Source organism: Variovorax sp. P4_B11 (assembly GCF_056402355.1).
In genome coordinates, this window is sequence record NZ_JBFUHO010000025.1 from 53,748 (window position 1) to 103,592 (window position 49,845).

The window sequence follows — 49,845 nt, forward strand, 5'->3', positions numbered from 1 at the left end:
CTGCTGGGCCAGCGGCCGGGGCTCGACCAGTTGACCGTGGCGCAAGAGATCGCCATCGACACCTCGTCCTGCGCGGACATCGCCGCCCGGCTCGAGGCGAAAGGCCTGATCACCCGGGACGTGGGCCTGCGGGGACAGCGCAGCCTGCATCTGACGGACGACGGGCGCAGCTTGATCCGGGATCTCTCGGTGCCCATTCAGACGCTGCAGGACACGCTCCTCGAAGGCCTGAGCGAGACGGAAAGCACCGAACTGCTGCGCCTGTTGCGCAAGTTCGTCAGCCTCAACAACGAACGCAGCAGGGCGCCGCTGCGCAAGCGCCGACCCTGATCGGAAACCGGGCGAACGCGCCCTACTCGAAGCTGACGCCGTGCTCACGCACCGTCGCAACGAAAGCGTCGTGCTGCGCGCGGAAGAACTCGGCGAACTTCGCCGGGCTCATGCCATAGCCCTCGAAGCCCTGCTGAACCAATCGATCGTGCACGGCGGGATCCCGCATCGTCTCCTGCAGCGCAGCCGACAGCTTCTCTGCCCGCTCGGCCGGCAGCCCCGGCGGCCCGAAGAAGCCGGCCCAGGGCGTGATGGTCAGCTTGCCGAGTCCGAGTTCGCCCGCGCTCGGCACATCGGGCAGCAGCGCACTTCGCTGCGGCTGCAGCGTGACGAGCGCACGGACGCGTCCGTCGCGCACGAAGGCGGGCGCCAGCGTTCCGGTGGTGAACATCATCTGCACCTGTCCGCCCAGCAGATCCGTCATCGCCTGCATGTCGCCCTTGTAGCGCGCGTTCACGACCTTGCGTCCAGCGAGCAGCTGCAGCATCGCCAGCTCGGCGGCACTGTTGCTCGACGCCGAGTTGTAGGCACCGGGCCTGGCCGCGACCATGGCCAGCAGATCGCTGACGGTCTTGACCGGCAAGGACGCCGGCACCACCAGGAACATCGAGAACTGGCCCGCGCTGCTGATCGGCGCAAAGGCCTTGAACGGGTCGTAGGGCGGGTTCGGCCGCAGTGTCGGGGCCGCCACCATCGCGGTGTTGGTTCCCATCAAGAGCGTGTAGCCATCGGGCCGCGCGCCGCTCACGGCTTGCGCCGCCAGTACGCCATCGGCACCCGGGCGGTTCTCGACCACCACCTGCTGGCCCAGTTGCCGGGCCAAGCCTTCGGCCATGATCCGCGTGATCGCGTCGGCGCCGCCGCCGGGCGCGAAGCCCACGATCAATTTGATCGGCTTCTCAGGAAAGGCCTCCGCGCCCCAGCTCGCGCCGTGGGGCAGCGCGAGCGCTGCGGCGATGGGCGAAGCCCACCGAAGAATCGTTCTGCGTTGCATCTTTGTCTCCTGAGAAGCCCCCACGCTCGTCACTTCGTGTATTCGCTGCCCCCAAGGGGGCGCAGACCGCCTTGGGGCGGCCCGGCGCCGGTCTAGCCGGGCGGCACGGATTCATGCGCCTGCACGAGCACGGCGCCCTGCGACAGCGGACCGACGTTGCGCCGGTACTGCTGCAGCCAGCCGGTGTGATGCATCGGCGGCGGCGGGCGCCAGGCCGCACGGCGCGCCTGCAACTGCGCCTCGTCGAGTGCCACATCGAGGCGGCGGGCGTCGAGATCGATGGTGACGATGTCGCCGTCCTCGAGCAATCCCAAGGGTCCGCCGAGCGCTGCCTCGGGCGAGACTTCGGCGACCACCAGGCCCTTGCACACCAGGCCCGAGAGGTGGCCGTCGGTCAGGAGCGCGACGTCGTCGCCCAGGCCGGCACCGTCGATCGCAAAGACGACGCGCGAGGCGCCTCCGCCCATCGCAGGGCCGCCGCAGGCACCGGCGCCGCGCATCACCACCACCTGGCCGGCATGGATGCGGCCTTGCTTCAGCGCCGCAATCGCCTCGTCGGAACTCCAGAAGCACAGCGCCGGACCGCTGAAGCGGCGCACCTTGCGCTCGACGATGCCGGTCTTGATCAGGCCCGACTCGGGTGCCAGGTTGCCGCGCAGCAGGATGATCGCGGGCCGCGATGCGACCGGCCGGGCGATCGCCCGGATGAGCTCGGGGTTCGCCACCTCGACGCCGCGCAGGTTGCCCGCGACGGTGTCGCCGCTGACCGTGCGCGCGCCGGTGTCGAGCAGCGGCTCGAGCTGCTTCATCAGGGCCCGGCAGCCGCCGGCCGCCTCGAACGCCTCGATGCTGTGCTCGCCGATCGGACGCACGCCGGCGAGCACCGGTGTCTCCGGGCCGAGCCGCTCGAACAGGCCGTACACATCCACGCCGCACGCGCCTTCGGTGGCCACCGCCTGCAGGTGCTTGGCCGAGTTGAGCGAACCGCCGATCGCAAGCACCGCCCGCACGGCGTTCGCGAACGCGCCGGGCGTGAGGATGTCGCGCGGCTTCAGGTCGTCCCACACCATCTGCACGATGCGAGCCCCGGCCGCACGCGCATCGGACATCATCTTCGGACTCAGCGCCGCGACCGGTGCGCTTCCCGGCAACGCCAGGCCGAGCGCCTCGCAAACGATGTGCATCGTGTTGGCCGTTCCGAGGCCGGAGCACACGCCCGGGCCGCGAATCGCTTCGCGGCTCATTTCAATCAGCTCGCCCACCGGCAGCGTGCCGGTGACGGCATGCATCGCACCGATGAAGACCTCCTCGATGTCCATGTGGCGGCCCCGAAACTCTCCGCTCGGCTGGTAGCCGCAAGGCACCAGCAGCGTCGGGATGTTCAGCCGGGCGGCCGCCATCAACTGTCCCGGCACCGTCTTGTCGCACGACGTGAGGCAGACCATGCCGTCGAGTTGCGCGCCCTCGACCGCGACTTCGATGTCGTTGGTCACCAGGTCCCGTGCCGCCAGCATGTAGGCGCCGCGGGCCCCGGCGCCGGTGATGAAGTCGCTCGGCGCGGCGGTGCGGATCTCGAAGGGAACCCCGCCCGCGGCGCGGATCGCCTCCTTGACCTGCACGGCAACCTGGTCCAGATGACTGAAGCAGGCGGCGAGCTCCGAGGAACTGTTGACGACCGCGATCTTGGGTTTCTCGCAGTCTTCCTCGGGGATGCCGAGCGCGCGCCAGTGGGCATTGCGCACCGACCAGAGATAGGAACCACGCGGGAAATTGCTGCGCAGCGGACGTGTCATGGTGCGGCCTCCTGGTTGCGACTGTTCTTCTTCGTGACTTCGACGACGCCGCGGTCGGCATCCACGCGCACCCAGTCGCCGGTCTCGATGCATTCGAGCGGGTCGCGATCGAAGTCGGTCATCGACGGCGAGTGCGCGACCACCGCGCCGAGCGCCACCTTGGTCGTCATCTCGTTGAACAGGAATGCCGCCGGCACCGTGTTCATGAGCCGCGCCACATGGAACATCGCAGACCAGCCCGACGATCCCTTGGCCCCCGGGAACACCAGCACCTTGCCCGCGAAACTCTGGCCGCGCAGCGAATGCCGCGTCTCGATGACCGTGCCGGTGCGCGGATCGATGCCGCCCCAACCCGAAATCTGGTCCCGCGTGACCAGCGCCTCGCCCTCGGCGATGCCACCGACCACCTTGCGCCCCCGGATCACCAGGGTCGGAAGGCACTGAGGCGTTTCGGGCCTGCGTGCGCTCATGCGAGGCTCCCGTTCCAGCGGCCCGTGCAGGCCGCATCGATGCATTCGGACGTGCTGCCGAACCAGGCCTGCACGCCGAGAATGGCGGGCAGGTAGTGCGCCTGCTTGGCCGAATCCAGGGCCACGGTCTGCGTGCCCTTGGGTACCGCCCGGCTCATCGCCGAGCAGCTGTCGGTCATGAGGATGCCTCCCGCATCCTCGATGATCTTCGTGTAGCCGTTGCGATCGGCCAGCGACTTGATGGCGCGCGGCGTGAAGATCCACAGCTCGCAATCGGGGTGCACCCTGCGCCCCTCGATCAGTTGCGCCGCCTCCCAGATCTGCTCGATCGTGTAGTGCGGGCAGCCGAGCATCACGTACTGGATCTCCGCGCTGCGGGCGGTGGCGTTGATGGTTTCATAAGTGGCGCGGCGCTCGGCCTCGCCATAGTGCAGCACCTGCACCGGCTCGCGGCCGCCCAGGGCGTGCGCGAGGCTGAGCGCTTCCGGCGTCACCCCGACCACGTGGACCATCTCGACGCCGCCCGACGACGAGGCCGCGGCGCCGAAGTGCTTGAGCCGAGGCAGGTTCGGCACCCGGCCGATGCCGCGTCGGCTGTGGATCACCGGAACCCGGTCCTGCACCTGCTCGCCGACGAAGTAGCCCAGCAGCCCCCAGTCCTGCACCGACTCGATCTCGATGTCGAGCTCGACGACGTGCGTCCCGAGCCGGTTCTCGTCGAGGTGGTAGCCCCAGTACGGGATGCGGCCCGTGAGCATCGCGGCGCCGGTGCTCTCGCGGCCTTCGGCATTGGTGCGCGCGCCGAGCACCGAGTTGCAGTAGATCACCGCCGACGACTCCATCCAGGCGCAGTGTTCGCCGCGCGTCGGGATGTTGCCGACCTGGTAGGGCGTGCAGGTGTTCATGATCTGGGCGCCGAGTCCGGCCGCGTGGCGCTCGCTCTTTTCATAGAAGCGCACGATGTCCTCGCCGACGCCCATGCGCTCGGGCTGTGCCGGATCGAAGCCGAGCTGCAGATGACTGGTGAAGACCTTGAACTTCGGAATCGGCACCACCTCCTGGCTGTCCAGGCTGAACTCGGAAAACACCGCGTCCATGCCGCCCTGCTTCAAGGCGAAGTCGCGCTGGAACGGCGTCGTCGAGGTGATGGTGGCGCAGACATTGCGCGTTTCCACGAGTCGCTCGGCGCCCAGGGCTTCGCCGTAGCGCGCGAGCAGGTCCATCGCCTTCTGCACCGCGGCGCCGTCACGGCCGTCTCGCATCGCCTTTTCTTCGTCGGTCAGCTGCATCGCCTGGGGTCTCGCTGGAGGGGGTTCGAAAAAAGAAGCTCAGCGCTCGCGCATGCGCGAGCCCGGCACATGGCCGCCGATGTCGACGGCGATCCGCTCGGCCACCGCGCGCAGGCGTGGCGCGAGTTCGTCGCGCAGGCGTTCCTCGGGGAATACGAAGCCCGCTCCGCCCGCGTTCAAGGCCATGATTTCATTGCCCGGCCCGACGAGCGGCACGGACACCGAATTGATCTCGCGATGGAATTCGCCGAGCGACAGGCAATAGCCGAGGCGCTGGGCCTCGTCGATCGCGCGCAGCATGGCCGGCGCAAGACTGTCCCATTCGGGACCGCGCATCAGGCGCATCGAATCGAAGAGCTGCGCGCGCGTGCCGTCGTCGAGCGCCGAAAGGTAGGCGCGGCCCAGCGCCGAATTGGGCAGCGGCGCGCGCGATCCGACGTCGAGCCGGGCCGACAGCATGGTCGAGCGGGGGCGGCAGGCTTCGATCAGCACCATCTCCATCCCGTCGCGCACGGCAAGATAGACCGATGCGCCGCTTTCTTCTGCCAGGCCTTGCATCACCGGCCGCGCGATGGCACGGACATCGAGGCTGCCGAGGAAGACGCGCGACAGCGAGACCACGCCCGGCCCGAGCGCCAGACGATCGCCGGCCGGCGCGGTCTTGAGCATCCCCATCGTCACCAGCGTCGCGACCAGGCGGTTGACCGTCGGCCTCGGAATGCCGGTGATGCGCGCCAGTTCGGCATGGCTCAGCAGCGGCCGGTCTTCGGTGAAGCTGCGCAGCACCGAGATGCCGCGTTCGAGCGCACTCACGGTGTCGGAGCGGTCCGCGCGCGCATCGGCGATGGCGTCGGAGGGAGGAGAGATCGGGTTGTTGTCGGCGGCCATGAGGGAATCCTGTTGGAGTTCCGCCAATGTAGAGCCTGCCGGCGAGGGTTCGAGCGTCGCGTTCATCGTCCGCGGCTCAGTTGTTCGCCGCTTCGAGCGGCTGCGCGGCCGCCAACCCGGCGCCGGCAGCACCGGCTCGCAGGTAGACGCCCTGGGCCCGCAGCGAAGACTGCAGCGCGTTCACATCGACCGCCCTCGGCTCGATTCGCCCCTGCGAGGCCAGCGCCGCCGCCGTGCCCGCCGCCTGTCCGGTGATCCAGCATTGCGGAATCTCGCGCATGAAGCCGTGCGAGTTGCGGTCGCACGAGATGTGGCGGCCGCAGGCCAGCAAGCCGTCGAGCTGCTCCGGGACCAGGGCACCGTAGGGAATCGAGATGTTCGGAAACTTGGGCGATACGGCCGGGGACACGCCGATCTCGTCGGCCAGCGCCCGGCCTTCGGGCCATTGGCTGCGCAGCACCGCGCCCACGCCGCTGAGGCGCCGCGCATGGCGAACGCCGATCTGCGGGGCGCTCAGCATCAGATAGGCGTCCTCGAAGCCGGGCGCATGCGCGCGGAAGAAGTCGAGGTGCGCGGCCATCGCACGGTGCGAGCGCACCTCCACCGCGGTGAGATCGTCGACGTCGAGCGCCGAATAGCCCGACTGGCGCGGCCCCATGAACAAGGCGACATCATTGCGCCAGGAAACGAAGGGTCGCTCGAACAGGCCCAGCTGCTCGCGGCCGCGCGCCATGAAGGCGCTGAACGCTTCGGGGCGGCCGGCCTTGAAGTCGATCCAGCGGCCCATGTCGACGCCGCCGAACAGCCACGAGGTGTTCATGCAATGGTGCACGTCCGCCTCCTCGATGTCGTTGACGAAGGCGGCGCCGGCGCGCGCGAACAGATCGCCGTCGCCGGTGGCGTCGACCACCACATCGGCCATGATCGCCATGCGCCCCTCCTTGCTCTCGAACACCACGCCCTTGACGGCGCCGTCCTGCACGATCGGCACGGCGGCCCACGCGTGGTAGATGAGCTTGACCTTGCGCTCCAGCACGATCTCCTGCGACAGCAGCTTGAGGCGCTCGGGATCGATGGTCGGCGACCACGTGACGATGCCATGGTAGGCCGCGGTGCGCTGCGCCCAGTGGCCGGCCTTGGCCGGATCCTGCGAACCCCAGTCTTCGCGCGCCGGTCCGGCCACCGCGTCGGCGGGAAGCCGGTCGAACAGCTCCTCGGCAAAGCCGCGAATCACGAGCTGGCCCTCCCAGTCGGTCATGCGATCGATCCAGATCACGAGACCGCCGGTGGACAGCCCACCCAGGTGGTTGTAGCGCTCCAGCAATGCCACGTCGGCGCCGGCCCGCGCCGCCGACGCCGCCGCCGCGGTGCCCGACGGGCCGCCGCCGACCACCAGCACGCCGCACCGGTGATAGACAGGAATGTCGCGGCCCGGCTCGGACCAGACCCCGTGGTCGGGCCGCGCCACGCGACCCTCGCGATCGAAGATGTCGGAGCTGAGGATGCGCTCGTCGGTGCGGACGATGGTTTTCATATCTGTGGTCGGGAGCTGGCGTGACTCGATTATTTTGACTTCGATGTCCATTTTATTTAGTTTTACACCGATAACACGCGGGTAATCCCGAGGTATATCGTGTTGTTTGTGGTTTGACAATCCATTTAACAACGAATGAGGCAAGATGGACATCTACCGGCAAGCGGCGCGAAGCTCGCGGCGGCGATTCAATTTCCTGCTGGGCAGCACGCTGCTGACGCTCTCGCCCTGGGCCGGCGCGCAGGACTTCCCCGCCAAGGGCAAGCCGATCCGCATCGTCGTCGGCTTCACTGCGGGCGGCGGCACCGACGCACAGGCGCGCATCGTGGCCCAGAAGCTCGGCGAGGTGCTGGGCACCCCCGTGATCGTCGACAACCGTCCCGGCGCCAGCACCATGCTGGCGGCGAGCGAAGTCGCGCGCGCACCGGCGGATGGCTACACGCTGATGTATGCGCCCTCGTCGACCATGGCCCAGAACCCGCACACGCTGTCCCAGGTTCCCTACGACCCCTTCAAGGACTTCACCGCCATTTCGATGGGCGGCCGCGGGCCCCTGGTGCTGACGGTGAACAACAGCGTGCCCGCGAAGTCGGTCGGCGACCTCGTCCGCTACGTGAAGGCGCATCCGGGCGCGGTCAGCTACGCATCCTTCGGTACCGGCACCTCCTCGCACATCTACGGCGAGGCCTTCATCAGGAAGACCGGCATCGACGCGGTGCACATCCCCTACAAGGGCGGCTCGGATGCCGCCAAGGACCTGATCGGCGGCCGCGTCCAGTACATGTTCGATTCGGCCTCTTCCGCCATCATCACGGTCGGCTCCGGCAAGGTCAGGATCCTCGCCGTGGCCTCGGCCACGCGCATCCCCGCCCTGCCGGATGTGCCGACCTTGGCCGAGCAGGGCGTCGAAGGCCTGGACCTGCCGAGCTGGCTCGGCTTCTACGGCCCGGCGAACATGCCGGCGCCGGTGCTGGCACGCCTCAACGAAGCGCTCGCCCAGGTACTGGCGATGCCTTCGGTGCGAGAGTTCTATCGCAGTGGCGGCTACGAAGCCGGCGGCAGCTCGGCGGATGAATTTGCGCGCATCACGCGGTCGACCTACGACCGCTGGGGCGCGATGGTGAAACAAGTGGGATTGGCCAAGGAATGAGCTCGCATCCTCTTCGCATCGACCGCCGCCGCGCACTCGGCCTGTGGGTCCTGGCTCTGGCCCCGCTGTTCGCCACGCAGGCATCGGCCGCGCCGGCGCCGTTTCCGGAGCAGGGCCGCCCGATCCGGATCATCCTGGGCCTGGCCGCCGGTGGCGCATCGGATGCGCAGGCGCGCTTCGTGGCCATCAAGCTCGGCGAGGTGCTGCAGACGCCGGTGATCGTCGAAAACCGCCCCGGCGCCAGCTTCATTCTGGCGACCGAGGAGGTCATCCGATCCGCGCCCGACGGCTACACGATCATGTACGCGCCCTCCTCGGTCGTGGCGCAGAACCCGCAGACCTTGGCGCAGGTGCGCTACGACCCGTTCAAGGACCTGACACCGATCTCGCTCGGCGCGCGGGGTCCTCTGGTGCTCACGGTTCACGCGAGCGTGCCGGCGAAGACGGTGCCGGAACTGATCGCGTACATCCAGGCCCATCCGGGCACGATGAGCTATGCCTCCTTCGGCACGGGCACTTCGTCGCACATCTACGGCGAAGCCTTTGCCCGCAAGGCCGGGCTCGACGTGGTCCATGTCCCCTACAAGGGCGGCACCGACGCAGCCAAGGATTTCCTGGCAGGCCGCGTGCAGTACTACTTCGACGCCGCGCCGAACGCCATCGCGAACACGGCGACCGGCAAGGTCCGCATGCTGGCCGTGGCCGCTCCCCGCCGCAGCCCGATGCTGCCCGACGTGCCGACGATGTCGGAGCAAGGCGTGAGCGGCCTCGACATGCCGAGCTGGCTCGGCTTCTATGGCCCGGCACGCATGCCGGCCCCGGTCGTCGCCAAGCTCAATGGCGCGATCGCGCAGGTGCTGGCGATGCCGGCCACGCGCGACTTCTTTCGCCAGGGTGCTTATGAGGCGGAGGCGTCGACGCCGCAGCAGCTCGACGAACTCACGCACTCGACGTACCAGCAGTGGGGCAGCATCATCCGCGAGCTCGGGTTGACGCGGCAGTAGCGGCTCGATCACCGTCCAGGCGCGACAGCAGCAGCCGCATCGCGGCCGGAATCGGCGCGCTGAAGACGATCTTCGCCCGGGGCTCGGCGCGCGCCGGGAGTGAATCGGGATTCCAGGCAATTTCGGCCGTGCCCTGACCCCATGCAGTCGGGCGCCGCCCCGCCCTCCAACCAAGAAGCTGTCAACACGTGCACCACCCCAAAGCGATTGGAGTATGCCGGGTCAGATGCGTTCTATTACTTCACGCGCACCGGCCGTTCCTGCGCCGTCACCGTGCGTGTGACGAGGCGGCCATCGCGCAGCAGCGACACCTCCACGGGCCGCCCGATGCGGTCCGCACCGAGCAGGCGCAGCAGGTCGTCCGCGCCCGCCACCAGCACGTCGTCCAGCGCGATGAGGATGTCGCCCACGCGCAGACCCGCCCGTTCCGCTGCGCCGCCGGCCTGTACTTCGCCGACACGCACGGCGTTGGCGCCCGAATGAATGGCCAGCGCCACGCGCCGGGGCAGCGGCACCGTCTGCGCCGCGATGCCGAGGTGAGCGCGCCGCACCCGGCCGTGCGCGATGAACTCGCCGATCACGAAGCGCGCCGTATTGCTCGACACCGCGAACGCGAGCCCCTGCGCACCCGCGATCATGGCCGTATTGATGCCCACCACCTGCCCGGACGCAGCCACGAGCGCGCCGCCCGAGTTGCCCGGATTGAGCGCCGCGTCGGTCTGGATCACGTCGTCGATGAGGTGCCCGCTCTGTGATCGCAGCGAGCGTCCCAGCGCCGACACGATGCCGGCGGTGATGGTCGATTCGAAGCCCAGCGGATTGCCGATGCCCACGACCAGATGGCCGCGCCTGAGCATCTTCGAATCCCCGAGCGTCGCGGTGGCCGCGCTGCGGGGAAGCTCCACGCGCAGCAGCGCGAGATCGGTGGCGGGATCGTCGCCGAGCACTTCGGCTTCCCTGTCGCCGGCTTCCGCGAGCCCGATGCGCACGCGCCGCGCGCCGCCCACGACGTGGCTGTTGGTCAGCACCAGCCCGTCGCCGGCGATGACCACGCCCGAGCCCAGGCCGCCGCGGCGGCCGGCCGTGCCGCTTTGCACGCGCACCACGGCCGGGCCGACCTTGTCGGCCACCATCGCGACCGCGTGCGAGTAGGCGTCGATGAGCGCGTCCTGGTTCAGCTCGGGCGCGCTGCCGTCGATGGACGGTGAGGGGGTGTGGTCGTCGAACATGGGTTTCTCAAAGATGGATGACACCCTGCCGCACCGCCTGCGCCACCGCGTCCGTGCGGCCGGTGGCATCCAGCTTGTCGAGCAGCGAGCCGACATGGAACTTGGCCGTGTGCACCGAAATGCCCAGCCGCCGGGCGATGGCCTTGTTGGATGCGCCTTCGGCCATGAGGGCGAGCACTTCGAGTTCGCGCCGGGTCAGCGTCGCGTCGGCGTCTGCCGCGGTCGTCGCATCGGCCACCACCACCGTGACATCGGCCGGTTCGCCGCGCCGCGCGACACGCAGCCCTGGCACCTCCGCCAGCGACGCGAGCAGGCGCTCCGACAGCGCGGCATCGGCCACATCGATCGCGATCACGATCGGCTCCGTGACGCTCGTCCTGGTCAATCGGCCGGCCTTTCGCCAATGGTGATCTGCGTCTCGACGGGCTCGCCCGCGCGCCGCAGCGACAGCGCCACGACGGTGCCCACGCTGGCGGGCCCCAGCGCGCGCAGCAGCATCTGAACGCTGCGCACCGGCTCGCCGTTCCAGGCCACGATCACGTCGCCCTGGCGCAGGCCCGCCGCCGCGGCCGGTCCGTCGCGGTCGATGCTCATCACCATGGCACCGATGCCCTCGGGCTCGACCTTCACCGGCTGGAGGCCCAGGCCCAGGTAGCCTCGCGGCACCCGGCCGTGGGCGGCCAGCTGCGCGGCCACACGGTCGATCGTCGCGCCCGGAATGACGAGCACGCGGCGGCGCGGCCCGAAGACGCTCATGCCGATGGCCCGGCCTTGCGCATCCAGCGCCAGTCCGCCTTCGGCGATGCGCCGCATCGTCAGCCCGAGCTCGATCCGTGCGTCGATGTCGCCACCGCGCAGGCTGCGCCATGCGGGCGCCGCCAGCGAAACCACGCCGGCCGCAGCGACCGGCGTGCCGGCGAGCGATCCCACCGAGAGTGCCAGGGATGCGACGCGCACCGGCGCCGCGTCGAACGCGATCGGGGAGGGCGCGGCGCCATCGATGCGCAGCAGGGCGATGTCGGTGCCGGCGTCGCGCCCGACGAGCGTTGCCCGCGCGCTCGCACCGCCGGGCAGGCAGACCGTCACGTCCGCGTCGTCGGGCAGCGCCTCTTCGCAGGTGACGACCAGCCCTTCGCGCCAAGCGAAGCCGCTCGCGCGCGAACGCCCGGTGTGCACCGCCACCACGCTGCCGGACGCAGTAGCCACCGCATCGGCCATTGCCGCGGACAGTTGTTCGAGAGATGAGGACATCGTGTCGGCCATGGGGAACTCCTTAGATGGCTTCATTGTGTGAAGGCACAAGGGCTGGCGCTACTGCCCGGATGGGCAGGGTGTGCATACTGTTCAAGCCATGAAGCTGCAGCCGTTCGTCCGCGTCGATGACACCCCGTTCTCGGCCTCCAGGGAAGAGGTCCTGAGGATGCGCGGCGAGCCCATGAGAACGTGCCGGAACGACATCGGGCTGCATGAGCTCGACTATGACTCGGTGGTCTACCGCTTTCAGGATGGCGGCAGGCTGGAAGAGATCACCCTGCGGGCGCCGGTCGTGAACATCGGCAATTTGTCGGTGCCATTTACCGCACTGGCTTCCTTTGTTCGAGCGACAGATCCGTCGGCGTTCGAGAAGGCGGGCTTTCTCGTCACGCCGATGTTCGGGCTTGCTTTCGATCCGGATGAACCTTTCTGGGTCACCGCGCTGGCGGCGCACTGCCTGGACGCGTGGCGCGCCCTGTGAAACCGGAAACGGACCTCATCCCTCGAGCCTGTTCATGGATCCACACCAAGGTCCCCGCTGGGGATGGTTGCCCATCGAGGGCAGCTGGCGTTACCACCTCCTCCTGGCAGGCACGGGCATGTTCGTCCTGGGTCCGTTGGCCGGCGTGACTGCAGCCTATATGAACTTCTCGCTCGGCTTCTTCGTCGGCGGCCAGGTGCTGGCGGGCCTGCTCGGCTCCGCCGTCACCGCGGGCTACGGTGCGGCAGGCCGGCACGGCGCCAACTACATCCAGACCGCGGCCGCCTCGGTCGCCAGCATGAGCGGCCTGGGCGTGCTGCTGCAGGCCATGGCGTGGATGGGACTGCCGCCGCCGCCCAGCTGGCAGATGGCGCTGTACCTCGCCTGCGTCGGCATGTTCGGCGTCGGCGTGGGCATGCTCTACACGCCGGTTCTGGTGGACCGCATGCACCTGGTCTTTCCGTCCGGGCTGGCGGTGGCCAACATTCTGCGAGCGCTGACCGACACCGCGCTGCTGCGGCGCTCGGTGCGGCAGCTCGGAGGCGGCGTTGTCCTGGGACTGGCGACGGGACTGACCGCGGCCCGCCTGCCGCTGCCGGGCGCCATCGAACTGTCGGCGTCCACCTTCGGCGCGGGGCTCGTGATCGGCGCGCGCATCGGCATCCCCGCGCTGGTGGGCGGCTTGATCGGTGTGGCGCTGCAGCCGTTCTTCGTCCTGATCGGCTGGCTGGAGACCGGCGACCCGCCGCGCAAGATCATGTTCCTCATCGCGCTGGGCACGATCATGGGCGCGGCTCTGGTGGATTTGGCGCTGATCTTCGCGCGTGCCCTGCCCCGCGCGCGGCTGCAGGCTGCAAGCAATGCGCCGCCGCCGGCCGTCGACGACTGGCGGCGGGTGAACAGCACCCGCCTGGTGCTGTGGGTGGCTTTCTGGGCCGCCGCCACGGTGGCCTGCGGCCACTGGCTGCTGGGACAGCCCGTCTTCTTTCTGCTCGTGGCCGTGGCGCTGGTGTTCCTCTTCGCCCTGGTCAACGGCATATCGGTCGGTATCAGCGACTCCAACCCTATCTCCTCGGCCTTCGTCGTGACGGTCGTCATCCTCGCCGCCCTGGGCCTGCGCGATCCCGGCGTGGGCCTGATGGTCGGCGCGGTGCTGCTGGTGGCGACCAGCGTGGCCTGCGACATGCAGCAGGACCGCTCCACCGGCTGGCGGCTCGGCACGCCACGCGTGCCGCAGTTCCGCTACCAGGTGCTGGGGATCGTCGTGGGCGCCGTGCTGGCGGTGGTGTTCGCGCGGCTTTTCATGGCGGCCTATCCGGTGCTGCTGCAGGACCAGACGGTGCTCAAGGCCGACCAGCAGCCGGCCGGCTGGAGTTCGGCCATGACGTTCAAATTCGTGGGCGTGCTGCGTGGCCTGGCACAAGACCTGCCATTCCAGCGCGTTGCCATCGGCGTGGGCATCGTCGCCGGCCTGACGATCGAAGTGCTGCGCAAGTGGGTGCGGCCGCGCAATTTCGTGCTCGACGCCATCGTGCTGCCTTCTCCCTATGCGCTGTCTTTCGGCGGTTTCGTCAACCTGCCGACGTCGCTGTGGCTCGGCGCGGGCGGCGTTGCAGGTAGCCTGTGGGCGGCGCGCGCGCCCGTGCGGCGCGATGTGCCGCAGGACATGCGCAGTGCTTCGCTGTTCGGCGGCGGATTGATCGCCGGCGATGCGCTGGCGGCGGTGGGGACTGGCGTCGCCAGCTTGCTGGCGGTGTTGACTTAGGCCCCCTCCCAAAAAAGAAATGAATTGTCGTTCCCGGCCGACTCCCTTGAGAGGGTGGGCATGCACCGTGGTGGCGCTTCACACGATGCGGACTGACTTTCCGGTCGGTACGGTGTCGCAGCTCTGAAGCAGTTGGCGCCGGGCACGACACTCAGTGCCGGTGGCTGCTTGCGCGTGTGCGGCGGTAGTGTTCGCCGAGCACGTCGCGCCCCCAGTCGCCCTCGAAGTCGCGCCACACGCTGTGGATGTGGTTGCCGCCCGAGTTGTCCCATTCGATCAGAAAGCGCGAGCCCTGGATGCGCCAGTAGTGCGGCTGGCCGCGCTCGGTGTCGCCGGCCCATCCGAAGCGGATGCCGTCCAGGCCGCCCGCCCGCACGCGCTCCAGTCGCTGCTGCGCCAACGACGATTCGGCCACCGACGCCAGCGACTCGACGATGCGCAGCAGCAAGGCCTGCTGCGCTGCGTCCAGGTCGCTGAAGGCCACACCCACAGGTGCCAATGGGTCCAGCTGGGCGGCATTGCGCGTGACGATGTCACCGAACGGCCGGGCACTGAAAATGGCCTGCTGGCGCTGCGCCGGCGAGAGAGCCGCCAGCAGCGCAAAGGCGCGGTCTTCCTCCTCGCCCAGCGCGCGCTGGCCCTTGCGCGGGCCCTTGTTGGCGATGTCGCGCGGCACCTGCGCCGGATTGGCACCCAAGAACTGAGGCAGCGTGGCCACTACCTGGCCGTCGGCCAGCGTGAAGTGCAGCGAGAGATGGTGCCCTTCAATTCGCCAGCCCCAGGGCGACGTGGCGTCCGGCGTGCCGAACAATGCGATGGCGTAGTTCTCCGGATCGCGCGAGAAGCCGAAGGATTCGATCTCGCGCAGCGCGATCTCCAAGGCGATGATGGCCTGCACCTTGACCAGCCCCGGCTCCGACAAGGCCGCGGCCAGCAACTGCTGCGCTGCCTGGCGCTGTGCATCCTCCATGGTCTTGAAGGCAATGCCGGGCCGGCCGCGCGGCGTGTAGTTCCAATCGCCACGCGCCTCCAGCGTGAACGGCCGCAGCAACTCCGGCCGCTGCCGCGCCGGCGTCGCCTCCAGCAGCGCCCGCGCCGCGGCCGTCATCGCCTGCGCCGCGCGGCTGGTGTCGGCCGCGGCGGCGGCAAGGGGCACCACGGCGAGCAAGGTCCAGCAGGCCGTCCAGGCGGAGAGAGTGCGCAGCAGCATGGTCCAGCCTCGACAAAGTGATGAAGTAGCATGTTGGCGAGGAGCATCTATGTCAACGCATATGGAGAAGACCGAGGATGTCTGCAGGGCCTTGACAGCGCCTGCGTCAACCGCCGATCGGCGCATTGACAGGGCCACCTCGGACAGATATGCACGCGCGCTTCGGGTGCCGCTGATTTCGCTCGCGCTGAGCGGATGCGCGCAACGCGCCGCGCCATCGTTCGCGCTTTTCGGCGCCTACTTCCCCGCCTGGATGCTCTGCGCGCTGCTCGGCGTCCTCGCAGCAATATTCGCGCGCGCGGGCTTTGTTGCGACAGGGCTGTCGAGTGCCCTGCCCTATCAGCTGTTCGTGTGCATCGCGATCGGGGCCTGCTTTGCCCTGTTCGTCTGGTTGTTCTGGTTCGCGTAGCAGAAATGAAGGCCGCAGGAATTCACCGACCTCCCCTGTGGGGCAAGCTGACATCGCTGGCGATCATCGCGTTCGCCATCGCCTTCGGAATATACGCATTGCGCCGCCATGCGAGCCTGCCGTCGACCGACGATGCCAGCATCGATGCGGACGTCGTCCACGTCGCATCGGCCGTCGGAGGCCGGATCATCGACATTCCGGTCGCCGAGAACGTCAGCGTTGCCAAGGGCGATCTTCTCTTCCAGATCGATACGGAGCCTTTTCGGCTCGCTGTGGCGCAGGCGCAGGCGGAACTCGACCTCGCCAGGGCCACGCTCGAGACGCAGCGGCGCCTGCTGTCCACACAGCGGTCGACGACGGTCGTGGCCAGTGACCAGACCCGGCGAGCGGCCACCAATCTCGAGCAGGCCACGCGCACCGTGGAGCGACTTCGGCCGCTGGCTGCCAAGGGCTATGTGCCGGCACAGCAACTGGACCTCGCTGAGACGGCGCAGCGCGACGCAGCGACCTCGCTTCGCCAAGCACAGGAGCAGCAAGCCGCCGCCGCCCGGGCGGTGGGCACCGATGAAGGCCCCGAGGCCACGGTGCGCGCACGGGAGGCCGCACTGGCCATCGCCAAACGTGCGCTCGAAGACACCACGGTTCGCGCGCCCCACGACGGGCGCGTCGTCGGCCTGACCGTCTCGACCGGCGAGATGGTGGTGCCTTCGCAGTCTCTGTTCACGCTGGTCAACACCGGCGAGTGGTTTGCGATTGCGAACTTCCGCGAAAACGATCTTCATGCCATTGCCGACGGCGACTGCGCCACGGTGTATTCGATGATCGATCGTGGGCAGGCGATCAGGGGCGTGGTGCAGGGCATCGGATCCGGCGTGCTCGATACCGGCCGCATCGCGCTGCCACGATCCGTGCCCTATGTGGAGCGCTCCCTCAACTGGGTGAAGGTCGCGCAGCGCTTTCCCGTGCGCATTCGCCTCGAGGAGCCGCCGCAGGGGCTCATGAGGCTGGGCGCCACGGCCGTCGTCGAGGTGCAGCATGGCCACGCATGCAAGTGAGCGGCGCCGCGAATCCCTGTCGGGATTGCTGGAGCTTCTCGCGCCAGAGCCCGGAAGGCTGGAGTTTGCATTCAGGCTTGCGCTGGTCTGCACCCTGACGACGCTCGTCGTCGAGATATTTCAGACGCCCGAGGCGGCGCTCACAGCCTACGTCTCGTTCTTCGTCATCAAGCCCGATCGCGCGACGAGCGTGATCATGAGCATCGCGATGCTGTTCCTGATCTCGGTGGTTGTCGGCGGGGTGATGCTCCTCGCCATCGCGGTCATCGACCACCCGCTGTTGCGCGTGACGGCCATGGCCGTCTTGTCGTTCTGCCTTCTCTTCACCGCATCGGCAAGCAAGCTGCGGCCCGTCGGCGGAATCCTCGCGCTGGTCGTCGCGTATGCACTCGATCTCCTGGGCAGCGCGCCAATTGGCGAACTGGCGACCCGTGCGCTTCTCTACGCTTGGCTGTTCGTGGGCATTCCGGTCGGTGTCTCGGTGGCTGTCAACCTTCTGATCGGCCCGGCGCCACGGCGTCTGGCGCAGCGTGCGCTTGCGCAGCGCCTGGAGGTCGCGGCTGCCGTGCTGCGCAGGCCTGATGATCCGTCTCGGCGGGCTCTCGGCAAAGCCCTGTCCGAGGGGACCGGCGAAATTCAAGGGTGGTTGAAACGGGCCGAGGTCGAGAAGACATCGGTCGCAGAAGACGTCGCCGCGCTTCGCCGGGCCGTTGCGTCGGTCACGCAGATCCTGCTGGTGGTGGATTTGGCCGATCCCGAAGGCCCCAGCCCATGGCCGCCCGTGCTTCGGGATCGCGTGGCGCGCACGCTGGAGGAGATGGGCTCGATCCTGCAAGCCGGCGGGTACCCGGTCGACATCGCGCTCGACGATGAAGCCCCTGACCCGGCTTTGTCGCCCGCAGGCGCCGCGATTCTTGCAGAGATGAAGGAAGCACTCGTGCGATTCACGCAGCAGCCTGGTCCAGAGACAGCGCCACGGCCATCGCAGCCGAAGTCGAAGGATGGAGGCTTCTTCCTGCCGGATGCTTTCGTCAACCCGGAGCCTATGCAGTACGCCCTCAAGACCACAGCGGCGGCCATGTCCTGCTACTTCGTGTACTCGCTGCTCGACTGGCCCGGCATCCACACGAGCTTGATCACTTGCTACATCGTCTCGCTCGGCACTGCCGCCGAAACGGTCGAGAAGCTGACATTGCGGATCGTCGGCTGCCTGGTCGGTGCCGCGAGCGGCCTCGCGGCACTCGTTTTTCTCATGCCGAGCGTGACTTCGATCGGCGGCTTGTTGGCGATAGTCTTCCTGGCGGCGCTCGGCTCGGGCTGGGTCGCGGCGGGGTCGCCGCGCATCTCCTATGCGGGGTTTCAGATCGCGTTCGCCTTCTTTCTCTGCGTGATCCAAGGCGCTTCGCCCGCCTTCGACATGACGCTAGCCCGGGATCGGGTCGTCGGCATCCTGTTCGGCAATCTGGTCATGTACGTGGTGTTCACAACGATCTGGCCGGTCAGCGTGACGCGGCGCATCGATCCAGCCATCGCCACGCTTCTGCGTCGCTTGAGCGCCATGATGACGGCGGCCAATCGCTCGAGCCGCTATTCGCTGGCAGGTGAAGCGCACGCGGCGCTGGGCACGCTCGAACAGGATATGGCTCTCGCCCGCTACGAGCCGCAAGCCGTTCGGCCCGCGCCCGATTGGCTGGAAGCGCGACGGCGCGCGGCGCACGAGATCGCAGCGCTCCAGGGGCCGCTGCTCTTGAACGCCAGGCTCGATCCCACGTGTTCCGACGCCATCGCCGGCCGGCTCGCCAAGCTGGCCGACAGCGTCGACGATCATTCGGCATCTTCGGGCGCGGTGGGACCGGGGCCGCAAGAAGAGCCCGAAGCCTCGACACATGCGGTGGGCAGGCGCATCGATGACCATCTCGGCAGACTGGAGCAATCGCTCCTCCATCGATATGCAGAAGAACCGCGCAGGAGCGCTCAGCATGCGCCGGGTTGAGTCGGCAATCGCGACCGCGCTTTGCACGGCCTGGCTGGCCGGTTGTGCAACTTCGGCGCTCGAGATGGCGCCACCCTGGTCCGACCGACCCTGGGTTCCGGCCACGACGGCCGAAGGAGAAATACTGGCCGGGCAGAAAGGTGCTTCGGAAGGGGCCGGCGGCTACGTCCTGCCTGCCAATCGCGCGATGGCGAGCTTTCCGCCGCCGGCCAGCGTCGACAGTGCAAAGGTCTACTCCCTGCCCGAGCTGATCGATCTCGCGGAATCCAGCAATCCGATCACTCGGATTGCCTGGAACGATGCGCGGCGCGTCGCGCTTGCCGCCGGCATCGTCGAGAGCAGCTACCTCCCGAACATCACCGCGAGCGTCGTCGGCGCATACCAGTCGACGAGCACCAGAAATTCGGTGCTCGGCCTCAGCGGCAGCGGCGACGCGTCGGCGCGTGGCACCATCTCGGCGGTCTCGTTCCAGTGGCTGCTGTTCGATTTCGGTGAGCGATCGGCCGTCATCGAGGCGGCGAAGCAGGCGTCGCTGATATCGAACATCGCTTTCACCGCGGCGCACCAGCAGGTGATCTACGACGTCAGCCTGGCCTTCTACGCGAATGCCGCGGCCCGCACGCGACTCGCGACGGCGACGCAATCGCTGAAGAACTCTCAGGCCGTGCAGGCGGCAGCCGAGGATCGCCACAAGCACGGCATCGGGACCGTCATCGAGGTCGCGCAGGCACGCCAGGCCACGGCACAGGCCAATCTCGCCGTCGTGCAGGCGACGGGTGGGAGCCAGGACGCCCATCTCAGGCTGCTGACGGCCATGGGCATTTCGCCACTGACAAGGATCAAGGTCGCCGACGTGTCGGGCCGGTCCCTGTCGCCAGCGATGGCTGCCTCCGTCGAAAGCATCATTTCGGATTCGCTTTCGCGCCGCCCGGACGTGCTGAGCGCCTATGCGGCCCAGAAGGCGAGTCTCGCGAAGGCGCGCGCGGCAGAGGCGGAATTCATGCCGAAAGTCTTCGTCGCGGGCACTGGCGCCTACAACTCCGCAAACCTCGGTGTGACCGCGCTGCCGTCGGTGGGACAGCAAGCCCCGACAGTCAACATCAACGGCAGAGGCAGGGGGGGCACCCTCTTCGCAGGGATCACGATTCCACTCTATGACGGCGGAACGCGGGACGCGATCCTGGCGCAGGCCCGCGCCGACTCCGACAGCGCTGAGGCCAGACTCACGCGCGTTCGTGAAGATGCAGTGCGCCAAATCGTGCTCGCCGACAACGCCCTGCGCACCAGCCTGTCCGCACACGTTGCCTCGCAGGCGCTGGTAGCAGCCGCGCAGACAAGCTTTGACGCGGCGCTGGCTGCCTACCGCAGCGGCGTGGGCTCCGTCACCGATCTGACGCTGGCGCAGACGCAGCTGCTGCAGGCCGAGAATGCTGCAGCCGAGACCTACAGCACGGCACTGTCGGCCGCGGCCACCCTTGCGCTGTCGGCCGGCGCGCTCGGCGCCGCCCCGCAATACTGACACACCTCATGGAATGAAACATGCTTGTCGCATCGCTTCGGTCAGGAGGTCGCCTTGCTCATCGCTCAGCTCTCGGATATGCACATCAGGCCGAAGGGCCGGCTCTATCACGGCGTCGCGGATTCCAATCGCATGCTCACCGAGGCAATCCGACACCTGCATTCCCTTGACCGACGGCCTGACCTGGTGCTGCTCACGGGCGATGTTGTCGACGAGGGGCACCCGGATGAGTACGCTGCCGCCCGAGAGTTGCTCGCCGAGCTGACGATTCCGTATCTGGTCATCCCGGGCAACCACGACAGGCGCGAGCCTTTCCGAGCCGCCTTCGCAGACCACGCATACCTGCCCGAGTCCGGCCCGATGCACTACTGCGTCGACGACTACCCAGTCCGAATCGTGGCACTCGATTCGACTGTTCCCGGGTTGCACCACGGCCATATCGAGCAGGCCGGACTGGACTGGCTGCGCACGACGCTCACGTCGAATCCGATCAAGCCGACGGTCGTGATGCTTCATCACCCTCCGTTTGCCTGCGGCATTCCGTACATGGACACGTACAGGTACCTCGAGCCCGAGCCTCTCGCCAAAGTCCTCAGTGATCTTGACAACATTCATCTCGTGCTGTGCGGACACGTGCACCGCCAGATGCTGCATCGCTGGGCGGGAACCGTCGTCTGCGCTTGCCCCAGCACCACCACAGAAATTGCGCTCCGCTTGTCCCCGGACGCGCGCCCCGCATCCTTCATGGGTCCGCCGGCCTGCTTGCTCCACCTCTGGGATGACACCCAAGGGATGGTCAGCCACACCAGCTACATTGGCAGCTTCCAGGGGCCGTTCGACTTTGCATAGTGCTCGATCAGCGCTCCATCCCCTGGCTTGAATCCCATCGCAGGGCCTTGTAGATGGCGTCCAGCAACTGTTGCTGCCGGTAGGGCTTTTGCAGGAAGTCCACGGCGCCGTCTTTGATGACCTGGACGGCCGTCGGAATGTCGACGCTGCCGCTGACGAACACGATCGGTATGCGGACCTCCATCTCGAGCAATCGCTTCTGCAGAGCGAGCCCGCTCATCCCCGGCATGCGCAGGTCCAGCACCAAGCAGCCACGCCAAGTCGGGTCGAGGGCGGTCAGGAACTCGAACGCCGAGCTGAAGACCGCGGCTGCGAGTCCGACCGCAAAGACCAGCTCACGCATCGCGTCCCGACAGGCGTCGTCGTCGTCAACGATGAATACAGTGGGTTCGCTCACCGGCTCCCCCTCCAAGGGTGTGCTGAGCATGGCAACGCGTCGCTTTCCACGCGAGCGCTGACGTCGTCGAAGCACTTCATGGTGCGCCCGAGCTCATCGGCTGCCATTCTTGCGACTTCTTTTCACAAGGAAGAACGACCGCCCCCGGTCAGCTCCACAACTTTGATGAGGCTTCAGCCGCGGCAAGGTGTGGCCGGGCAAGCGCGCGGGCCGGATGGATCCAGATCAAAGGGGCTGTCGCTGGAGCCGCACAAGATGGCCGCTGCGGAAGACGCGTTGATGTATGCGTTTGCCCACTTCCGCGGATGCGCTCGGCGAGAGGCCGCACGCGCAGAAAGAATACTAAGATGACCTACCGATTGGCGGTTGTCGAGGACTCTGCGGCTGCCGACCCCATCCCATGCCACAGACGTTCCCATCGACGACCATGTTGCGGACCACCGGCCTGACCAAGCGCTACGGCGCGCGGGCGGCGTTGAAGGGTCTTTCGCTGACGCTGGCGACAGGGCAGTTCGTGGCCCTGCTGGGGCCCAACGGCGCGGGCAAGTCGACACTGTTCCAGGTGCTCACCGGGCTGTTTGCGGCCGACGAGGGCGAGGTCGAAGTGGCCGGTCATTCGCTCCACCGGTCCGCGTCGGCGGCGTTGCGCCACATCGGCGTCGTGTTCCAGCAGGTGTCGCTCGATCTGGATCTCAGCATCCGCCGGAACCTGCTGTTCCAGGCCGACCTGCACGGCCTGCCGCGGCGGCTGGCGGCGTCCCGCATCGAGGCGGGCTGTGCCCAGCTCGGCATCGACGCCGACCTCGATCGCAAGGTGCGTGAACTGTCCGGCGGCAATCGGCGCAAGGTGGAACTCGTGCGCGCGTTGCTGCATCGACCCGCCGTGCTGCTGATGGATGAAGCCACGGTGGGCCTGGACCCCAAGTCACGCCAGGACCTGATGCGCGCCCTGCATGCGAACGTGCAGGAGCGCGGTGTCTGCGTTCTGTGGGCAACGCACCGGGTGGAGGAGGCCGAAGGCGCCGACCGTGTACTGGTGCTGCACAAGGGCGAACTCCTGGCCGACGGCACGCCCGTCGAGGTGACGCAAGCGCTTGGAGAGCCGACGCTGGAAGCGGGCTTCATCGCGCGCACGGGATGAACACATGGCTGACGTCAGGAAAGACATCGACATGAATGAAGTTGCCCATGTTCTGAAGCGTGTGGCCCGCTCGGTTGCGGCCCTGTCGTGCATGTGCCTCGGCACGGCCGCGGTGGCGCAAGGCACCGCCTATGTATCGAGCGAGAAAGACCAGGCGATCACGCTGATCGACCTGGCCACCCTCCGCGTCAAGGGCACCATCCCGACCTGCAATCGGGGGCGGCACATCCAGCTCACGGCGGATCGCCTGATCATGCTCGCCTGCAGCGAGTCGAACGCCGCCGATGTGATCGACCCGGCGACGGGCAAGTCGCTGCGCCGCATCCCGCTGGGCGACGAGCCCGAGGCCTTCGACCTGTCGCCGGACGGCAAGACCATCTATGTCTCCAACGAGGACGAAGGCGCGGTCAGCTTCATCGATGCGGCGAACGGCAAGGTGCTCAAGTCGATCAAGGTCGGCAAGGAACCCGAAGGCGTGAAGGTCAGCGCAGACGGCAAGACGCTGTACGTGACTTCCGAAGTCGCCAGTCTCGTGCACGTGATCGACGTCGCCAGCGGTGCCATCGTCAAGAACGTGAAAGTCGGCAAGCGGCCGCGCCGCATGGCCTTCACGCCCGACGGCAAGGAACTGTGGGTCACCAACGAACTCGACGCCAGCGTCAGCATCATCGATACGGCCACCCGCCATGTGGTCGGCAGCCTGAAGTTCGAAGTCAAGGGCGCGCGCAGCGAAGACATCACGCCGGTGGGCATCCAGATGTCGCGCGACGGCAAACGCGCCTTCGTGGCGCTGGGCAGGGCCAACCACGTCGCGTTCGTCGACGTGCCGCAGCGAAAGGTCACGAATCTCGTCCTGGTCGGCAAGCGCGCGTGGAACGTCACGCTCGACAAGGCCGAAGCCCGGCTGTATGTGGTCAACGGCTTGAGCGACGACGTCACCGTGGTCGATGTCGCAGCGGCCAAGCCGATCAAGAGCATCCCCGTCGGCCGCGTGCCTTACGGCCTGGTGGTGGTCGAATGAAGTGGTCCGCCTGCTGCGTCGGCGTGTCGCTGCTGCTTGCGGGGCCGGCGTCGAGCGGACAGCCGACGGGTGCCATCACTGCGTTGAAGGCGACGCTGATCTCGCCCAGTCCCGACGCGCGGCTCGAACGGTCGCGCGTTGAGCGCCATTTCCTGGGCCACCCTGACGGCCCCGCGAGTGACGGCTTGCAGGTCGCGCTGGACGAAGGCCAGTTCGAACTCGACTCCGTCGATGCGGCCGTCACGCTGGCGAAGCAGTCCGCCGACTCGCCGGAGGCCGCACGCGCGGCCGCGCAGGCGGCCGAAAAGTCCGGCGCCGCCGTGCTCGTGACGGATCTTCCCGCGGATTGGACGCTGGCCGTGGTCGATGCCGTGAAGCTGCCGGTGATCAACATCGGCGAGGCCGCCGACCGCCTGCGCGAACAGGACTGCCGGGCCCACCTGTTCCACATCCTTCCGAGCGAGCGCATGCGCGCCGACGCACTGGCGCAAACGCTCGTGTCGCGCAAGTGGAGCAAGTTGCTGCTGCTCGTCGGCCCGAGTGTGCAGGACCAGTTGCGTGCTGCCACGGCGCAAGCTTCGATCAAGCGCTACGGCTTGCAAGTGGTCGAGACGCGGCCCTTCAAGCTTTCCGGCGACCCGCGGGAGCGCGACCTGGCCAATCCGCTGCTGTTGACGGCCGGCAGCACCTACGACGCCGTCTGGGTGGTCGACAGCGACGGCGAATTTGCGCGCGGCTTGCCGTACCGGATCGTGTTGCCTCGCCCGGTGGTGGGTGATGCGGGGCTGGTGGCGCTGGCCTGGCATGCGCAGTTCGAGCGCTACGGCGCGCCGCAGGTGTCACGCCGCTTCGCCAAGGCGGCCGGCCGGCCCATGGCCGCCAGCGACTGGTCGGCGTGGATGGCGGGCAAGGCGCTGCTCGCGGCCGCCATCGCGGCGCCGAAAGGGCCCGCCGCCAGTTGGGCGCAGGCGCTCGCCAAGACGCCGCTCGACGGTTCCAAGGGCACGAGTCTGACCTTTCGTTCCTGGGATGGGCAGTTGCGCCAGACCGTCCTGCTCACCGACGGCCAGGGCGTGATTTCGCAGGCGCCGGTCGATGGCCTGCTGCACCCGAGCAACGTGCTGGATACACTGGGCGCGGACGCCCCGGAGAAGCGATGCACGACGATGCGATGATTCCCGTCGAAGCCGGCGCGGCAGAACTTGCGCCGCGCCACGGCCTCGCGCATGCGCTGCAGGCCATGCAGGCGATCGTCATGCGCGAACTGCTCAAGTTCTCGCGGCAGACCGGCCGGCTGGTGTCGGCGCTGGTGCGTCCGCTGTTGTGGCTGGCGGTGTTCGCGGCGGGCTTTCGCAACGTGTTCGGCGTCGCGATCGTCGAGCCCTACGACACCTACATCCCTTATGACGTCTACATCGCGCCGGGCCTGGTGGGCATGGTGCTGCTGTTCAACGGGATGCAGTCGTCGCTCGCGATGGTCTACGACCGCGAGATGGGTCTGATGCGGCTGCTGCTCACCGCACCCTTGCCGCGCGCATGGCTGCTGTTTTGCAAGCTCTGCGCGACGGCCCTGCTGTCGGTACTGCAGGCCCTGGCCTTCGTGATCGTCGCGACCTTGATCGGCACCGACCTGCCTCTCCTTTCGCTGGGCGGGCTGCATGCCTTGCTGGCGCTGGTCTGCGGGGCGCTGATGCTGGGCGCGCTCGGCCTGCTGCTGTCGGTGCACATCAAGCAGCTCGAGAACTTTGCCGGCACGATGAACTTCGTGATCTTTCCGATGTACTTCATGTCCACCGCGCTTTACCCGCTGTGGAAGCTGCGCGAGTCGGGCGCCGGATGGGTCTATCAGCTGGCCCGCTTCAACCCGTTCACCCACGCCGTCGAATGGATCCGGTTTGCGTTGTATGGCAAGGACCCCGGCGATGCGCCGTGGGTCGTGCTCGGGTGCCTGGCGGTCTTCTTCGTGCTGGCCTGCTGGGGCTACGACCCGCAGCGCGGTTTTGGTGGATTGACGAAGCGCGGCGGAGGTTCGGCATGAACACCGGCCGCCGCCGCTGGCTGGGACGTGCGGCCGCGCTGGCGCTGACTGCGGGGCCTCTGGCGCACGCGCTGGCAGCCGAAGCCTTTCCTTCCCGGCCGATCATGATGTGGGTGCCATGGGCGGCGGGTGGCGCGACCGACCTGACGCTGCGGCTCCTGGCCGAACTCGCCGCGCCGGCGCTCGGCCAGCCCGTGGTGGTGGCGAACCGCGCCGGCGCCGGCGGCACGCTGGCGATGCCGATCCTGCAGCAGGCCGAACCCAACGGCTACACCATCGCGCAGATGCCGCAGCCGGTCTTTCGCGCGCCGTTCATGCAGAAGGTGCTGTGGGATCCGGTGCGAGACGTCACGCCCATCATCCAGATTTCGGGCGTCACATTCGGGGTGCTGGTGCGCGCTGCCAGCCCGCTGCGCTCGCTCGACCAGCTGTTCGACTTCGCACGTGCACGGCCCGGCGAGTTGAGCATCGCCACCAATGGCGTCGGCACCACGCCGCATCTCGTGCTCGAGGCGCTGTTCACCGAGCGCGGGCTGAGCTACATCCATGTGCCGTACAAGGGCACCGCCGAGCTGACCCTGGCGGTGGCGTCGGGCCAGGTGATGGTCGGGGTCAGTTCCACCGGCTTCGCGCCCGAGGTCGATGCGGGCCGCCTGCGGCTGCTCGCGACCTTGGGGGCGCAGCGCTCCGGGCGCTGGCCGCAGGTGCCGACATTGCGCGAACTGGGCTTCGACATCGTGGCGATGTCGCCCTACGGGCTGGCCGGCCCGCGCGGATTGCCAGCCGACGTACTGGACGTGCTGCATGGCGCCTTCAAGAAGGCCCTGTTCGACCCGCGGTTCGGCGAAGACCTGGCAAGGTACGACCAGGAGATCGCCTACCTTGGCCCGGAGGACTACGCGAACGCCTGCCGCGAAGAATACGCCAGGGAGCGTGCGGTCGCCGAACGAATGAAGGGCTCGCGCGGCGCGGGTGGCTGAGGACGGCGTCGAAAATCGCGGCCGCGGCGCCTTTGACTTGAACTTCCGGCGGCTTGCCACGTACGTGGACATACGTGGTCGCCGGGATTGCGCTCTCGGAGGCCACACTTCCAAAATCTTCCGTGTGGGACCAAGATCCCTCGACGCGACCTGCCCAGGTCGATTGAAGCGTCTCCAGTTCAAGCTCCACATCGCCTTCCCTCCTACACGATCGGGATAGAAGCATGAAAAAGATCCTCATCATCATCGGCGTGCTGGTTGTGGCAGGCGCGGCCATCGCGGGAGCGCTCTACCTCACGTTCCCTGTACAGATGACGACCTACGGCGCCATGGGACTCAACTTTCTCAAGTCCTTTGCTGCGCCACCAGGAACGCTGACCACCGAGACGAACTCCGATTACAAAGCGCCTGTGGCCGCAGTGCCCTCACCACCGCCCGTCGATGCCGCATGGCCCGGTGCTGCCGCCAGCGACTGGCCGAGCTATAACAGGACCCCGTCCTCGCAGCGGTTCTCGCCGCTCGACCAGATCAACGCGAAGAATGTCGGGAACCTGAAGATCCAGTGCGTCTACGAGGTCGGGGAGATCACGGCCTTCGAATCCGGCCTGCTCATGGTGAACAACGCCCTGATCGGCTCTACAGAGTTCGACATCTTCTCGATCAATCCGGCCACGTGCGCGCAGAACTGGCGCACGCATCTGGACTATCCCCCAGGCCTTCTGCCTTCCAACCGTGGCCCCGCCTACATGGACGGCCTGCTGTTTCGTGGCACGCAGGACTGCCGGGTGCTGGCCTTCGACTTCAAGACAGGCAAGCAGGTGTGGGAGACGACGATTTGCGATCCAAAACGCGGCGAGTCGGTGCCGTCGTCGCCGATCGCGTGGGATGGCCTCGTTTACGTCGGCAATGCCGGCGGGGACTACAAGGGCGGCAAGGGCAAGGTGTACGGTCTCGACGCGAAGACCGGCAAGGTCGTCTGGCAGTTCTTCCTCATTCCCAAAACCGAGGGCGATGTCGTCCGTGGCCCGGTGGGCAAGTCGCCGCTGGACGCGAAGACGTGGAACAACGCGCCAGGCATACCGATCAGCGGCGGCGGAACCTGGACCTCCTACACCCTCGACATCAAGAACGGCTTGCTCTACGTGCCGGGAGGCAATCCGGCTCCCGACTTCGCTTCGGGGGCACGGGCTGGCGAGAACCTCTTCACGGACTCGGTSGTGGTGCTCGAYGCCAARACGGGCGACTACAAGAACAACTTCAAGGTCGTGAAGAAGGACTGGCATGACTGGGACGTGTCCAGCCCGCCCATCCTGCTTCAGACCATGGGTGGCAAGCAGCTCATGTCGGTCGCACCGAAGGACGGYCACCTCTATGGCTACGACCTTGCCTCCAACAACCTGCTGTACCGCGTTCCCATCACCACGGTCGAGAATGCCGAAGGCACGTTCGCCGTCGGTCAGAAGGTTCACTTCTGTCCGGGCCCGGTCGGAGGCACTGAATGGAACACCCCGGGTTTCGATCCGACGACGAACCTCATCATCAGCGGCACCGTCGATTGGTGCGATACGGTGACGATCAAGACGGACGAGAGATTGCGGTCTGTGGACGTTGGCCAACCCTGGACCGGAATGGCGACGTTGAACCCTATCAACATGTTCGGCAAGGAAGACCGTACCGACGGGCACTGGGCCGGATGGGTCTATGCCAGCGATGCGGACACCGGCGTCTGGAAATGGCGGGCCAAGTCCAACTACCCTTTCGTGGCCGGCATCACGCCGACGGCCGGTGGCATCGTGTTCGTGGCGGACGTCGGCGGAAACTTCTACGCATTGGATTCCTCCACCGGCCAGAAACTCTGGGGCGGTCCGCTCGGAACCGGCGGCGGGATCGGCGGCGGGATCATCACCTACACCGTGGATGGCGTGCAGAAGGTGGCCGTAGCCGACAACTTCACGATGGCCGCGTGGCCCATCAAGCCGAGGCGCGCAAGGATCGTCGTCCTGGGGCTGGCAGGCTGATGGACATCAGCGAGGGCTTGGTGCTGACATTCAAGGCCAGGCAAGGCCACGAAGAACATGTCACACAGTGCCTGCGCGACGCCCGCACCTTGGTCGAAGATGAGCCGGATACGCGTGCATGGTTCGCGCTGCTATTGGACGCAGAACACTTCGGCATCTTTGACGTCTTGCCGGACAACGGCGCGCGCTTCGCGCACCTGACCGGGCACGTGCCGCGCGAACTGGCCAAACACGCGCTGACGCTGCTGGGCGGCATGCCGGACATGCACCTGCCGGACGTGGTGTCAGTCAGCTACCAGTCGACGAGCTGACGAGTGCGCGGCGCTGGCTGCGGCTCGCGCCTTGGAGCCGCGCCGCAGCCGGTCCACGATCGAGGCGGCAGTGACGATCGTGCGCCCGTTTGGCCACCGAAGTAGTACAGCCAGCCGAAGACTGCAGGCTTGAGCCGCATCGCTTGGGCCGGCGCGATGGTCTATCTGTCGCACCTTGCGATCGCTGATTCTTCATGCTCATTGGACTGCCGAAAAGCGGACAGTCGTGACCGACGGCTCCTGGCCGCATTCTGCCTGTCGCTGGCCGACGCCTGACATCAGGAATCGAGCGCCATCTCGAACTGTTCAAGCGTTTGCGGATGACCGGCCAGTGCTCGGCGCAGGGCGCGCAACCGCTTCTTCACTACCGCCTGCATGCCGGTTGGCAACTCGGCGAACGACTCGACGAGCGCTTCATCTTGCTGCTCGACCAAGATTGCTGCCAGCGTGGCAGCCTGAATCAGGTCCTTTTCTGCCTTCTCTGGAAAGCCCTGGCGCGACGAGCTCGAGTAAAGCTTGTGCCAGACGAAACGCTCGGCCCGAGGCAGCATCAGGGGAATGCAGTGGCCGCCCGCCAGGACCGCGCCGGGCTGCGGTTGCTCCAGCAAGTAGTCGAAATACGGCACGGCCTCGGCGTGCCACATCAACTGCGGGACGGGGACGGGCTTACCCAGTTTCTTGCCGTCGACCAAGAGGTCGACGCGTAGGCCTTCTCGCCCTTTCAACTTCAATGACGTCGATGGCGCCTGGCTAGGCATGCCCGGCACCGGCGAGAAGCCCAGCCTTGTAGCCGTCATTGCATCGAGGAATGACTGCGGCGCACCCAACTTGAGGTGCTTGCGTGTAGCAAGGTCCACATCTTGGGTTCGACCTGCAACGGCTTTTGCACCCAACTCATTGAGCCAGGCCATGTAAGCCAGTGTTCCAACCAGGACGAGGCCTCCCTCAAGCAGGTTCCGATTGTGCAACTCGACCAGGACGCTCGCGACCCCCTTGTCGGCCACCTGAAAACCAAGAGTCCGGAGGTTGCGGACCTGCGCGTTAGCCCACTGCGCAAATTCAATCTGCCGTTCAGCCTCGATAAGTGCGTCCCGGTCGCCGTCCTTGCCAATCAGTTGCTCCGACTTTGTCCCGGGCACCGGGTAGTAGACCCTGTACCAGTAGGCGTAGCCCGTACCGTCGCGCTTGACGAGCGTACCGGGCGTACCGGGAAGCAGTGGTGCGCCGGACGAGCTACGCTCCTTCAGTTCAGCGTACTGCGTTCGGAAGGCCAGTTCCTGCAGGCGAAAGAGAGGGTTCGGGAGCGGCATCGCGGAAGTTACCCAACAAAACGTCATTTTAGTGGGTAAATTCGTGCGCAGCGGCCGGGCGCGGCGCCGTTGTGTTCCTCGCCTGCAGGTGAAGCTCGCGTCCCTGGGGGTGAACGAAAGCGGGCGTTCGCTCTTGTAGCAAGGGTAGCTGCACGAGCAAGTAGTTGATTTGCATGTGCCAGGTTCAGCCCTTGTCGCACATCGACACCTGCGAAGGCTGCGTGGTGGTAGATTGCTCCGATGCGCAAACGTCGGGCCCTGCTCGCCGCCTTGTTGGTCGGGGTGGGGGTGAGTGTTGGCGTGGTGTTCCTGGTGACGAAATCCCCCATGCCGTCGTCGAACAAGCTCATGCCCTACCTGGACATCCCGGTGGGCGGCATCCCTGTCGGCGCCCCGTGGTTCTTCACTTGGAACGATGCACCCTTCGCCCTCGTGCGCACCTCCGGCGAGATGCTCGATGATCTGCAGGCGCAAACCATCCATACCTGGAGTCAGCGCCCGATCCCGGCGGATCGTCCGGCGTTCTTTGTCTACTCCCTGGTGAGTCCGGTCCTTGGGTGCGTGGCGCGCCATGCGGCCGCGCCTGCGGCGGTCCCCCTGCCCTTCCTGCTTCGGCTTGGCTCGCACAACGGCACCGCGGTATCACGATGGCCGTTTCCTCATCAGATCAAGCACTTGCGCGCGCCGCCGTCGTCCAGCTCTTCCCGACCCTGGGTATCGGGCATTTTGGAATCGACCAGACCGTACACGATGGCAATAAGGAGCAACTCCGCGGCGACCGAATTTCGCACACGCGTCGCCGAGGCGATGGCCTGGTCAAATTGTTTGCGCCGGTCGTCCGGGATCAGTCCGTCGTCCAGAAACGGACTCACGACCGTGCGCATGCGCTGATGGACGACGAATTCGGAAACGATCAGCAGAGGCAGCGCAATGAGCAGGCGAACTTGCAGCTCGAGGTCATGAAGAAACGGGAAGATCGACGCCACGCCCCAGCGTGTGGCCTTCGGCGAAGGACCGCACCAGCAGCGGCATCCAGGCCAGAAGCACCATGACGACCGCCCGCCGGTGCGCCAGGTTTCCTGCATCGTCTGCGAGCCGGGCCCGCCGCCAAAACTGAAACAACGAACCACCGAGTACGAGCGAGAACTCATCCGGGCCAAGTTTGCCCGACTTGGCGGCGCCCGCAATCACAGTGGCCATCGCACGACCTCTCCGTAGCCCGCGCGCTTCAGCGGATGACGGCCCGGCGATAGCTGCGCCGCGCCACGCCGGCATACGACACCGGCGTCATTGGCATGCCGATGACGTCGATGAATACCGAGACCTCAGCGCCCTTTGCTGGCATCTCGCCCTGAAGCACCTGAACCGTGTAGGACAGGTCGGCACCATTCATTTCAGGGGACTTGAGAACTGCCACGACCTGCCGCAGTTCCTTGCCCTCGACGATGGAGATGTCCGCATTGGGCGGATCGGAAAGAAAGCTGTCCTTCCCCTGGCTCCAAAACGGCACGAATGCGGACGTCTTCATGTTGCCCGCGATACGTTCAGGGCGATCGGAAAAGAACACCGTGATCGGGCTCACTCCGTGCAGGGTCAACTTCTTGGTCGCCTTTTCAAAGCTCATGCTGTTCGCCGTTTGAACGAACAGGAAATCAGCCTGCTTGGCAGGCTGCACAGCATCCTGAGCCACTGCTGTCGAGAGCGCGGTCGCGGACGCGAGCAGGGTCGCGGAAGAAACAAAGATTCGTCGGGTCGTCATAACCATCTCCAGTAAGTTGAAGCGTCTACAGGTGCCGATCGGCCTGCGTGATCTTGCATTCGGTGCGGCCTGGTACGCATTGCGGTTGATGGGCTTCGTCCCGACCGCAACGCGGTCAATCTGCTACGGCCGGCTGGCCGCCGAGATCACGATCTCGACGCGGCGGTTCTTCGCCCTGCCCTGCGGCGTGTCGTTGCTCGCCACTGGCCGCGCTTCTCCAAAGCCCTGGGCCGAGATCGTCGCCGACGGCACGCCCTTCGAGCTGAGGTAGCGCACCACGTCGTCCGCTCGCGCCGACGAGAGCTCGAGATTGGAGGGAAACCGCGACTTCAGCGTGCCGCCGATCGGCAGGTTGTCGGTGAACCCCTGGACAATGATCTGTTGGCCCGGCAGGTTCGACAGGGTCGGCGCGATCTTGGCCAGGGTCTCCTCACCCTTCGCGTTGAGCGTCCAGCCGCCTTCGGGGAACAGCACCTCGTTGACCAGTGTCACCTTGAGCTGGTTCTGCAACTGGGTGATCTGCGCCTGGTCGCTGGTCAGCTCGCCCGAGAGCTTGGTGTTGAGCGCCTGGTAGGTGTCGGCGGTGCTCACTTCCTTGTTGTAGGTCTGCTTGGTCACGCATCCCGCGGCCAGCAGGGCGGCGCACAGAATCAGACCGAACTTGGTGATGGACTTCATGATCTACTCCTTCGACGTTGAACAAATGGGATCGGGTGAGCTCAGTCCAACGCGACGCGTCGCGTGTCCTGCCGCGTCCAGGACAGCAGCAGCGTGACGATGGCGTGGACCGCAGCAGCGGGCCACAACAGCGGGCCCGCAAGGTGCAGGACTGCGCCCACATAACCGAAATACCCGGCGACAAAGGCGCTGTATGTCCACATCGCCCAGAACGCGGCCGAGCTTGGACGCTGGCGTTGCGGCCAGCACGCCAATCCCAGCGCGAGAAGCGCAACACCCAGGATTCGGCCGAGCAACATCGCCAGTTCGGTGATCTCCGCCCGCACCAGCAATGCGATGACAACCGAAGGGAGGGCCATGAGAGCAATGCCCGTGCCAGCCTCCGCGGCCGAGGCGAAGATAAGGATCTTCCGCAACCTGCTGAAGTCCGATTCGATCATGGCGAAGATCCCCGTACAGAGCCGATGGCGCTGTCGATGGCCGCCAACAACGCGGCGTCGTTCACAGGCTTGCACAGATAGGCCGTCGCGCCCAGGTGCAGGGCCCGCGCGCGCGACTCGGGCGTGTCGTGCCCCGTGATGACCACGACAGGCACGGCAGCATGCGCGAGGGCAAGCGCGCTCTGGACGTCGAAGCCGCTCATTTCGGGCATATGCAAGTCGAGCACCAGGCAGTCCGGTTGATGGTCCGCGATGGAGCGCAAGAAATCCGCGCCGGACGCGAAGGTCTCGACAGCGAAGCCAGCGGAGGAAACGAGCCGGGTCAAGGCCACGCGCACATCGGCATCGTCGTCCACCACGGCCAGCAGGGAGGTCTTGCTTTCCATCGTGCCCTCACGCTAACAGCCGAAGGCGGTCGCTCCAACTGGACCTTGGTCCAGGTTTCTGGCGCGCTGCAGGCGCGAAAGGCGAGACTTCAGGTGTTGGGCGATGAGCCGACGCCGGCGCGCTCGGCCAGCTTGACCAGATCGGCGACGACGCGCACACCCATCTTGCGCATCAGGTTGCCACGATGGAACTTGATCGTCTTCTCGACGGTGCCGAGCTCGGCGGCGATTTGCTTGTTCAGCTTCCCGGCCACGATCTGCTCGAGAACCTGCCGTTCGCGGTCCGTCAGCGATGCGAGGCACTGCGAGACGCGCTCGCGCTGCGCATTCACGTGACGCTGGGCCAGGTTGCCGGCCAAGGCTTGCTGGATCGCGGCGATCAACTCGGTGTCGTTGACCGGCTTGGTCAAGAAATCCTTCGCGCCATGCTTCATCGCCTGGACGCTCGCAGCGATGTCGCCCCGACCGGTGAGAAAGACGATCGGCAGCGGGCTGGCCTGTTGTTCGAGGGCGTGTTGCAGCTCCAGGCCGCTCAACCCCGGCAGCGCGAGGTCGAGCACCAGGCAACCCGGCGCCTTCGGGTCGTAGCTGTCGAGGAACTGACGAGGCGACGAGAACGCGACGGCCTTCAGTCCAACGGATTCGAGCAGCCGCTCGATCGCCCTCAACAGGTCGGGATCGTCGTCGACCAGGTAGACCGTGGGCGTCAGTTCTTCCATGGCTTTCAGTCTCGCGTCGCCGGCAGTTCGCAATGCAGCGTGGCACCCGCATCCGCGTTGTTGGTCGCCCACAGCCGGCCACCATGGGCCTCGGCAATCGATCGGCAGATGGCCAGACCCAGGCCCAGGCCGTGCGGCTTGCTGGTGACAAAAGGATCGAATATCCGCTCGAGATCCGCCGGGGGTATTCCCGAGCCGTGGTCAGCAACGGAGAACTCGACGTTGCCCTCTGCGGTTCTGCCCGTTCGCACCAGCAGCCGGCGCGAGTTTTCGCCGCCGTCCATGGCGTCGCATCCGTTCATCATGAAGTTCAACAGCACCTGTTGCAACTGGTTCCGGTCGCCGCTCACGGGCGGCAGCGAATCGCCCAAGTCCGCGCTGGCCACCACATGGCGGTTCAACAGGTCACTGCGAATCAGACGCAGCGATTCCTGGACCACGTCGTTGATGTCCAGAAGATCATGCTGCGCGTCTTCCTTCCTGAGCATGGATCGCAGCCGCTGGATCACCGCGCCGGCACGGTGATCGCACCTGACGATGTCGGTCAGGATCTCGGCGAGCTTGTCGACCCGCGGCGGGCTTTGCGCGAGAAAGCGCTGCGCCGCCTGCGCATTGCTCAGAATGGCCGCCAGCGGCTGGTTGAGTTCGTGCGCGAGCGATCCGGACAGCTCGCCCAGCATCGCGACCCGCGACAGGTGCGCGAGCTCGTCGCGCTGGCGGGCCGTCGTCCGCTCGACGCGTCTGCGTTCAGTGACGTCGACGACCGAGGCCAGGATGAACAGCCCCTTTCCGGTCGACATCGGACTGAGTGCGACCTCCACCGGAAATTCGCCTCCATCGTTGCGGCGTGCGAAGAGCTCGCGTCCGGCCCCCATCGCCCGCGTCCGCGGGTCCTTGCCGTATGACCCTCGCAAGCCGACATGGGGACCGCGAAAGCGTTCAGGGATCAGCATCTCGACAGGCTTCGCGACGAGAGTTGCACGCGAGTAGCCGAACATGGCTTCTGCCTGCGCGTTGGCCAGCGTGATCATGCCCCTGTGGTCAACCAGAAGAATGGCGCTGGGAACGGCTTCGACGACCGCGCGGAAACGCAGCTCGCTTGCGCGCAGCCGCGCCGCCAGTTGCCCGGCTGCGATCACGTCCCAGCCAAGTTCGTAGCCCATGGCGATCACGACAACGAAAACGCCCGGCATGACGATCGTCGGGGCGTGAACCAGGCCCAGCGTGATCAAGGCGGCCAAGCCCGCGACAGTGATGATGAAGATCGCGAGACTTCCGCCGACGATCGTTGCGCGGCGGCGTCCATCGGATCCGCCCCGGCGCCATAGCGTGAGGGAGGCATCCACGACGAAGACGAGCAGGATCACATTCCCGATCTGCGGAATGATCCCCCATGGATTGACAACACCGACCGGCCCCGCGACGATCGGGCCGCCCCAGAACGTGGTCAGATCCAGCGATGAAACCTCGCTGAAGTTGATGTTTGCGCCGGTGATGAAGTTCAGCGCGAGCGCCAACAGCCGGAGCTGGGTGGCCGCCCAGGCAAGCCAGAGGCTTCCGGCGTCGAAATAGAACCGGACGAACCAGACGATCGACAGCACGGCCATTGCCAGCGGCACATGCGCCCAACGCAATGTCGTGGCGTAGCCGGCAGCAGATGTCGAGCGCATCATGGCCAACTCGAAGGCGCCGAAGACCGTCGCAGACGCCGCGAGCGCGAAGAACAGAAGATGGGCGTACTGCGATTTCTGCCTGAGCCAGACGAAAAGGTGAATCACGCCGAGCGTCAGGGTCGCAGCGGACATGGCGATCCAGGCGATTTCGACCCAGTTCATCTCATTGCCGGGAAAGTTGCCGCCGCATCCCATTGATGCGCAATCCGGCCGGCGGTGGTCGCCGCGATCGACTTCGCTTCGCGACGGGTGCCAGCCGCCTCGGTGCCTGGGCCGCGCCGGTTGCCTGCGTTCATCCACACCTCGGGCATCTTGGGTCAATCCAGTGTTGGGAGCTGGCCGAACGTTGTGCGAGCAGTCCGCCGCTAGCGGTCTTGTCGAATCGCGCAAGACAAGGACCAAGGACGCGCGTCGCGCCCGCGCGACGGAGAGAATACTTGGCTATCTGGGGCTGCGATTGATCAGGATCAACTCGGGGCCGACCGCTCGCCGCGGCCCGACGCCTGATTTCGCGCTGCCGCTGCCCCCTCAAAAACCTGGACCAAGGTCCAGTTGGTTCCACTGGCTGCGCCTGATAGCGTGCAGGCTGCAGTTTTCTTGACTGCACGGAGGAAGCAGCGATGAAACCGAAAAAATCCCAAACGGCCCGAGCCACCCTCGCGCTCGCGGCCGCGCTGGCCTGCGTGCCGACGATCGCCCAGGAGAAGAACCCGGAGAAGAACGCGTACTTCGGCGAGACCCACATTCACACCAGCTGGTCGGTCGATGCCTGGGTCATGGGCAACCGCATCACCGGCCCCGACGAAGCCTACAAGTATGCCCAGGGGCAGACGATCAAGCACCCGGTGGGCTTCGACATCAAGATCGACACGCCGCTCGACTTCATGGGCGTGACCGATCACTCCGAATATGTCGGCGTCACCAAGCAGGCCAACACCCCGGGGAGCTTCGTGAGCAAGCTGCCCGCGGCGAAGCCGATGATCATGAAGGATCCCAACAGCTCCGCCGAGCAACAGCAGGTCTTCTCGTACCTGCTCAAGCTGGCCTCAAGCGCGCCGGTGAAGGCCTTGATGGACCCGAAGATCACTGGCACCGTGTGGAAGGAAAACGTCAAGATCGCCGACGAGAACAACAAGCCGGGCAAGTTCACCGCGTTCTGCTCGTACGAGTGGACAGCGATGCCGGGCAACCGCAACCTGCACCGCAACGTGTTCTTCCGGGCCTGCGACAAGGTACCGGACTATCCATTCAGCGCGCTCGACTCCACGCGACCCACGGACCTGTGGAACTGGATGGACGTGCAGCGCAAGAGCGGCAACGAACTGCTCGCGATCTCGCACAACGCCAACGTCAGCGATGGCTGGATGTACCCGGTCGACGTCGACAACACCACCGGCCGGCCCATCGACGCCGCCTGGGCGGCCTCGCGCGACCGCAACGAGCGCCTGGTCGAGATCAAGCAGGGCAAGGGACAGTCGGAGACCCATCCCCTGCTGTCGCCCAACGACGAGTTCGCCAGCTACGAGCTGTATCAGGCCATCCTGGGCCTTCCGGCCAATGTCGGGCGCATCGACCACATCACGGGCAGCTTCGCGCGCCAGGCTTACAAGGACGGCATCACGATGCAGGACCAGCGCGGCTACAACCCGTACAAGTTCGGGATGGCCGGCGGCTCCGACTCGCACAACACCGGCAGCCCGTACCGGCAGGACAACTTCTACGGACTGCACGCCCAGGCGGATGCGTCAGTCGAGCGGCGCTTTGCCGGCGTGCTGATCGGCGGCACCATGGACGTGCGCCTGGAAAATCCTGGCGGGCTGACCGGCGTATGGGCCGAGGAGAACACCCGGGCCTCGCTGTGGGACGCGATGTACCGCAAGGAAACCTTCGGCGTGACCGGCCCGCGCATCAAGGTGCGCTTGTTCGGCGGCTGGGGCTACAACCAGGACATCGCGAAGGCCAACGACTGGGTCAAGCAGTCCTATGCGGGCGGCGTGCCGATGGGCGCCGACCTGCCGCCCATGCCCTCCGGGGGCAAAGGCACCGCGCCGCGCTTCGTCATCTGGGCAGTGAAAGACCCGAGCTCGGCCAACCTCGACCGCATCCAGGTCATCAAGGGCTGGACGCAGAACGGTCAGAGCCTCGAGAAGGTCTTCGACGTGGTGTGGGCTGGCGACCGCAAGCCTGACAAGTGGTCGGGCCGGGTGCCCGCCATCCGCAGCACGGTGGATCTCGACAAGGCCACCTACACGAACGATGTCGGCTCGGCGGAACTGAAGACGGTGTGGACCGATCCGGAATTCGATGCGAGCCTGCACGCGTTCTACTACGTCCGCGTGCTCGAGATCCCGACGCCGCGCTGGACGCTGATCCAGGCGGTGAAGGAGGGGCTGCCCCCGCCCAACATCGTGCCGCTCACCGGGCAGGAGCGCGCCTGGAGTTCGCCGATCTGGYATGCGCCATCGGCGCAGGCGCGCAAGGGCAACCCGGCCGGGATGACCGCCGCCGACCTGAAGAAGAAGGGTGCCGCCGCCCTGAACGACGCGCAGTTGAAGGCGCTCATCGTCGGCAAGGCATTCTGGCTGCRCAACAACGTCACCGGAGAACAGTTCAGCCAGAACTTCACGGCCGAGGGTCATACGACTGTGTTCCGCATCGGAGGCGACTCCGCCGTGCCGAGCGGTTTCGGCAGCGTCGAGCGCGACGGCTATCAGGGCACCACCAGCCCCTACAAGATCGAGGCCGGCAAACTGATTGCCTTCGTCTCGCAGGATCCGTACGCTTTCACGTTCTACAAGCTCGGCGACACGTACTACGCCGCACGCAGCAACGAGTTCGGCTTTGCCAACTACGAGATCGTTCCGGCTCCGCAAATTGCGTCGAATCCGCTGACTGCGCTGTCGAACCAGTTCTCGATCGAGCTGGGGCTGACGGAAGAGCAGAAGCAGCAGATCGTCCCGATTCTCAAGCAGGAGGTCCAGCAGTTGGGCGCGCTGAAGAAGAACGCCTCCCTCAGCGGCTTGCAGAAGGCCAAGGAGTTGCGCAAGCTCGGTCTCTCCTTCGACGAGAAGATCTCGCCGCTGCTCAATCCGCAGCAGCAGCAGAAGTTCCAGACCATGCGCGAGCAGATGCGGCGGCGGATCATCGAGGAGATGGCCGGCAAGGTGCTGCAGGAAGCGGCAACTTTCTTCCCCGATGTGCACAAGTAGCGCCGAGAGTCTGGAAACGCCATGAGACGCCTCCTGCGCGAGCCCTTGGTTCACTTTCTATTGATCGGCGCGATCATGTTCGGCCTCTACGGCCTCACGCAGTCCGGAAGCCCGGCGACCGCATCTTCGAAGGAGATCCAGCTGTCGCTCGATGAGATTGGCCAACTCACCGAGTTGTACCAGGCGCAGTGGCACCGACTGCCGACGCCGCAGGAGCTCGAGCGCATGGTCGAGATGAAAGTCCAGCAGGAAGTCCTCTACCGCGAGGCGCTCGCGATGGGGCTCGACAAGGGCGACGAGATCGTCAAGCGCCGCATGGCGCAGAAGATGCAATTCCTGGCCGAGGATGTGGCCGCTGCGCGCGAGCCAACGCCGGTCGAACTCAGGAACTGGTTCGCGAAGAACGACGCCAGGTTCGCGCAGCCGCCCCGGCTGAGCTTTCGACATTTGTACTTCTCGCCCGACAGGCGCGGCACCCGTGCGAGAGCCGATGCGGAGCAAGCGCTGGCGAAGCTCGCTGGCCAGCCGGTCGACGCGAAGATCGCGAACTCGCTCGCCGACGCGTTCATGTTCCAGGACTACTATCGCGATCGCGCGCCCGAATTTCTCGGCAAGGAGTTCGGACCGCAATTCGCTCTGGCAACAGCCAAGCTTTCGCACGGCGCGTGGCAGGGGCCCATTGAGTCCGGTTTCGGCTGGCACCTCGTGTTCGTTGACACCCTGATTCCCGGCCGCGTACCGGCCTTCGAGGAGGTCGAGGCCAACGTCAAGACCGCGTGGCTCGACGAGCAGAAAGCGCTTGCCTGGGAGAAGTCGTACAAGACGATGCGTGCCAATTACACGGTGCTGCTGCCCGCGCCGCCCGAGAGCCCCGCGGCCTCGTTGGCCTCGCCGTCTTCACAGACAGCGCAAGCGCCCACGCCATCGGACAGGGTGTCGAAGTGAACGGCCTGCGCCGCATCGCCGGATACGTCATGGTGGCGCTGCTCGTCCTGCTTGCCGGAATGCCGGTTTCACGCGCCGACGAGTCCCGGCCGGCGTATCTGGAGATCAAGGAAACGGCGCCAGCCCAGTATGCGGTGCTCTGGCGCACGCCGATGCTCGCGGGCAGGCGATTGCCGCTGGTGCTGACCATGCCCGATGGGGTGAACGACCTGAAGACGCCCGTGGTCCAGGAACTCAGCGACTCCCTCGTCGAGCGGCGTTGGATCGACGCCGGGCCGAACGGGCTGGCCGGCAAGCGAATCAAGATCAAGGGCCTGCAATTCACGATCACCGATGCAATGGTCCGGGTCGAGCTGCTCGACGGCCAGACGGTGCAGACCATCGCACGCCCTTCGCAGCCATGGTTCGAGATCGCGGCCTCGCAAGCGTGGTGGGACGTGCTGGGCACCTATGTCGTCGAGGGCTTCCAGCACATCCTGTTTGGTGCCGATCATCTGCTGTTCGTGCTCGGCCTGCTGTTGATCGTGGGCAATCGGTGGATGCTGATAAAGACGGTCACCGCCTTCACCGTCGCCCACAGCATCACGCTGGCCATCGCCTCGCTCGGCGTCGCGAATGTCCCGGCACTGCCGATGAATGCGGCGATCGCCTTGAGCATCCTGTTTCTCGGCCCGGAGATCGTGCGCGTGTGGCGCGGCGAGACGAGCTTCACGATCCGCCACCCCTGGGTGGTGGCGTTCGCGTTCGGACTGTTGCACGGGTTCGGCTTCGCCACCGTAATGACCAGCGCCGGCCTGCCGCGGCAGGATCTGCCGCTGGCGCTGCTGTCCTTCAACGTCGGCGTCGAGCTCGGGCAGCTCGCATTCGTCGCGCTTGTGCTGGCGATGGAGCGGTCCTTCAGCGTGCTCCAGGTGCGCTGGCCGCGCTGGGTGCAGGCACTTCCCGGCTATGTCGTCGGAGCGCTCGGTGCGTTCTGGACGCTCCAGCGCGTCGCGCTCTTGATCGCAGCGGCACGATGATGCGGCAATTTCGACCTCGATCGGCGCAGGCGCTGGCCCTGTTGGCGGCCTTCTGGGCTCAAGCCGCCTGCGCACACCTCCAGCAGAGCGAGGCGGCCGGACTGCTGACCGGCTTGCTCCATCCGCTCTCGGGCCTGGACCATGTGCTCGCGATGGTCGCCGTGGGTCTGTGGGGTGCGCAACTCGGGATGCCGGCGATCTGGGTGCTGCCGATCGCTTTCCCTCTGGTCATGGCGCTGGGCGGCATGCTCGGATTTCTCGGCGTGCCGATCCCGGGCGTGGAGGCCGGTATCGCCGCGTCGGCGATCGTGCTCGGAACCGCAGTCGCCTTCGAACTCCGCCCGCCTCTGGTCATTGCGGCGCTCGTGGTCGGGGGCTTTGCGATCTTCCACGGGCATGCGCATGGTGTCGAACTGCCGCCAGGTCACAACGCGCTGCTCTACAGCATGGGTTTCGTGATCGCCACGGGTGGCCTGCACGCGTTGGGCATCGGCATCGGAGCCGTCCACGGCCGGCCCTGGGGGCGGCAACTGCTGCGGGCAGCCGGCACGGCGGTCGCAACGGGAGGGGGAGTCTTCATGTGGAGGGCGCTCGCGTGATGCACGCGAGCGCGTCGTGGATTCGTGCGCGCGCGCTCGCCCTGTTCGCCCTTGCGCTTGCGTGCGGGCCCGCCGAAGCGCACCTCAATTCGACCGGGATGGGCCCGGTCTACGACGGCCTGATGCACTTCTTGGCCAGCCCCGAGGATCTTGTGCCTGCGCTGGCGTTGGCGCTGCTGGCCGGGTTGCGTGGCGCGCCTTACGGAAGACGGGCGATGTTCACGCTGCCGGCGGCGTGGCTGCTCGGCAGCCTGGTCGGATCGACCGCGGCCACCGCCCATGCCGGCACGCTGGTGGCAGCCTTGTGGTTCCTGCTGCTGGGTGGCTTGGTTGCGGCCGATGTCAGGCTCACCTTGCGCTCGATGACGGTGCTCGGTGCACTGCTCGGGCTGGTCCACGGGTACCTCAACGGCACCGGCATGGGCCTGACTGCATCGGCGACCCTGGCCGCCCTCGGATTGGCCGCTGCAGTGTTCGTAGTGATCGTCCTGTTCGCCGCGCTTGTCGTTGCGTTGCGGGCGCCATGGGCGCGGATTGCCGTGCGTGTGGGCGGCAGCTGGATCGCCGCGAGTGGCGTCTTGATGATTGGCTGGTCGATTCGCGGGCTTTGACAGGCTTCTTGACTGGCGTTGACCGTCCACTTCGCGAGATGCGGATACGGCCTCAGACACGCGACTTCGTCCTGCTCGTCCCCTGCCACCCGCGATCCGACCACTGTCGCCGAACTCGCATTTCCTCGACGATGTCGCCAAAGGTCAAGTTCCGAGGTAGACCAGCCGTCCGCAAAGAAAAGTCCCAAAGTCAGCTTTCATCAGCCGCCAACATTCGAAAGGGCCAAGGCGAACAGCAGCAGCCAGTCTGAAGCGGAAGGCCGGGTCAAGGACGCCCAGCGGGCGTCACATCACTCAGCCTCTGGGCCAGAGCCCCTCCTGAGTGCCGAGGCTCAACGAAGCGACAGCTCGTCGACGAGATATGCAGTGGCCGCTGCAAGCTGTGTCGTGAGCAGGCCGCAAATCGCCCCCTCGTCAAATGCGTCGTGCGCCGCCGCGACACTCTCGAACCAAAGGACGGCAAATCCATCCGGCGGCGACGGCTCGGACCACAGCCGCTCTCGCCGCGCCGTTGACGCCGTCCAGTTCAGCGCAAGACCCAGGCCGGTCTCGCTGGCATATTGAGTGATCGCCAGAGCGAAGGTCTCCTTTGAAGAGGCCCCCAGCAAGAACGGGACGATCACCTTGACGCGGCGATCGCTCGACCCGGCCTCGTCGCCCTCGGTGTCGACAATACAAAGCGTCCACCCCTTCAGGAAGTTGGGCTCGTCCGCAGGTATGTGGCGCCGGCCGGTGGTCGAGGCCTGAGCGTCGCGCATCGCCTCTTCATCGCGAAAGTAGAGTTCCACGATCCCGTCGATGCAGAAGCTCGAAGAACCGTCCAGGGTCCAGAGAACCTTGTCCACGCGGTTGTGCGTGTACTTCGAGATGCCGTCCATGCCAAGCGCCAAGGCAGCATGGGGACCGGCCCAGTAGTTTCTGAAGTCGCTGGTGGACAGACCTTCCTTCTTCGCCAATAGCGTCATGCGCTTCTTCACTCTTGCCTCCCTATGCCTCAAACGATGCGACGCTCATCCACCAGGAAGGCAGTGATGTCACCCAGGAAGGTCTTGGCGTGCGCCATGGTGGTTTGGCCGGTGGGCGACGCAAAAGCCTCCTGCAGCGTCTGCGCGTCCTTGAACCACAGCTCGACGATGCCATCGATAGGCAGCGTGTCATAGCCGCAAAGCTTGCCCTTCTCGCGTTCTCGGACAATCACGACATTCTGTCGATAGGCGCTCACGCCGGGCATCTGTCGCACCAGATCGCCGTGGATCCGCCATTCGCGCCGGAAGTCTTCCTCGCTCAGGGTCGGCAGTCGCCGGATGACGGAAATGCGCTTCAGCAGCTTGGCGCGTTCATCCTCGCCGGGCAGAGGAATCACGACAGATTGCTCTGCCGTGACGATATGCAGGCCCCCTAGAAAGTGATTCTCATCCTTGATCAGCGTCGCCGCCAGATCGCCATCACTGAACGCACGCTCGGATTGCTGCGCGTCGTCGAACCAGAGTTGGGAGAATCCGTCGAAGTCCCATGGACCCCGGACAAAGTCGATGCCTCGTTGCACTCGATCGACCACGGGGTTTTGCCAGTACTCCCGCAGATTCGGCGCACGCGCCGCCAGGGGTCCGTGCTTGTCCCTCCAGTAGGCATTGAAGTCTTCGAACGTCCAGTCCGCCTTCTTGCGGATCAATCCCATTCGTACATTCATGGCGTGATTCCTTCGTCTATTTGAGAGTGGAGATGAGAGCGTCCGCCGCCTGGGCACGGGCACGCGCCAGTCCCGGCGCGCGCTTCGCAAGCCAGACGCCATGCCGAACGGGCCAGCGCTGATAGCCAGGATCCGCGCCGAGGGACAAAGCAGCGTGATGCGCCCAATAGGGGTCGAACAAGGCTTCACGCCCTAGGGCAATCAGGTCGGCCTTCCCTTCTGCAAGCACAGCTTCCGCTTGCCTTGCGTCAACGATCATTCCGACGGCTTGTGTTCTGATCTTTGCTTCGTTGCGGATCCGCTCTGAAAATGGGACCTGGAAGCCCAGACCGCGCGGTACCGGCAACGCACGCGTCTCCTCGGTCAGCCCGCCGGACGAGCAGTCGATGACGTCGACACCGCATGTTGCGAGCTCGCGCGAAAGCACGATCGAGTCCTCCAGGCTCCAGCCGTCCACGCTGCCATCGACCGCTGATAGCCGACAAAACAGCGGTTTGCCCGCAGGCCAGACCGCACGTACCTTGCGAGCGATCTCGAGCGCCAAGTGCATGCGCCCGGGAAGGTCACCGCCCCATTCGTCCTGTCGATGATTCGAGTTGGGGGACAGGAAGCTCGCGACCAGGTAGCCGTGGCCGAAATGCAGCTCCACGACATCGAAGCCAGCCTTGTCGGCACGCACGGTCGCATCGACGAAGCTCTGCACGACTTCGGCGATACCGTCCGCGTCCAGCGCGCGCGGCGCTGACCAGCCGGGACCCGCCGGCAGCGCACTGGGACCGAGCCGCTCCCACGGCTCCGCATCGGCCGCAAGGCGTGACTCCGCGAGCGCCGCACCGCCTTCCCACAGGGGCTGACTTCCGGCCTTGCGGCCCGCATGCGCGAGTTGCACGCCGATGGCGCTGCCGTTGGCGTGGACGAAATCCACAACCGACTTCAACGGCTCGATCTGGCTGTCCTTCCAGAGACCCAGATCCGCAGTCCCGATGCGCCCGCGTGGGTCGACCGCCGTACTCTCGGTCAGGATCAGCCCCGCGCCGCCCAACGCGAATTTTCCGAGATGGACCAGGTGCCACGGCGTCGCGTGACCCGCCTCGGCGGCATGCTGGCACATCGGCGAAATGACGATCCGATTGCTCAGGACCAACTCGCGAAGATGAATTGACTGGAAGAGAAGTGGTTCACTGGCGGTCATACGAAAAGCCTGTCATTTACGGGGCGACGACCGGGACGGTCGCGGGTTGCCGAGTCCCCAGATAAGTGCCACCGATCACGGCAAGAAAACCAAAGAGATGCCAAGGCGTCAGTCGCTCCCCAAGCAGAAAGGCTGCGAATCCGACGCCGAAGACGGGCACCCAGTACAGAAAGACGGCGGTGCGAGCGACACCGATGCGTGCAATGGCCCGGTTCCAGACGAGATTGGAGAGCGCGGTGGCCATGACACCCGAGAACAAGATGAACGCCCAAGGGCGCCAGCCGGGAAACAGCCCATCGAATCCAATCGCGGACGGCTCGAGGGTGGCATGGAGCGCGAGGAAGAACGCGCCGACCACATAGATCGCCCAACTGATGATCAATGGGTGGAGCTGCTGGGCGAGGCGCTGGACGATTGCGCCACCCGCAGCAAAGCTGACCACGGCGGCCACCAGCATCAAGTCGCCCGCGCCTGCGCTGGAAAGCCCGGCTCCTGGATGACTCAACACCACGGCCGCCACGCCGGCGAAGCCGAGAAGAACACCCGCCAGGCGCGTCAACGTCAGACGTTCCCGGAAAGCGACCGCGGCGAGCAATGCGGACACCAGCGGGCTCAAGGCCATGATGAGCGCGCCATTGGTGGCCGTGGATCGCAGCAAGCCCTCCGCAAACAGTATCTGATTGAGGTACACCATCAAGACCGCACAGACCACGATCGCCCCGCCCTGCGGCCACGACAACGATGGAAGTCCGCAGCGCTTCCACAGAACGATCAGGCTCAACGCAGCGCCTGCCACGAGCATTCGGAGCGCAGCCAGTGTTGTCGGATCGAAGACCCCTGTCAGGACCTTCACCGCTGCCAGGTTCAGCCCCCAGATGGCCATCGCCGCGATCAACGTAGCCTGGACGGCGGCTGGATTCACTTCGCGGTCAGACATGCGTCAGGCCCCTTGCAGTTGGCGATTGCGCTGCCGCAGCAAGGACGCGAATGCACTTCCTAGCAGGAAGAGGCCGATGGCTGAAGACGCAAAGACCATGGTCGACGAGAAGGTGTCGACCACCCACGCGGCAAGCAGAATCCCAAGGGACTGCCCGAAGAACAGGACGCAAGCAAACAGCGAGACCGCCGTACCGCGCATCGTTGGAGCCATTTGAGTCGCATGGGTCTGCAGCGTGTTGTGCAAGGCGTAGAAACCAAAGCCGGCAAGCACGCAAGCCGCAAGCGTCCAGTGCCAGGATGGTGCCAAAGCAATCGTTGCGAACGCGCCGCCCAGGCAAACGCCTCCAGTGGTTGCCAGTCCGGCTTCGCCGAACCGCCGCAGCAGCACGCGGGCGCAGCGGCTGTAAAGAAGGCCGCCGACCCCGTAGAGCGCGACGATGGCGCCTGCCTTTGGCATCGACAGGTTGAACGTGGCGTGGAGGTGCGACGGAATGAAGGCGAGTGCGCTGAAAGCCAGCGCCCCTTCGATGCAAGTCACCAGCAATACCGTCCTTGCCCACGGCCGGGCGAGCACGTCCAAAGCTCGACGTCCCACACTCCCGGTGTCTCCCGCCGGTAAAGACGCAATGTCTCCAGCACGCCAGGCCAGCATCGAGCCGCTGATCAGGAAGATCGATGCGAGCATGACGAACGCCGCTCGCCAGTTCAACATCTCAGCGATGAGGCCGCCAAGCCACTGGCCGCAGATCATTCCGAACACCGTCGCGCCGAGCAGCTTGGCCAACACTTCCTGGCGACCTTCGTAGGCGACGCTGTCGCCGATCCACGCCATCGTCAATGGAATGATTCCAGCCGCCGCCACTCCCGACAAAATGCGGCCGACAACCAGCCAGTCCAACGTGGGTGACAACGCTGCCGCGGTGCTTCCGATCGTGCACGCCAACGTCGCAAAGCCAATGACGCGCACTTTGCCGTAGCGATCACCCAGCGGTCCATAGAACAGCTGGAGAACCCCGTAGGCCAACGCGAAGCCGGAAATGGTCCGAGCAGCCTGGCCCGTCGTTGCCGAGAACTCCGCCGCCAACGAGGGAAGCATGGCGTCACAGATTCGCATCGAAGCCATGCTCGCGAACGCGCATGCGCTGAGCAGCCACAGCATTCGGGTATCGAGGAGACGGATGCTCATGGTTGCATCGCCTGGTACGGGGCTCACTCTCACGCCGTCAGACCTGGTGCGAGGATCAGACTCGCTTCGGTCGCCTCGATCACTGCGAGTTCCGTGACAACCAAGTCCACGCGGCGCACCGATGTGATCGGAAGGCTGCAGCGCGGCACGACCTTGGACCCGACGGCCTTTTTCATCATTCTTCGACGATGCCGACCACTTCGCCCAACCCAATGCGAACCGCGCCGTCGCGCTCACACCACCCACGCATGATCAGCGCGTCACCGTCCTCCAGAAAGGTCCGCTTCTCCCCATTGGGAAGCTGGATCGGCTGCTTGCCGCCGTTCGTGAGCTCCATCAGCGAGCCGGCCTCGTCGGCGTCGGGGCCGGACAATGTGCCCGAGCCGAGAAGATCTCCGGGCTGCAGATTGCAGCCGTTCACCGTGTGGTGGGCGATCAGTTGGGCCGGTGTCCAGTAGGCCGCACGATGGCTGTTGGTCCGCGACAGGCGCACGGGGAGCTCACCGGCTTCGCGCATCCTGGCAGTCTGCAGCAGGACTTTCAGTTCGATGGAGAACGCCCCCTGCGCACGGTTCATCTCCGAGTCGAGGTAAGGCAGAGGCTGCGGATCGCCGGCTGGGCGTTCGAACGCTACGCGGAACGGCGCCAACGCTTCTTTCGTGATCAACCAGGGGGACACCGTGCTGGCGAAATTCTTCGAGAGAAATGGTCCGAGCGGCTGGTATTCCCAGCCCTGGATGTCGCGCGCCGACCAGTCGTTGAACAGGGTCACGCCGAACAGGTGAGCATCCGCCGCGCCAATGTCGATCGGCTCCCCTTGTTCGTTTCCCTGACCGACGAACCAGCCGAGTTCGAGCTCGTAGTCGAGACGCTTGGAGGGACTGACACTCGGCGTCGCAGCGTCGGGCGCCTTCGTTTGCCCGCGCGGGCGTTTGATGCGCTGACCGCTGACACCAATCGAAGAGGCACGTCCGTGATAACCGATCGGCACCCACTTGTAGTTCGGCAGCAGCGGATTCTCCGGACGGAACTGCTTGCCGACGGTCGTCGCGTGATGAATGCTGGTGTAGAAGTCGGTGTAGTCGCCGATGCGCGCCGGGAGAGCGTATTCGGCCTCCGCCTGCGCCACCAGGCAGGGTTCGAGCAGCGGCCGCTCTGACGAACCCACGCGCAAGGCGCGGGACAGCGCCAGGCGCAGGGCCGCCCCCGCAGCCGGACCGAGCGCCATCAGCACGTTGAGCGAATCACCCGATGCGGCGGTCGCGGCCGCGGCGGCTTCGCCCGAGAACAGGCCGCGCTCGACGGCCGCTGCGATGTCGACGATCTGGTCGCCGATGGCCACGCCCCCGCGAAAGACCTCGTGCGTGCCACGACGCCGGAATACCGCGAGAGGGAGGTTCTGGACAGGAAAGTCGGTCCCCGCGTTCCGGGCCGACGCCACCCAGCTCTGAAGCGCCGGGTCGTGGGTTTCGTTCAATGCAATCATGAGATTCACGCGTTCCGTGCCGGCATCAGGGGACCGGCGTGGCCAGGCTGCCGTCGTGCATCCAGGCCGCGTGCTTCGGCGCACGCTTGGTCCTGGCCCACTCTTCGAGCTTCTCCCACTTCACCTCGTCGAGCTTCGTCGAGGGCACTTCGTCCTCGGCGATGGCCAGCACGAACTTCATGTCCAGGTGCTTGCCGTACCACTCGACGGTCTGCTTGGCATCGAGGCAGCGGTAAGCGACGTGATGAACCTTCTTGATCAGCATGGTGGTTTCCTTAAGGTTTCGCGGGCGCTGTCTTTTCGGGGTGAGCGCGGCCCCGCGGTGCCGTGCTCCGCGTCTTCCCTCGTCCTATGAACTTGTCGCGTGATGGCTGACCGGCGAAATAGACCGATCAGCCCGCCCTGGCGCGGTCTACCGATCAGCCCTCGAGCGTCTTCCACATCTCGACATCACGCTCTGCCGTCCAGATGCGGGGGTCGGTGTACTTGGTCACCTCGTCGTAGCACCGCGTGACGTCGAAGGGCATGCAGTGGTCGAAGATCACCCAGTGGCCGTACTTGGGCTTCAGCGCCGCGTACGTGTCCTTGTAGACCGCGTTCAGGTCCTTGCCGGCATCGACGCCCTTCCGAACATTGGCGTACACGTCCGAGATGAAGTCGCGCGTCTCGCTGAGGCCCTTGGCCACTTCGTCGGGCGTGGTGAGCGCGGCGCCGCGACCGGGCACCAGCGCCTTGGGCTTGAGCGCAGCGAGCTTCTCGAGTGTCTTGGGCCAGTCCTTGAAGTACGCATCGCCGGCATAGGGCGTGGCGCCGAACTCGACCAGGTCGCCCGACAGCAAGGCCCCTTCGCCCGGGAGCCAGACGACCGTGTCGCCCTTGGTG

The 49,845-nt window shown here is 66.2% G+C and carries 50 protein-coding genes and 1 pseudogene (1 of these 51 cut by a window edge); 22 read left to right on the forward strand and 29 right to left on the reverse strand.

The genetic code is table 11. The annotated features are described in order from the left end of the window. Positions 1-330, forward strand: the 3' portion of a protein-coding gene (locus tag AC1DYD_RS21750; RefSeq protein ID WP_478174825.1) for a MarR family winged helix-turn-helix transcriptional regulator. The gene continues 147 nt to the left of window position 1, outside the view; only the last 330 of its 477 coding nucleotides appear in the window; the start codon falls outside the window, past its left edge; it ends in the stop codon at positions 328-330. 22 nt (positions 331-352) lie between these two features. Here the strand turns inward: AC1DYD_RS21750 and AC1DYD_RS21755 are convergent, their stop codons facing one another. From AC1DYD_RS21755 to AC1DYD_RS21780, 6 genes are all read right to left on the reverse strand, one after another. Continuing rightward, positions 353-1,324: a Bug family tripartite tricarboxylate transporter substrate binding protein gene (locus tag AC1DYD_RS21755; RefSeq protein WP_478174826.1), complete on the reverse strand. Its 972-nt coding sequence runs from the start codon at positions 1,322-1,324 to the stop codon at positions 353-355. A gap of 92 nt (positions 1,325-1,416) precedes the next feature. Beyond that, positions 1,417-3,117, reverse strand: a complete 1,701-nt coding sequence (gene ilvD / locus AC1DYD_RS21760) for a dihydroxy-acid dehydratase (protein ID WP_478174827.1) — start codon at positions 3,115-3,117, stop codon at positions 1,417-1,419. Continuing rightward, positions 3,114-3,587 carry an aconitase X swivel domain-containing protein gene (locus AC1DYD_RS21765; protein ID WP_478174828.1) on the reverse strand — a complete coding sequence of 158 codons (474 nt, stop codon included), beginning with the start codon at positions 3,585-3,587 and terminating at the stop codon, positions 3,114-3,116. Before AC1DYD_RS21765 ends, ilvD begins: the two co-directional genes overlap by 4 nt. Then, positions 3,584-4,876, reverse strand: coding sequence for an aconitase X (locus AC1DYD_RS21770; protein WP_478174829.1), 1,293 nt, complete (start codon positions 4,874-4,876; stop codon positions 3,584-3,586). The genes AC1DYD_RS21765 and AC1DYD_RS21770 overlap by 4 nt, the downstream gene beginning before the upstream one ends. A gap of 39 nt (positions 4,877-4,915) precedes the next feature. Next, entirely contained in the window at positions 4,916-5,764 is an 849-nt protein-coding gene (locus AC1DYD_RS21775; RefSeq protein WP_478174830.1) for an IclR family transcriptional regulator, read from the reverse strand. A gap of 76 nt (positions 5,765-5,840) precedes the next feature. After that, positions 5,841-7,298 carry an FAD-dependent oxidoreductase gene (locus tag AC1DYD_RS21780; RefSeq protein ID WP_478174831.1) on the reverse strand — a complete coding sequence of 486 codons (1,458 nt, stop codon included), beginning with the start codon at positions 7,296-7,298 and terminating at the stop codon, positions 5,841-5,843. 145 nt (positions 7,299-7,443) lie between these two features. Between AC1DYD_RS21780 and AC1DYD_RS21785 the strand changes: the two genes are divergently transcribed. Both AC1DYD_RS21785 and AC1DYD_RS21790 read left to right on the forward strand, forming a co-directional pair. Next, a complete protein-coding gene (locus AC1DYD_RS21785) occupies positions 7,444-8,448 on the forward strand; it encodes a Bug family tripartite tricarboxylate transporter substrate binding protein (protein ID WP_478174832.1) in 1,005 nt (334 codons plus the stop codon). Then, positions 8,445-9,452, forward strand: coding sequence for a Bug family tripartite tricarboxylate transporter substrate binding protein (locus AC1DYD_RS21790; RefSeq protein WP_478174833.1), 1,008 nt, complete (start codon positions 8,445-8,447; stop codon positions 9,450-9,452). The genes AC1DYD_RS21785 and AC1DYD_RS21790 overlap by 4 nt, the downstream gene beginning before the upstream one ends. 236 nt (positions 9,453-9,688) lie before the next feature. Here the strand turns inward: AC1DYD_RS21790 and AC1DYD_RS21795 are convergent, their stop codons facing one another. Genes AC1DYD_RS21795 through AC1DYD_RS21805 form a run of 3 tightly spaced genes read right to left on the reverse strand, consistent with a single transcriptional unit; the run spans position 9,689 to position 11,944 of the window. Further along, positions 9,689-10,681 (reverse strand): S1C family serine protease, encoded by a 993-nt coding sequence (locus AC1DYD_RS21795; RefSeq protein WP_478174834.1) that lies wholly within the window; start codon positions 10,679-10,681, stop codon positions 9,689-9,691. Between the two features lie 7 nt (positions 10,682-10,688). Further along, positions 10,689-11,036 carry a response regulator transcription factor gene (locus AC1DYD_RS21800; protein ID WP_478174835.1) on the reverse strand — a complete coding sequence of 116 codons (348 nt, stop codon included), beginning with the start codon at positions 11,034-11,036 and terminating at the stop codon, positions 10,689-10,691. A 26-nt stretch (positions 11,037-11,062) separates the two neighbouring features. Continuing rightward, the gene (locus AC1DYD_RS21805) at positions 11,063-11,944 is read right to left on the reverse strand and encodes a S1C family serine protease (protein WP_478174836.1); all 882 of its coding nucleotides are present in this window, start codon (positions 11,942-11,944) and stop codon (positions 11,063-11,065) included. An 88-nt stretch (positions 11,945-12,032) separates the two neighbouring features. On the opposite strand from AC1DYD_RS21805, the gene AC1DYD_RS21810 reads away from it, so the two are divergent. Further along, positions 12,033-12,416, forward strand: coding sequence for a hypothetical protein (locus AC1DYD_RS21810; protein WP_478174837.1), 384 nt, complete (start codon positions 12,033-12,035; stop codon positions 12,414-12,416). 34 nt (positions 12,417-12,450) lie between these two features. After that, the gene (locus tag AC1DYD_RS21815) at positions 12,451-14,181 is read left to right on the forward strand and encodes an OPT/YSL family transporter (protein WP_478174838.1); all 1,731 of its coding nucleotides are present in this window, start codon (positions 12,451-12,453) and stop codon (positions 14,179-14,181) included. A gap of 151 nt (positions 14,182-14,332) precedes the next feature. Here the strand turns inward: AC1DYD_RS21815 and AC1DYD_RS21820 are convergent, their stop codons facing one another. Further along, positions 14,333-15,391: a DUF3500 domain-containing protein gene (locus AC1DYD_RS21820; RefSeq protein WP_478174839.1), complete on the reverse strand. Its 1,059-nt coding sequence runs from the start codon at positions 15,389-15,391 to the stop codon at positions 14,333-14,335. 61 nt (positions 15,392-15,452) lie between these two features. On the opposite strand from AC1DYD_RS21820, the gene AC1DYD_RS21825 reads away from it, so the two are divergent. The 5 genes from AC1DYD_RS21825 to AC1DYD_RS21845 are packed head-to-tail and all read left to right on the forward strand — an operon-like array spanning position 15,453 to position 21,216. Then, entirely contained in the window at positions 15,453-15,800 is a 348-nt protein-coding gene (locus tag AC1DYD_RS21825; protein ID WP_478174840.1) for a YtcA family lipoprotein, read from the forward strand. A gap of 5 nt (positions 15,801-15,805) precedes the next feature. Continuing rightward, a complete protein-coding gene (mdtN, locus tag AC1DYD_RS21830; RefSeq protein WP_478174841.1) occupies positions 15,806-16,855 on the forward strand; it encodes a multidrug transporter subunit MdtN in 1,050 nt (349 codons plus the stop codon). Then, positions 16,836-18,848, forward strand: coding sequence for an FUSC family protein (locus AC1DYD_RS21835; RefSeq protein WP_478174842.1), 2,013 nt, complete (start codon positions 16,836-16,838; stop codon positions 18,846-18,848). Before mdtN ends, AC1DYD_RS21835 begins: the two co-directional genes overlap by 20 nt. Next, positions 18,835-20,367: a TolC family protein gene (locus AC1DYD_RS21840; protein ID WP_478174874.1), complete on the forward strand. Its 1,533-nt coding sequence runs from the start codon at positions 18,835-18,837 to the stop codon at positions 20,365-20,367. Before AC1DYD_RS21835 ends, AC1DYD_RS21840 begins: the two co-directional genes overlap by 14 nt. Before the next feature lie 24 nt (positions 20,368-20,391). After that, positions 20,392-21,216 carry a phosphodiesterase gene (locus tag AC1DYD_RS21845; protein WP_478174843.1) on the forward strand — a complete coding sequence of 275 codons (825 nt, stop codon included), beginning with the start codon at positions 20,392-20,394 and terminating at the stop codon, positions 21,214-21,216. A gap of 7 nt (positions 21,217-21,223) precedes the next feature. Here AC1DYD_RS21845 and AC1DYD_RS21850 read toward each other — a convergent pair whose 3' ends face one another. Further along, complete coding sequence (locus AC1DYD_RS21850) at positions 21,224-21,643, reverse strand: response regulator transcription factor (RefSeq protein ID WP_478174844.1); 420 nt, start codon at positions 21,641-21,643, stop codon at positions 21,224-21,226. 397 nt (positions 21,644-22,040) lie between these two features. Here AC1DYD_RS21850 and AC1DYD_RS21855 point away from each other — a divergent pair, with 397 nt between their 5' ends. The 7 genes from AC1DYD_RS21855 (at position 22,041) to AC1DYD_RS21885 (ending at position 29,122) form a co-directional block, all read left to right on the forward strand. Beyond that, the gene (locus AC1DYD_RS21855; RefSeq protein ID WP_478174875.1) at positions 22,041-22,754 is read left to right on the forward strand and encodes an ABC transporter ATP-binding protein; all 714 of its coding nucleotides are present in this window, start codon (positions 22,041-22,043) and stop codon (positions 22,752-22,754) included. A 31-nt stretch (positions 22,755-22,785) separates the two neighbouring features. Next, positions 22,786-23,775 carry a PQQ-dependent catabolism-associated beta-propeller protein gene (locus AC1DYD_RS21860; protein WP_478174845.1) on the forward strand — a complete coding sequence of 330 codons (990 nt, stop codon included), beginning with the start codon at positions 22,786-22,788 and terminating at the stop codon, positions 23,773-23,775. Beyond that, the gene (locus AC1DYD_RS21865; RefSeq protein WP_478174846.1) at positions 23,772-24,950 is read left to right on the forward strand and encodes a type 1 periplasmic-binding domain-containing protein; all 1,179 of its coding nucleotides are present in this window, start codon (positions 23,772-23,774) and stop codon (positions 24,948-24,950) included. Before AC1DYD_RS21860 ends, AC1DYD_RS21865 begins: the two co-directional genes overlap by 4 nt. Beyond that, positions 24,947-25,813, forward strand: a complete 867-nt coding sequence (locus AC1DYD_RS21870; protein ID WP_478174876.1) for an ABC transporter permease — start codon at positions 24,947-24,949, stop codon at positions 25,811-25,813. Before AC1DYD_RS21865 ends, AC1DYD_RS21870 begins: the two co-directional genes overlap by 4 nt. Beyond that, positions 25,810-26,793: a Bug family tripartite tricarboxylate transporter substrate binding protein gene (locus AC1DYD_RS21875; RefSeq protein WP_478174847.1), complete on the forward strand. Its 984-nt coding sequence runs from the start codon at positions 25,810-25,812 to the stop codon at positions 26,791-26,793. The genes AC1DYD_RS21870 and AC1DYD_RS21875 overlap by 4 nt, the downstream gene beginning before the upstream one ends. Before the next feature lie 224 nt (positions 26,794-27,017). Further along, on the forward strand, positions 27,018-28,811 hold the full coding sequence (locus AC1DYD_RS21880; protein WP_478174848.1) for an outer membrane protein assembly factor BamB family protein: 1,794 nt from the start codon (positions 27,018-27,020) through the stop codon (positions 28,809-28,811). Next, complete coding sequence (locus AC1DYD_RS21885; protein ID WP_478174849.1) at positions 28,811-29,122, forward strand: antibiotic biosynthesis monooxygenase; 312 nt, start codon at positions 28,811-28,813, stop codon at positions 29,120-29,122. Before AC1DYD_RS21880 ends, AC1DYD_RS21885 begins: the two co-directional genes overlap by 1 nt. Positions 29,123-29,400: 278 nt before the next feature. On the opposite strand, the gene AC1DYD_RS21890 is transcribed toward AC1DYD_RS21885, so the two are convergent. The 9 genes from AC1DYD_RS21890 to AC1DYD_RS21930 form a co-directional block, all read right to left on the reverse strand. Continuing rightward, positions 29,401-30,432 (reverse strand): GSU2403 family nucleotidyltransferase fold protein, encoded by a 1,032-nt coding sequence (locus AC1DYD_RS21890; RefSeq protein ID WP_478174850.1) that lies wholly within the window; start codon positions 30,430-30,432, stop codon positions 29,401-29,403. Positions 30,433-31,094: 662 nt separating this feature from the next. Next, positions 31,095-31,418 carry a hypothetical protein gene (locus AC1DYD_RS21895; protein WP_478174851.1) on the reverse strand — a complete coding sequence of 108 codons (324 nt, stop codon included), beginning with the start codon at positions 31,416-31,418 and terminating at the stop codon, positions 31,095-31,097. Next, positions 31,390-31,632, reverse strand: a complete 243-nt coding sequence (locus AC1DYD_RS21900; RefSeq protein WP_478174852.1) for a hypothetical protein — start codon at positions 31,630-31,632, stop codon at positions 31,390-31,392. The genes AC1DYD_RS21895 and AC1DYD_RS21900 overlap by 29 nt, the downstream gene beginning before the upstream one ends. Before the next feature lie 28 nt (positions 31,633-31,660). Continuing rightward, positions 31,661-32,191, reverse strand: coding sequence for a hypothetical protein (locus AC1DYD_RS21905; RefSeq protein WP_478174853.1), 531 nt, complete (start codon positions 32,189-32,191; stop codon positions 31,661-31,663). A gap of 123 nt (positions 32,192-32,314) precedes the next feature. Further along, a complete protein-coding gene (locus tag AC1DYD_RS21910; RefSeq protein ID WP_478174854.1) occupies positions 32,315-32,869 on the reverse strand; it encodes an OmpA/MotB family protein in 555 nt (184 codons plus the stop codon). 41 nt (positions 32,870-32,910) lie between these two features. Further along, positions 32,911-33,309, reverse strand: a complete 399-nt coding sequence (locus tag AC1DYD_RS21915) for a hypothetical protein (RefSeq protein WP_478174855.1) — start codon at positions 33,307-33,309, stop codon at positions 32,911-32,913. Beyond that, positions 33,306-33,695: a response regulator transcription factor gene (locus AC1DYD_RS21920; protein ID WP_478174856.1), complete on the reverse strand. Its 390-nt coding sequence runs from the start codon at positions 33,693-33,695 to the stop codon at positions 33,306-33,308. The genes AC1DYD_RS21915 and AC1DYD_RS21920 overlap by 4 nt, the downstream gene beginning before the upstream one ends. Positions 33,696-33,784: 89 nt before the next feature. Beyond that, positions 33,785-34,414 carry a response regulator transcription factor gene (locus AC1DYD_RS21925; protein ID WP_478174857.1) on the reverse strand — a complete coding sequence of 210 codons (630 nt, stop codon included), beginning with the start codon at positions 34,412-34,414 and terminating at the stop codon, positions 33,785-33,787. A 5-nt stretch (positions 34,415-34,419) separates the two neighbouring features. Beyond that, positions 34,420-36,249: a two-component system sensor histidine kinase NtrB gene (locus AC1DYD_RS21930; protein WP_478174858.1), complete on the reverse strand. Its 1,830-nt coding sequence runs from the start codon at positions 36,247-36,249 to the stop codon at positions 34,420-34,422. Between the two features lie 458 nt (positions 36,250-36,707). Between AC1DYD_RS21930 and AC1DYD_RS21935 the strand changes: the two genes are divergently transcribed. From AC1DYD_RS21935 to AC1DYD_RS21955, 5 genes are read left to right on the forward strand one after another with little or no spacing between them, the layout of a single operon-like run. After that, complete coding sequence (locus tag AC1DYD_RS21935) at positions 36,708-39,296, forward strand: DUF3604 domain-containing protein (protein ID WP_478174859.1); 2,589 nt, start codon at positions 36,708-36,710, stop codon at positions 39,294-39,296. Between the two features lie 21 nt (positions 39,297-39,317). Continuing rightward, positions 39,318-40,241, forward strand: a complete 924-nt coding sequence (locus AC1DYD_RS21940) for a peptidyl-prolyl cis-trans isomerase (RefSeq protein ID WP_478174860.1) — start codon at positions 39,318-39,320, stop codon at positions 40,239-40,241. Beyond that, positions 40,238-41,260, forward strand: a complete 1,023-nt coding sequence (locus AC1DYD_RS21945; RefSeq protein ID WP_478174861.1) for a HupE/UreJ family protein — start codon at positions 40,238-40,240, stop codon at positions 41,258-41,260. Before AC1DYD_RS21940 ends, AC1DYD_RS21945 begins: the two co-directional genes overlap by 4 nt. Then, complete coding sequence (locus AC1DYD_RS21950) at positions 41,257-41,859, forward strand: HupE/UreJ family protein (RefSeq protein WP_478174862.1); 603 nt, start codon at positions 41,257-41,259, stop codon at positions 41,857-41,859. The genes AC1DYD_RS21945 and AC1DYD_RS21950 overlap by 4 nt, the downstream gene beginning before the upstream one ends. After that, entirely contained in the window at positions 41,859-42,470 is a 612-nt protein-coding gene (locus AC1DYD_RS21955) for a HupE/UreJ family protein (RefSeq protein WP_478174877.1), read from the forward strand. Before AC1DYD_RS21950 ends, AC1DYD_RS21955 begins: the two co-directional genes overlap by 1 nt. Before the next feature lie 332 nt (positions 42,471-42,802). Here AC1DYD_RS21955 and AC1DYD_RS21960 read toward each other — a convergent pair whose 3' ends face one another. From AC1DYD_RS21960 to AC1DYD_RS22000, 9 genes and pseudogenes are all read right to left on the reverse strand, one after another. After that, a complete protein-coding gene (locus tag AC1DYD_RS21960; protein WP_478174863.1) occupies positions 42,803-43,447 on the reverse strand; it encodes an EthD domain-containing protein in 645 nt (214 codons plus the stop codon). A 17-nt stretch (positions 43,448-43,464) separates the two neighbouring features. Next, positions 43,465-44,160, reverse strand: a complete 696-nt coding sequence (locus tag AC1DYD_RS21965; RefSeq protein ID WP_478174864.1) for an EthD domain-containing protein — start codon at positions 44,158-44,160, stop codon at positions 43,465-43,467. 16 nt (positions 44,161-44,176) lie between these two features. After that, positions 44,177-45,352 (reverse strand): NADH:flavin oxidoreductase/NADH oxidase, encoded by a 1,176-nt coding sequence (locus AC1DYD_RS21970; protein WP_478174865.1) that lies wholly within the window; start codon positions 45,350-45,352, stop codon positions 44,177-44,179. A 16-nt stretch (positions 45,353-45,368) separates the two neighbouring features. Continuing rightward, positions 45,369-46,289, reverse strand: a complete 921-nt coding sequence (locus AC1DYD_RS21975; RefSeq protein ID WP_478174866.1) for a DMT family transporter — start codon at positions 46,287-46,289, stop codon at positions 45,369-45,371. Positions 46,290-46,292: 3 nt separating this feature from the next. Continuing rightward, positions 46,293-47,477 carry an MFS transporter gene (locus AC1DYD_RS21980; protein WP_478174867.1) on the reverse strand — a complete coding sequence of 395 codons (1,185 nt, stop codon included), beginning with the start codon at positions 47,475-47,477 and terminating at the stop codon, positions 46,293-46,295. A 29-nt stretch (positions 47,478-47,506) separates the two neighbouring features. After that, on the reverse strand, positions 47,507-47,653 hold the full coding sequence (locus AC1DYD_RS21985; protein ID WP_478174868.1) for a hypothetical protein: 147 nt from the start codon (positions 47,651-47,653) through the stop codon (positions 47,507-47,509). Continuing rightward, on the reverse strand, positions 47,653-48,963 hold the full coding sequence (gene fahA, locus AC1DYD_RS21990; protein ID WP_478174869.1) for a fumarylacetoacetase: 1,311 nt from the start codon (positions 48,961-48,963) through the stop codon (positions 47,653-47,655). Before fahA ends, AC1DYD_RS21985 begins: the two co-directional genes overlap by 1 nt. A 25-nt stretch (positions 48,964-48,988) precedes the next feature. Further along, a complete protein-coding gene (locus tag AC1DYD_RS21995; RefSeq protein WP_478174870.1) occupies positions 48,989-49,228 on the reverse strand; it encodes a VOC family protein in 240 nt (79 codons plus the stop codon). 154 nt (positions 49,229-49,382) lie between these two features. Next, positions 49,383-49,845 (reverse strand): annotated as a pseudogene (locus AC1DYD_RS22000) (MBL fold metallo-hydrolase); the annotation flags it as partial.

What these genes read in the sequence shown, in the direction of transcription:
- AC1DYD_RS21780 (WP_478174831.1), bottom strand. Translation starts at nt 7,298, where the DNA reads ATGAAAACCATCGTCCGCACCGACGAGCGCATCCTCAGCTCCGACATC.
- mdtN (WP_478174841.1), top strand. Translation starts at nt 15,806, where the DNA reads ATGAAGGCCGCAGGAATTCACCGACCTCCCCTGTGGGGCAAGCTGACA.
- AC1DYD_RS21770 (WP_478174829.1), bottom strand. Translation starts at nt 4,876, where the DNA reads ATGCAGCTGACCGACGAAGAAAAGGCGATGCGAGACGGCCGTGACGGC.
- AC1DYD_RS21885 (WP_478174849.1), top strand. Translation starts at nt 28,811, where the DNA reads ATGGACATCAGCGAGGGCTTGGTGCTGACATTCAAGGCCAGGCAAGGC.
- AC1DYD_RS21985 (WP_478174868.1), bottom strand. Translation starts at nt 47,653, where the DNA reads ATGAAAAAGGCCGTCGGGTCCAAGGTCGTGCCGCGCTGCAGCCTTCCG.
- AC1DYD_RS21870 (WP_478174876.1), top strand. Translation starts at nt 24,947, where the DNA reads ATGATTCCCGTCGAAGCCGGCGCGGCAGAACTTGCGCCGCGCCACGGC.
- AC1DYD_RS21925 (WP_478174857.1), bottom strand. Translation starts at nt 34,414, where the DNA reads ATGGAAGAACTGACGCCCACGGTCTACCTGGTCGACGACGATCCCGAC.
- AC1DYD_RS21835 (WP_478174842.1), top strand. Translation starts at nt 16,836, where the DNA reads ATGGCCACGCATGCAAGTGAGCGGCGCCGCGAATCCCTGTCGGGATTG.
- AC1DYD_RS21980 (WP_478174867.1), bottom strand. Translation starts at nt 47,477, where the DNA reads ATGAGCATCCGTCTCCTCGATACCCGAATGCTGTGGCTGCTCAGCGCA.
- AC1DYD_RS21975 (WP_478174866.1), bottom strand. Translation starts at nt 46,289, where the DNA reads ATGTCTGACCGCGAAGTGAATCCAGCCGCCGTCCAGGCTACGTTGATC.
- AC1DYD_RS21785 (WP_478174832.1), top strand. Translation starts at nt 7,444, where the DNA reads ATGGACATCTACCGGCAAGCGGCGCGAAGCTCGCGGCGGCGATTCAAT.
- AC1DYD_RS21805 (WP_478174836.1), bottom strand. Translation starts at nt 11,944, where the DNA reads ATGGCCGACACGATGTCCTCATCTCTCGAACAACTGTCCGCGGCAATG.
- AC1DYD_RS21900 (WP_478174852.1), bottom strand. Translation starts at nt 31,632, where the DNA reads ATGGCCACTGTGATTGCGGGCGCCGCCAAGTCGGGCAAACTTGGCCCG.
- AC1DYD_RS21890 (WP_478174850.1), bottom strand. Translation starts at nt 30,432, where the DNA reads ATGCCGCTCCCGAACCCTCTCTTTCGCCTGCAGGAACTGGCCTTCCGA.
- AC1DYD_RS21840 (WP_478174874.1), top strand. Translation starts at nt 18,835, where the DNA reads ATGCGCCGGGTTGAGTCGGCAATCGCGACCGCGCTTTGCACGGCCTGG.
- AC1DYD_RS21955 (WP_478174877.1), top strand. Translation starts at nt 41,859, where the DNA reads ATGCACGCGAGCGCGTCGTGGATTCGTGCGCGCGCGCTCGCCCTGTTC.
- AC1DYD_RS21790 (WP_478174833.1), top strand. Translation starts at nt 8,445, where the DNA reads ATGAGCTCGCATCCTCTTCGCATCGACCGCCGCCGCGCACTCGGCCTG.
- AC1DYD_RS21820 (WP_478174839.1), bottom strand. Translation starts at nt 15,391, where the DNA reads ATGCTGCTGCGCACTCTCTCCGCCTGGACGGCCTGCTGGACCTTGCTC.
- AC1DYD_RS21775 (WP_478174830.1), bottom strand. Translation starts at nt 5,764, where the DNA reads ATGGCCGCCGACAACAACCCGATCTCTCCTCCCTCCGACGCCATCGCC.
- AC1DYD_RS21930 (WP_478174858.1), bottom strand. Translation starts at nt 36,249, where the DNA reads ATGAACTGGGTCGAAATCGCCTGGATCGCCATGTCCGCTGCGACCCTG.
- AC1DYD_RS21815 (WP_478174838.1), top strand. Translation starts at nt 12,451, where the DNA reads ATGGATCCACACCAAGGTCCCCGCTGGGGATGGTTGCCCATCGAGGGC.
- AC1DYD_RS21825 (WP_478174840.1), top strand. Translation starts at nt 15,453, where the DNA reads ATGGAGAAGACCGAGGATGTCTGCAGGGCCTTGACAGCGCCTGCGTCA.
- AC1DYD_RS21965 (WP_478174864.1), bottom strand. Translation starts at nt 44,160, where the DNA reads ATGAATGTACGAATGGGATTGATCCGCAAGAAGGCGGACTGGACGTTC.
- AC1DYD_RS21865 (WP_478174846.1), top strand. Translation starts at nt 23,772, where the DNA reads ATGAAGTGGTCCGCCTGCTGCGTCGGCGTGTCGCTGCTGCTTGCGGGG.
- AC1DYD_RS21940 (WP_478174860.1), top strand. Translation starts at nt 39,318, where the DNA reads ATGAGACGCCTCCTGCGCGAGCCCTTGGTTCACTTTCTATTGATCGGC.
- AC1DYD_RS21875 (WP_478174847.1), top strand. Translation starts at nt 25,810, where the DNA reads ATGAACACCGGCCGCCGCCGCTGGCTGGGACGTGCGGCCGCGCTGGCG.
- AC1DYD_RS21855 (WP_478174875.1), top strand. Translation starts at nt 22,041, where the DNA reads ATGTTGCGGACCACCGGCCTGACCAAGCGCTACGGCGCGCGGGCGGCG.
- AC1DYD_RS21905 (WP_478174853.1), bottom strand. Translation starts at nt 32,191, where the DNA reads ATGACGACCCGACGAATCTTTGTTTCTTCCGCGACCCTGCTCGCGTCC.
- AC1DYD_RS21920 (WP_478174856.1), bottom strand. Translation starts at nt 33,695, where the DNA reads ATGGAAAGCAAGACCTCCCTGCTGGCCGTGGTGGACGACGATGCCGAT.
- AC1DYD_RS21910 (WP_478174854.1), bottom strand. Translation starts at nt 32,869, where the DNA reads ATGAAGTCCATCACCAAGTTCGGTCTGATTCTGTGCGCCGCCCTGCTG.
- ilvD (WP_478174827.1), bottom strand. Translation starts at nt 3,117, where the DNA reads ATGACACGTCCGCTGCGCAGCAATTTCCCGCGTGGTTCCTATCTCTGG.
- AC1DYD_RS21755 (WP_478174826.1), bottom strand. Translation starts at nt 1,324, where the DNA reads ATGCAACGCAGAACGATTCTTCGGTGGGCTTCGCCCATCGCCGCAGCG.
- AC1DYD_RS21950 (WP_478174862.1), top strand. Translation starts at nt 41,257, where the DNA reads ATGATGCGGCAATTTCGACCTCGATCGGCGCAGGCGCTGGCCCTGTTG.
- fahA (WP_478174869.1), bottom strand. Translation starts at nt 48,963, where the DNA reads ATGATTGCATTGAACGAAACCCACGACCCGGCGCTTCAGAGCTGGGTG.
- AC1DYD_RS21850 (WP_478174844.1), bottom strand. Translation starts at nt 21,643, where the DNA reads ATGCTCAGCACACCCTTGGAGGGGGAGCCGGTGAGCGAACCCACTGTA.
- AC1DYD_RS21810 (WP_478174837.1), top strand. Translation starts at nt 12,033, where the DNA reads ATGAAGCTGCAGCCGTTCGTCCGCGTCGATGACACCCCGTTCTCGGCC.
- AC1DYD_RS21795 (WP_478174834.1), bottom strand. Translation starts at nt 10,681, where the DNA reads ATGTTCGACGACCACACCCCCTCACCGTCCATCGACGGCAGCGCGCCC.
- AC1DYD_RS21765 (WP_478174828.1), bottom strand. Translation starts at nt 3,587, where the DNA reads ATGAGCGCACGCAGGCCCGAAACGCCTCAGTGCCTTCCGACCCTGGTG.
- AC1DYD_RS21970 (WP_478174865.1), bottom strand. Translation starts at nt 45,352, where the DNA reads ATGACCGCCAGTGAACCACTTCTCTTCCAGTCAATTCATCTTCGCGAG.
- AC1DYD_RS21860 (WP_478174845.1), top strand. Translation starts at nt 22,786, where the DNA reads ATGAATGAAGTTGCCCATGTTCTGAAGCGTGTGGCCCGCTCGGTTGCG.
- AC1DYD_RS21995 (WP_478174870.1), bottom strand. Translation starts at nt 49,228, where the DNA reads ATGCTGATCAAGAAGGTTCATCACGTCGCTTACCGCTGCCTCGATGCC.
- AC1DYD_RS21915 (WP_478174855.1), bottom strand. Translation starts at nt 33,309, where the DNA reads ATGATCGAATCGGACTTCAGCAGGTTGCGGAAGATCCTTATCTTCGCC.